The 57,671-nt window shown below is 44.6% G+C and carries 48 protein-coding genes (2 of these 48 only partly in view); 37 read left to right on the top strand and 11 right to left on the bottom strand.

The genetic code is table 11. The features are described from left to right. The 16 genes from HMPREF0999_RS06525 to HMPREF0999_RS06450 all read left to right on the top strand — a co-directional run. A protein-coding gene (locus HMPREF0999_RS06525) for an HlyD family secretion protein (RefSeq protein WP_009275501.1) crosses the window boundary here: on the top strand, positions 1–636 show its end. Its footprint begins 657 nt before the window's first position; only the last 636 of its 1,293 coding nucleotides appear in the window; its start codon lies off the left edge, out of view; the stop codon is at positions 634–636. 200 nt (positions 637–836) lie between these two features. Then, positions 837–2,045 carry an ROK family transcriptional regulator gene (locus tag HMPREF0999_RS06520; RefSeq protein ID WP_005860500.1) on the top strand — a complete coding sequence of 403 codons (1,209 nt, stop codon included), beginning with the start codon at positions 837–839 and terminating at the stop codon, positions 2,043–2,045. A gap of 141 nt (positions 2,046–2,186) precedes the next feature. Continuing rightward, positions 2,187–3,104 carry a dihydrodipicolinate synthase family protein gene (locus HMPREF0999_RS06515; RefSeq protein WP_005860498.1) on the top strand — a complete coding sequence of 306 codons (918 nt, stop codon included), beginning with the start codon at positions 2,187–2,189 and terminating at the stop codon, positions 3,102–3,104. 3 nt (positions 3,105–3,107) lie between these two features. After that, entirely contained in the window at positions 3,108–4,310 is a 1,203-nt protein-coding gene (locus HMPREF0999_RS06510; RefSeq protein WP_005860496.1) for an AGE family epimerase/isomerase, read from the top strand. A gap of 103 nt (positions 4,311–4,413) precedes the next feature. After that, positions 4,414–5,664, top strand: a complete 1,251-nt coding sequence (locus tag HMPREF0999_RS06505) for an MFS transporter (protein ID WP_009275500.1) — start codon at positions 4,414–4,416, stop codon at positions 5,662–5,664. 47 nt (positions 5,665–5,711) lie between these two features. After that, a complete protein-coding gene (locus tag HMPREF0999_RS06500; RefSeq protein ID WP_005860492.1) occupies positions 5,712–8,987 on the top strand; it encodes a SusC/RagA family TonB-linked outer membrane protein in 3,276 nt (1,091 codons plus the stop codon). 28 nt (positions 8,988–9,015) lie between these two features. Beyond that, complete coding sequence (gene nanU / locus HMPREF0999_RS06495) at positions 9,016–10,587, top strand: SusD family outer membrane lipoprotein NanU (RefSeq protein WP_009275499.1); 1,572 nt, start codon at positions 9,016–9,018, stop codon at positions 10,585–10,587. Between the two features lie 137 nt (positions 10,588–10,724). Then, complete coding sequence (locus HMPREF0999_RS06490) at positions 10,725–12,350, top strand: sialidase family protein (protein WP_009275498.1); 1,626 nt, start codon at positions 10,725–10,727, stop codon at positions 12,348–12,350. Between the two features lie 9 nt (positions 12,351–12,359). Beyond that, positions 12,360–14,378, top strand: a complete 2,019-nt coding sequence (locus HMPREF0999_RS06485) for a family 20 glycosylhydrolase (protein ID WP_008778904.1) — start codon at positions 12,360–12,362, stop codon at positions 14,376–14,378. Positions 14,379–14,399: 21 nt separating this feature from the next. After that, a complete protein-coding gene (locus HMPREF0999_RS06480; RefSeq protein WP_009275497.1) occupies positions 14,400–16,475 on the top strand; it encodes a GDSL-type esterase/lipase family protein in 2,076 nt (691 codons plus the stop codon). Positions 16,476–16,478: 3 nt separating this feature from the next. Continuing rightward, the gene (locus tag HMPREF0999_RS06475; protein WP_009275496.1) at positions 16,479–17,669 is read left to right on the top strand and encodes a cyclically-permuted mutarotase family protein; all 1,191 of its coding nucleotides are present in this window, start codon (positions 16,479–16,481) and stop codon (positions 17,667–17,669) included. Positions 17,670–18,130: 461 nt separating this feature from the next. Beyond that, on the top strand, positions 18,131–18,742 hold the full coding sequence (locus HMPREF0999_RS06470) for a Crp/Fnr family transcriptional regulator (RefSeq protein WP_009275494.1): 612 nt from the start codon (positions 18,131–18,133) through the stop codon (positions 18,740–18,742). A gap of 170 nt (positions 18,743–18,912) precedes the next feature. Further along, positions 18,913–20,166 (top strand): aminotransferase class I/II-fold pyridoxal phosphate-dependent enzyme, encoded by a 1,254-nt coding sequence (locus tag HMPREF0999_RS06465; RefSeq protein WP_009275493.1) that lies wholly within the window; start codon positions 18,913–18,915, stop codon positions 20,164–20,166. A 219-nt stretch (positions 20,167–20,385) separates the two neighbouring features. After that, entirely contained in the window at positions 20,386–21,156 is a 771-nt protein-coding gene (locus HMPREF0999_RS06460) for a DUF4377 domain-containing protein (RefSeq protein WP_005860476.1), read from the top strand. Between the two features lie 65 nt (positions 21,157–21,221). Next, the gene (locus HMPREF0999_RS06455) at positions 21,222–22,340 is read left to right on the top strand and encodes a thiol-activated cytolysin family protein (RefSeq protein ID WP_005860474.1); all 1,119 of its coding nucleotides are present in this window, start codon (positions 21,222–21,224) and stop codon (positions 22,338–22,340) included. 7 nt (positions 22,341–22,347) lie between these two features. Then, the gene (locus HMPREF0999_RS06450) at positions 22,348–23,916 is read left to right on the top strand and encodes a thiol-activated cytolysin family protein (RefSeq protein ID WP_009275492.1); all 1,569 of its coding nucleotides are present in this window, start codon (positions 22,348–22,350) and stop codon (positions 23,914–23,916) included. Positions 23,917–24,040: 124 nt separating this feature from the next. Here the strand turns inward: HMPREF0999_RS06450 and HMPREF0999_RS06445 are convergent, their stop codons facing one another. From HMPREF0999_RS06445 to HMPREF0999_RS06425, 5 genes are read right to left on the bottom strand one after another with little or no spacing between them, the layout of a single operon-like run. After that, positions 24,041–24,871, bottom strand: a complete 831-nt coding sequence (locus HMPREF0999_RS06445) for an MBL fold metallo-hydrolase (protein WP_005860469.1) — start codon at positions 24,869–24,871, stop codon at positions 24,041–24,043. Positions 24,872–24,892: 21 nt separating this feature from the next. Further along, a complete protein-coding gene (locus HMPREF0999_RS06440; RefSeq protein ID WP_005860467.1) occupies positions 24,893–25,495 on the bottom strand; it encodes a TIGR00730 family Rossman fold protein in 603 nt (200 codons plus the stop codon). Between the two features lie 6 nt (positions 25,496–25,501). After that, positions 25,502–26,248 (bottom strand): TIGR02757 family protein, encoded by a 747-nt coding sequence (locus tag HMPREF0999_RS06435; RefSeq protein ID WP_005860465.1) that lies wholly within the window; start codon positions 26,246–26,248, stop codon positions 25,502–25,504. A 1-nt stretch (position 26,249) separates the two neighbouring features. Next, positions 26,250–26,957, bottom strand: a complete 708-nt coding sequence (locus HMPREF0999_RS06430; RefSeq protein ID WP_005860462.1) for a DNA alkylation repair protein — start codon at positions 26,955–26,957, stop codon at positions 26,250–26,252. After that, entirely contained in the window at positions 26,954–27,913 is a 960-nt protein-coding gene (locus HMPREF0999_RS06425; protein ID WP_009275491.1) for a 2-hydroxyacid dehydrogenase family protein, read from the bottom strand. Before HMPREF0999_RS06425 ends, HMPREF0999_RS06430 begins: the two co-directional genes overlap by 4 nt. Positions 27,914–27,997: 84 nt before the next feature. Between HMPREF0999_RS06425 and HMPREF0999_RS06420 the strand changes: the two genes are divergently transcribed. The 4 genes from HMPREF0999_RS06420 (at position 27,998) to HMPREF0999_RS22640 (ending at position 30,800) form a co-directional block, all read left to right on the top strand. Next, complete coding sequence (locus HMPREF0999_RS06420) at positions 27,998–29,227, top strand: nucleoside recognition domain-containing protein (protein WP_005863819.1); 1,230 nt, start codon at positions 27,998–28,000, stop codon at positions 29,225–29,227. A gap of 90 nt (positions 29,228–29,317) precedes the next feature. Beyond that, positions 29,318–29,746 (top strand): rRNA maturation RNase YbeY, encoded by a 429-nt coding sequence (gene ybeY, locus HMPREF0999_RS06415; RefSeq protein WP_005860456.1) that lies wholly within the window; start codon positions 29,318–29,320, stop codon positions 29,744–29,746. 53 nt (positions 29,747–29,799) lie between these two features. Further along, on the top strand, positions 29,800–30,606 hold the full coding sequence (locus tag HMPREF0999_RS06410) for a KilA-N domain-containing protein (RefSeq protein WP_005860454.1): 807 nt from the start codon (positions 29,800–29,802) through the stop codon (positions 30,604–30,606). Between the two features lie 20 nt (positions 30,607–30,626). After that, complete coding sequence (locus HMPREF0999_RS22640; RefSeq protein WP_009275490.1) at positions 30,627–30,800, top strand: hypothetical protein; 174 nt, start codon at positions 30,627–30,629, stop codon at positions 30,798–30,800. On the opposite strand, the gene HMPREF0999_RS06405 is transcribed toward HMPREF0999_RS22640, so the two are convergent. Together HMPREF0999_RS06405 and HMPREF0999_RS06400 are read right to left on the bottom strand one after the other, a co-directional pair. Next, complete coding sequence (locus HMPREF0999_RS06405) at positions 30,773–31,411, bottom strand: porin family protein (RefSeq protein WP_009275489.1); 639 nt, start codon at positions 31,409–31,411, stop codon at positions 30,773–30,775. The two genes, HMPREF0999_RS22640 and HMPREF0999_RS06405, sit on opposite strands and share 28 nt — an antisense overlap. A gap of 145 nt (positions 31,412–31,556) precedes the next feature. Next, a complete protein-coding gene (locus HMPREF0999_RS06400) occupies positions 31,557–32,705 on the bottom strand; it encodes a metallophosphoesterase (protein WP_009275488.1) in 1,149 nt (382 codons plus the stop codon). 118 nt (positions 32,706–32,823) lie between these two features. Between HMPREF0999_RS06400 and mnmG the strand changes: the two genes are divergently transcribed. Genes mnmG through deoC form a run of 6 tightly spaced genes read left to right on the top strand, consistent with a single transcriptional unit; the run spans position 32,824 to position 39,962 of the window. Next, a complete protein-coding gene (gene mnmG, locus HMPREF0999_RS06395) occupies positions 32,824–34,701 on the top strand; it encodes a tRNA uridine-5-carboxymethylaminomethyl(34) synthesis enzyme MnmG (RefSeq protein WP_009275487.1) in 1,878 nt (625 codons plus the stop codon). A gap of 44 nt (positions 34,702–34,745) precedes the next feature. Further along, entirely contained in the window at positions 34,746–36,383 is a 1,638-nt protein-coding gene (gene ade, locus HMPREF0999_RS06390) for an adenine deaminase (RefSeq protein WP_009275486.1), read from the top strand. Continuing rightward, positions 36,380–38,215, top strand: coding sequence for an excinuclease ABC subunit UvrC (gene uvrC, locus HMPREF0999_RS06385; protein WP_005860442.1), 1,836 nt, complete (start codon positions 36,380–36,382; stop codon positions 38,213–38,215). The genes ade and uvrC overlap by 4 nt, the downstream gene beginning before the upstream one ends. A 16-nt stretch (positions 38,216–38,231) precedes the next feature. Further along, positions 38,232–38,684, top strand: coding sequence for a D-aminoacyl-tRNA deacylase (gene dtd, locus HMPREF0999_RS06380; RefSeq protein ID WP_005860440.1), 453 nt, complete (start codon positions 38,232–38,234; stop codon positions 38,682–38,684). Positions 38,685–38,686: 2 nt separating this feature from the next. Continuing rightward, positions 38,687–39,019 carry a nucleotide pyrophosphohydrolase gene (locus HMPREF0999_RS06375; protein WP_005860438.1) on the top strand — a complete coding sequence of 111 codons (333 nt, stop codon included), beginning with the start codon at positions 38,687–38,689 and terminating at the stop codon, positions 39,017–39,019. A gap of 4 nt (positions 39,020–39,023) precedes the next feature. Beyond that, the gene (deoC, locus tag HMPREF0999_RS06370; protein ID WP_009275485.1) at positions 39,024–39,962 is read left to right on the top strand and encodes a deoxyribose-phosphate aldolase; all 939 of its coding nucleotides are present in this window, start codon (positions 39,024–39,026) and stop codon (positions 39,960–39,962) included. Positions 39,963–40,153: 191 nt separating this feature from the next. Here deoC and HMPREF0999_RS06365 read toward each other — a convergent pair whose 3' ends face one another. Then, positions 40,154–41,128 carry a polyprenyl synthetase family protein gene (locus HMPREF0999_RS06365; RefSeq protein ID WP_008773223.1) on the bottom strand — a complete coding sequence of 325 codons (975 nt, stop codon included), beginning with the start codon at positions 41,126–41,128 and terminating at the stop codon, positions 40,154–40,156. Between the two features lie 101 nt (positions 41,129–41,229). Between HMPREF0999_RS06365 and polA the strand changes: the two genes are divergently transcribed. The 4 genes from polA (at position 41,230) to HMPREF0999_RS06345 (ending at position 47,674) form a co-directional block, all read left to right on the top strand. Then, the gene (polA, locus tag HMPREF0999_RS06360) at positions 41,230–43,995 is read left to right on the top strand and encodes a DNA polymerase I (protein ID WP_009275484.1); all 2,766 of its coding nucleotides are present in this window, start codon (positions 41,230–41,232) and stop codon (positions 43,993–43,995) included. 210 nt (positions 43,996–44,205) lie between these two features. Beyond that, the gene (araJ, locus tag HMPREF0999_RS06355) at positions 44,206–45,354 is read left to right on the top strand and encodes an MFS transporter AraJ (protein WP_005860430.1); all 1,149 of its coding nucleotides are present in this window, start codon (positions 44,206–44,208) and stop codon (positions 45,352–45,354) included. 206 nt (positions 45,355–45,560) lie between these two features. Beyond that, positions 45,561–46,664: a redox-regulated ATPase YchF gene (gene ychF, locus HMPREF0999_RS06350; protein ID WP_005860429.1), complete on the top strand. Its 1,104-nt coding sequence runs from the start codon at positions 45,561–45,563 to the stop codon at positions 46,662–46,664. Positions 46,665–46,759: 95 nt separating this feature from the next. Continuing rightward, the gene (locus HMPREF0999_RS06345; protein ID WP_005860427.1) at positions 46,760–47,674 is read left to right on the top strand and encodes a TolB family protein; all 915 of its coding nucleotides are present in this window, start codon (positions 46,760–46,762) and stop codon (positions 47,672–47,674) included. Here HMPREF0999_RS06345 and HMPREF0999_RS06340 read toward each other — a convergent pair. After that, positions 47,666–48,811 (bottom strand): helix-turn-helix domain-containing protein, encoded by a 1,146-nt coding sequence (locus HMPREF0999_RS06340; protein WP_005860425.1) that lies wholly within the window; start codon positions 48,809–48,811, stop codon positions 47,666–47,668. The genes HMPREF0999_RS06345 and HMPREF0999_RS06340 overlap by 9 nt on opposite strands. A gap of 204 nt (positions 48,812–49,015) precedes the next feature. Between HMPREF0999_RS06340 and HMPREF0999_RS06335 the strand changes: the two genes are divergently transcribed. The 7 genes from HMPREF0999_RS06335 (at position 49,016) to HMPREF0999_RS06305 (ending at position 54,721) form a co-directional block, all read left to right on the top strand. Then, complete coding sequence (locus HMPREF0999_RS06335; RefSeq protein WP_005860423.1) at positions 49,016–49,984, top strand: fimbrillin family protein; 969 nt, start codon at positions 49,016–49,018, stop codon at positions 49,982–49,984. Between the two features lie 502 nt (positions 49,985–50,486). Then, the gene (locus HMPREF0999_RS06330) at positions 50,487–51,434 is read left to right on the top strand and encodes a fimbrillin family protein (RefSeq protein WP_008778918.1); all 948 of its coding nucleotides are present in this window, start codon (positions 50,487–50,489) and stop codon (positions 51,432–51,434) included. Between the two features lie 211 nt (positions 51,435–51,645). Continuing rightward, entirely contained in the window at positions 51,646–52,101 is a 456-nt protein-coding gene (locus HMPREF0999_RS06325; RefSeq protein WP_029257165.1) for a DUF4252 domain-containing protein, read from the top strand. A gap of 11 nt (positions 52,102–52,112) precedes the next feature. Further along, the gene (locus HMPREF0999_RS06320) at positions 52,113–52,625 is read left to right on the top strand and encodes an RNA polymerase sigma factor (RefSeq protein ID WP_009275482.1); all 513 of its coding nucleotides are present in this window, start codon (positions 52,113–52,115) and stop codon (positions 52,623–52,625) included. After that, positions 52,618–53,010 carry a hypothetical protein gene (locus HMPREF0999_RS06315; RefSeq protein ID WP_009275481.1) on the top strand — a complete coding sequence of 131 codons (393 nt, stop codon included), beginning with the start codon at positions 52,618–52,620 and terminating at the stop codon, positions 53,008–53,010. Before HMPREF0999_RS06320 ends, HMPREF0999_RS06315 begins: the two co-directional genes overlap by 8 nt. After that, positions 53,003–53,479: a DUF4252 domain-containing protein gene (locus tag HMPREF0999_RS06310; protein WP_008778921.1), complete on the top strand. Its 477-nt coding sequence runs from the start codon at positions 53,003–53,005 to the stop codon at positions 53,477–53,479. Before HMPREF0999_RS06315 ends, HMPREF0999_RS06310 begins: the two co-directional genes overlap by 8 nt. Positions 53,480–53,554: 75 nt before the next feature. Next, on the top strand, positions 53,555–54,721 hold the full coding sequence (locus tag HMPREF0999_RS06305) for a 6-bladed beta-propeller (protein ID WP_009275480.1): 1,167 nt from the start codon (positions 53,555–53,557) through the stop codon (positions 54,719–54,721). A gap of 38 nt (positions 54,722–54,759) precedes the next feature. On the opposite strand, the gene mutS is transcribed toward HMPREF0999_RS06305, so the two are convergent. After that, positions 54,760–57,342: a DNA mismatch repair protein MutS gene (mutS, locus tag HMPREF0999_RS06300; protein ID WP_252283589.1), complete on the bottom strand. Its 2,583-nt coding sequence runs from the start codon at positions 57,340–57,342 to the stop codon at positions 54,760–54,762. 85 nt (positions 57,343–57,427) lie between these two features. Next, positions 57,428–57,671: the 3' portion of a fructose-6-phosphate aldolase gene (gene fsa, locus HMPREF0999_RS06295; RefSeq protein ID WP_005860406.1), read on the bottom strand. The gene runs 413 nt beyond the window's last position; the window shows 244 of its 657 coding nt (coding positions 414–657); the start codon falls outside the window, past its right edge — the gene reads right to left on this strand; its stop codon occupies positions 57,428–57,430.

Here is a 57,671-nt window from a genome sequence, read left to right as displayed (position 1 = left end):
CGGGCTTCCCTGCTGCAAAGCCGTTATTCGCTGGAAGGGGCGTCAGCCTCGGCCGAGAATCTCCGGATACAGATCGGGGAGCAAGAGCAATCCTTGCTGGATCTGACGCTGGAGCGGAGCGAGAAAGAATTTACGCTACGGCAGGAATTACAGACCGCCCGGGAACAATTGCTGAACAGCATGAACGAGTGGAGGTTGCGTTATTGCCTCATCGCCCCGGTAGGGGGTGTCGTGACTTTCACCAAGTACTGGAATGAGAACCAATATATCCCATCCGGAGAGGTGGCTTTCACCGTCGTGCCGCAAGGCGAGGGCCGGCTGGTGGGGAAAGTGCGCATACCGATAGCACGCTCGGGAAAAGTCCGGAGAGGCCAGCGGGCGATCGTCCGTTTCTCCAATTTCCCGGATCAGGAGTTTGGAGTGGTAAACGGAGTGGTATCGAATATCTCATTGGTCCCCACCGACGAGTACTATACGGCGGATATCGATTTTCCAGAGGGCCTGAGAACCAATTACGGTATCGACCTGCCCGTCTCGCCCGAGACGCAAGCCTCTGCGGAGATCGTAACGGAAGAATTACGCCTGATCGAACGATTCTTCCTCCCGATCAAACGGATCGTGAAAGAAGGATTTTAGTGTAATATTATCCTTTCTTTCCTATGCGTTTATCACAGATGTCACGAGTGACAGAGTCCGCCGCAGACTATGGTATTCAACTTCTATTACAAATTCTTACAATTAAGATAGCTCCTTATGAAAAAATTTTATTTTATTACGCTTAGTTTTTGAAAAAACTTATTGTACCTTTGCCCTAATCACTCAATAAAGGTATAACCATGACAACTAAGTTCTTGCTCTCGTCCGATGACAATACTCGCAGTGGCCTTCTGAAAAAGAAGATCATACATTATTATATGGCCAATGGAGACGCTACTATAGCGGAGGTATGTAAAGAAATGAATCTCAGTATCCCCACCGTCACTAAGCTAATTAGCGAATTACAAGAGGACGGTTATATACTCGACTTTGGAAAACAAGAGACTAGCGGAGGGCGTAAACCTAGTATTTACGGGCTCAATCCCGTATCCGGCTATTTTGTGGGCGTAGATATACTGAAAGATCAACTGAATCTAGCCATATTAGATTTTAAAGGAGATAAGATCCGCATTGAGCAGAATATCCCTTATACACTCGAAAACACACCAGCCGCTTTAGACCATCTTTGCGAATGCATCAATGAATTTATAAACTCGTTGCCGATCCCAAGGGAAAAGATATTAAGCATTGGCATTAATATATCCGGACGGGTAAATCCTTTCGCCGGATATAGCTATAGCATTTTTTACTTTGAGGAGAAGCCCTTGTCTCAAATCCTTGAGGAAAAACTACATATAAAGATCTATATAGAGAATGACACCCGTTCCATGGCTTACGGCGAATATCTTCAAGGAGTCGTAAAAGGAGAGAAAAATATCCTATTCATCAATATATCTTGGGGATTAGGTATCGGTATCATCATAGACGGCAAGGTTTATTTCGGGAAATCAGGTTTCTCCGGAGAATTTGGGCACTTCAGCTTCTTCGAGAATGAGATTCTTTGCCATTGCGGTAAAAAAGGATGCCTCGAGACTGGAGCTTCCGGTTCTGCCCTATACCGTACCCTCCTTGAGCGGTATAAAGAGGGTAGCAACACCATATTGGCCAGTAAAATCGATGCCGGGGAATACATCGGGCTCTCTGACTTGATCGACGCCATTCACAAAGAGGATATGCTATCCATTGAGATACTGGAGGAGATCGGTTTTAATCTAGGTAAAGGAATAGCCGGATTGATGAACATTTTCAATCCGGAACTGGTCGTACTGGGCGGCCCCTTGTCGCAGACGGGAGAATATTTAAGCCTACCTATTAAAAGTGCCGTCAGGAAGTACTCTTTGAACTTGGTAACCCGTGATACTCAGATCAAAGTATCCAAATTAGGTGAAAGAGCGGGTATATTAGGAGCCTGCCTGCTATCTCGATCTAAAATTCTAGGTATGATTTAATATGTATTTCAAAGGAATTAAATAAAAAATAAATAATTATTTCATTTTCTCGATAAAGCACCATTATATTATTAAAATATTTTATTTATATTTGCAGCATAATTAAAATCAGAGGTTAAAACTCATAAAAATAACGCAGATATGGATAAAATTAAAGGATTGATCGATGCTCCCTTTACTCCGTTCTACGAGAACGGGGAAGTTAATTACGAGCCCATTGAAGATTATGCGAAACTTCTTGTGAAAAACGGGCTGAAAGGCGTATTCATCAATGGTTCTTCCGGAGAAGGTTATATGCTGACAGAGGAAGAACGCATGAAATTGGCCGAGAAATGGATGGAAGCAGCTCCGGAAGGCTTTAAGGTAATCGTGCACGTAGGTAGCACATGCGTTAAGTCTAGCCGTAATTTAGCGGAACATGCTCAAAAGATCGGCGCTTGGGGTATTGGCGCTATGGCTACCCCTTTCCCTCGTATCGGTCGAATTGAGGAATTGGTAAAGTACTGCGAGGAGATCGCTTGCGGCGCTCCTGCCTTACCGTTTTACTACTATCATATCCCTGCGTTTAACAACGCTTTCCTCCCTATGCTGGATTTCTTAAAAGCAGTAGACGGGCGTATCCCTAATTTCGCCGGTATCAAATATACATACGAGAGCTTATACGAATACAATCAATGTCGTTTATACAAGGATGGTAAATTCGACATGTTGCACGGACAGGATGAAACGATTCTTCCTTGCCTTGCGATGGGTGGAGCGCAAGGAGGTATCGGTGGTACCACAAACTATAACGGAAAAGAATTAACCGGTATCCTAGAGGCTTGGGCAGCCGGTGACTTAGAGACAGCTCGCGAGAGACAAAACTTCTCTCAGGAGGTTATTAACGTTATCTGCAATTACCGTGGTAATATCGTCGGAGGAAAACGCATCATGAAATTGATCGGATTAGATCTCGGCAAGAACCGTACCCCGTTCCGGAATATGACGGACGAAGAAGAGGCCGCAATGAAAGCGGAATTAGAGGCTATCAATTTCTTTGAAAGATGTAATAAATTCTAAGGTATGGCAGCGTTTGACAATTTATCTAATCCATCGGAATATCTAGCTTATTGGGGCAAGACCTATCGGAATGAGCTTCTTTCCAATATTCTTCCTTTTTGGATGAAATACGGACTGGACAAAGAGAACGGCGGTTACTTTACTTGCGTAGACCGGGATGGTACTCTGATGGACTCCACTAAATCCGTTTGGTTCCAAGGACGATTCGCCTTTATCTTGGCATATGCCTATAATCACATTGAGAAGAACGAAGAATGGCTGAGAGCCTGTAAAAACGGTATCGATTTCATCGAGAAACATTGTTTTGATACGGACGGACGTATGTTCTTCGAGGTGACAGCGACAGGCATCCCTGTACGTAAACGCCGTTACGTATTCTCCGAGACTTTTGCGGCGATCGCTATGGCCCACTATGCATTGGCATCAGGCGACAAAGGCTATGCTGAGAAGGCCGTGAACTTATTCAAGCAAGTATTACACTATAAGAATACCCCGGGATTATTGGAGCCTAAATTTCGTGAAGGTCTCGTGGCGAAAGGCCATTCTTTCTGCATGATACTGATCGATACGGCGGCACGCATCCGTGAGGCCATAAACGATCCCATACTTACACAACAAATCGATGATTCCATAGCCGAGCTACGCCGTGATTTCATGCATCCCGAATTCAAGGCTATCTTGGAGACAGTAGGACCCAACGGTGAGTTTATCGACTCTATCGCCGGGCGTACCATCAATCCCGGCCACTCCATCGAGACCGCATGGTTTATCTTGGAAGAGGCCAAATACCGAGGATGGGACCCTCAACTGAAAGAGATGGGCTTACAAATCCTCAACTGGTCTTGGGACTGGGGCTGGGATAAGACGTACGGCGGAATCAACTATTTCAAGGATTGCAAAAACTTCCCTCCCCAAGAGTATTGGCACGACATGAAGTTCTGGTGGCCACAATGCGAGGCGGTTATCGCTACGCTTTACGCCTACCAAGCGACTGGCGACGCCAAATATCTCGAAATGCACAAACTAATAAACGATTACACATTTAATCATCTCCCCGACAAAGAATATGGGGAATGGTATGGCTACCTACACTTCGATGGTAGTCTCTCTCAATCTGCCAAAGGCAATCTATTCAAAGGTCCGTTCCACATTCCTAGAATGCTTCTCAAATGTAGTTTACTCTGCGACGAAATTCTTTCTAAATAACTTTATCTAAAATACTGAAAATTGGTCAATTGACATCAGGGGTCACAACCGTGGCTCCTGATGTTTCTAAGGCTTTGTTTTCCTTTTTATTTTCCTCAATCAAATGAAAAATAAGAAATTATATCCTTGGATCGTAGTCGGTTTACTATGGGTTGTCGCCTTACTGAACTATATGGATCGCCAGATGCTATCAACCATGAAATCAGCTATGATGGTGGATATCGTGGAACTAGAGTCTGCGGCGAACTTCGGACGTTTGATGGCGGTCTTCCTCTGGATCTACGGATTCATGAGCCCTGTGGCCGGTATGGTGGCAGACAGGGTAAACAGGAAGTGGCTAATCGTGGGTAGCTTATTTGTCTGGTCCTTCGTGACTTTGATGATGGGGTATTGCACGGATTTCAATCAGATCTATTACCTACGTGCCTTGATGGGGGTCAGTGAGGCCCTGTATATTCCTGCCGGATTATCGCTTATCACAGATTATCACCAAGAGAAAACACGCTCATTAGCCGTAGGTATCCATATGACAGGTCTATACGTAGGCCAAGCCTTGGGGGGATTCGGAGCTACGGTGGCCAGTGCTTATACGTGGGAAACGACTTTCCATTGGTTTGGTATCATCGGCATCGCTTATAGCGTGGTCTTGATCATCTTCTTACACGATAAGAAAGATCATGTGGAACAAGCCGTAAAACTGGAAAATTATCCGAAAGAGAATCCGATTTCCGGTACGTTTAAAGGATTAGGGATGTTATTCACGAACATCGCTTTTTGGATCATTCTTCTTTATTTCGCCACGCCGAGCTTACCGGGTTGGGCGACAAAGAACTGGCTCCCTACCCTATTCGCTGAAAATCTCTCGTTGGATATGTCCGAGGCCGGTCCGTTATCTACATTCACGATCGCTATCTCTTCCTTTATAGGGGTAATCGCCGGAGGTATTTTATCCGATAAATGGATCCAGCGGAATGTCCGGGGACGTGTATACACAGGCGCCATCGGTTTGGCATTAACGATACCCTCTCTCCTATTACTAGGATTTGGGCACAACTTCCCGATGATTATCGGCGGTGGTCTTTGCTTCGGTATCGGTTATGGTATATTCGACGCCAATAATATGCCTATCCTTTGCCAATTCATCTCCCCCCGTTATCGGGCTACAGCCTATGGAATTATGAATATGACCGGTGTATTTGCCGGAGCCGCCATCACGGATATACTAGGAAAATCTACCGACGCTGGTAATCTTGGCCATGACTTCGCCATGCTAGCCGGATTGGTACTCATCGCACTTTTAATCCAAGTGATCTTCTTACGTCCGAAAGTCGCTAATATGACCGACGAATGCTAATTAATCTCATCCAATAAACTAAATAAACAACAAAAAAGTAATTCATTATGAAGAAGAATCTACTGCTCTTAATGCTTGCGCTCCTACTTCCGGCATTTATGTACGGACAAGAGCAGACAGTCTCCGGAACAGTGCTGGATACCTATAACATGGGTGTCCCCGGTGCGTCTATCGTTGAAAAAGGCACGACAAATGGAACGATTACCGATTTCGACGGTAATTACACTCTCACCGTATCCAACAAAAACGCCACATTAGTATTTTCTTTCATTGGGTACAAGACACAAGAAATTCCAGTAGCTGGGAAAGCCAAAGTAGACGTGATCCTACAAGAAAACGCCGAACAGCTAGACGAAGTAGTGGTAACCGGTTACGGTGGCTCACAAAAGAGAGCGACCTTGACAACCTCTATCTCTAAATTGGATAACGCCGTACTGGAAAACGCAGCGATGTCTAACGCCGGACAATCCTTGCAAGGAACCGTATCTGGTTTGCGCGTCGTAAACACGACCGGTCAGCCGGGAGCAAACCCAAATATCGTACTTCGTGGCGGAGCTACCATAACAGGTAAGGATAATGGCGCATTGGTCGTTGTAGATGGTATCGTGCGCAACTCATTGGCCGACATCAACCCCTCCGACATCGAGTCTATCCAAGTATTGAAAGACGCAGCCTCAACCGCTATCTACGGTGCCCGTGCCAATGGTGGCGTAATCTTGGTTACCACGAAACGTGGTAAAGAAGGATCCGCTTCCGTCTCTTACAAGTTCAAGGGAGGTGCCAACTTTGCTCGCACAGGTTATGATTACTTAAACGCTCACGATTATATTTACTACAATCGCTTAGGATACCAAAGAACAGGACGTTCAGGCATGGATAACCAAATGGGATACGGTATCGGGAATGACCTATTTGATATCCGTTATTTGGATGACAGTACCAAAGGCCTCTTGGCAGAAGGTTGGCAACAAATGCAAGACCCAACCGATCCGAATAAACAAATCTTATTCAAGGATTACTCAGGGCAAATGAAAGACGCAGCCTTCCAAGACCCTTCTTTCACGCAAGATCATTATATCAATATCACAGGAGGTAACGACAAAGGTACATTCGCAGCCAGCTTAGGTTACTACAAAGAAGACGGTCTCATTAAGGGAACCAGCTACGAGCGTTTCTCCGGGACATTCAATGGATCCTATAAGATATTTCCGATCTTGACAGTCAACGCTGGAACGACTTATACATGGTCTCGCCAGCCGGGTCTTTGGATCGGATCATATGAGTTCTTCTATCGCACAATGAGCCAACGCCCTACATGGAACCCATACATGGAAGACGGATCTCCCGCTTCAGGCTTCGGCACGGGTGATGGAAACCCTCTTTACTACAAAGATAAATTAACGAATACGAATGGAACCCGCCGCTCTACCTATAATATCGGTTTTGATCTAGAGATCATCCCGAAGAAATTAATCTTGAAAGAGAATAGCGCCCTATACCACGTAGACGATCAAACAGATAAGTTCGAGAAATCTTACCAACAACAAAACGCCACTAGCCCGAATCTTACCCGTAAGGCTGAGGCCAAATATATAAAGCAGAACCAACAGCAACATAGTGTTACTTTGACGTACACAGACACATTCAAAGAAAAACACAATCTGGAGGCAATGCTTGGTGGCGAGTATTTCAATTGGCATCAATATACGCTGAACGCAAGGACCGAAAATTCTCCGTCGGATGACATCCCTACTTTGAACGCTGGTAGTAATCGTACCTATACCTATAGCTACAAGGAAGGCTATCGTATCCTTTCTGGCTTTGCCCGTGTAAACTATAACTACAATTACAAATACCTATTATCGGTCGTAGCTCGTTATGACGGAATCTCCAAGTTGAGCGATAACCGTTGGGGCTTCTTCCCGGGTATCTCCGCTGGTTGGAATATCATGGAAGAGGAGTTCTTTAAGGAATCGAAGTTGGTAGATGTGATCTCTAACCTGAAGCCTCGTATCAGCTACGGCGTGAACGGTAACGTAAACGGATTAGGATACTACGACGTATATGGCAGCTATGGGCAGAAAGACGCGAACGGATCGATCATAACAAACTATGATGGCTCTGTAGGTTTCTATAATGACAAATTGGTAAACGGTGGATTACGTTGGGAGCAAAGTAAATCTTTCGAAGTAGGTTTGGATATAGGATTCTTCAACAATCGCCTGAGCTTTATCCTAGACTATTATAATCGTACGACTTCCGATTTGTTGACAGATTTGGATTTACCCAATTACACTGGTTTCAACAGCATCAAAACCAACTTGGGAACTTTACGTAACCAAGGTTTCGAGATGGAAGTAAAAGCGAATATCCTAAACAACGTAAACGGATTCAGTTGGGATGTATCAGCAAACTTATCTACGGTAGCGAACAAGATTGTCAAGCTTCCGGCCAATGGGAACGAAAATAACCGCCAAGGAGGTTACCAAGTATACGACCCGCAAAAGGGTGAAGTCGTATGGGTTGGCGGAAAACAAGAAGGTGGTAAGCTGGGTGATTTATTTGCCTTCAAGCAAGATCATATCTTCAAGGATTGGGATGACGTGAAAGCGAATGCCAATAACCGCTACGACGCAATTGGAGAATTGTATGGCCCCGCCGCATGGGAAGCTTTAAAGGATAAGGCAGGTAAGCAACCGATCGAGCCGGGTGACGTTTGTTGGGCCGACTTGAACAATGATGGCGTAATCAACAATCTAGACCGCGTGAAAGTAGGTAATCTTTTCCCGACAGTAACCGGTGGTTTCTCCACGACATTAGGCTATAAAGATTTCTCTTTATACGCTCGTTTTGATTATGCGTTAGGGCATACGCTGTATAACGACTTAGCCGCACGTTCACTTGGACAATATCAAGGTTCGTTTAACATCATCGATATGGTGAAAGACAGTTGGTCGGAGACAAACCAGAATACGGATATACCTAAGTTCTACTATGCCGATCAGTTGAGTAAGAAGAATATTACTCGCTCCAACAATGGTTTGACAGCAGTTGACAACAACAGCTCCCGCTTCTACGAAAAGGGTGATTATCTAGCTTTACGTGAAATCACATTGACTTGGAACCTACCAAAGAAATGGATTAACAAAGCCTTGATGAGCAATGCCTCTGTTTATGTAACCGGACAAAACTTGTTCTACATCACAGGATATACCGGTGTATCTCCGGAACCGGCGGTAGATACTACCTATGGTCAAGGTCTTGATAACGGTAGATACCCAACTCCTAAAACGGTTCTTCTTGGTTTATCCGTAACATTTTAGTCAAACCCATTAAAAAAGACAGACATTTATGAAAAAGATAATTATAGCCATGATGGCAGCAGTCTCATTACTGAATTTCAGCGGATGCGACTCCTTGGACATGGAACCCGTAAGTAGTATTTCCGACGCAAACTATTGGAAATCCCCGGACCAGTTTAAGGCATTCAACATAGGTTTACACGGATTGCTCCGTTCACAATCCAGTTATAACATATTCGTATTGGGCGAACCTCGCTCAGACATCTACGGAGATCAGCCGTTCGGAGGCGAGGCTACCCAAGGCGTAGAGCGTTTCTCATACAACACGATCAACGCAGAGTTTACAGGTATCAGCAACTTCGCTAATTTTTATACGACACTGAACCAAATCAACTTGATGATCCGTAGAACGAACGAGACCGATTTATTAGGCGAGGCCGAAAAGAACTATTACTTAGGGCAGGCTTACGGTTTACGCGCCTATATCTATTTCCATTTGTTACGCTCTTGGGGAGACGTTATCATTACTACGGAGCCAACCTTAGGTAGCGAATTGGATATCTCTCACCTTGATAAGGCCGCTTCTCCAGCGAGTGAGGTGATGGATCTGATCAAGAAGGATATCGATGCCTCGGAAAAAGCTTTTGGCGGAGATTATTCTTATAAACAAGGAAAGTGTTATTGGTCTAAAACCGCTACCTTGATGCTGAAAGGTGAGGTTTATCTATGGAGCGGACGCCAGATGGGTGGCGGCACGGGCGATTATACCGTAGCCAAGACAGCCTTGCAAGATCTTCAACAAAACGGCAACTTAAAGCTGCAAGAGAAATTCACGGACGTTTTCTCTTTCAACAATAAGGAGAACAGCGAGATGATCTTCGCGCTCCATAGTGGTAAGGAGGATGATTTCATGATGTGGAGAGACTATAACTGGCGTAACAATATGGTACCTCAACGTGAGTACATGGCAGGCTACTGTGACGAGACAGGAACTCCATTCCTTGAAATACCGGGATACAACCTACAAGGCTTAATGCGCTACCAAGTAAAGAAAGATCATTACCTAAAATCATTTCGCGAAGGTGATACCCGCTTGAAAGGTACCTTGAAGGCGGTTTACAAAAAGCACGAAGACGGAACCTTGGAATATATCGCACCAATCCAATACAAGTTCCAAGGAACCACCTTGGAAGGTAGCAACGAAAGAAGTTGGTACGATGATTATCCTATCTATCGCTATGCGGATGCCTTGCTATTATTAGCCGAGGCTAAGGCCTTGCTCGGAGAAGATCCTTCTACAGAGATCAACGCCGTTCGCAAGCGTGCTTACGGTTCCGAATATTTTAACGCACATAAGAACGAGGTGGCTTATCCGAATGACAAAGGAAGTTTCTATAACGATAACCCGTTTGAGGCGGGCGACGAGAATGTGATGGAAGCTATCCTTAAAGAGAGACTTCGCGAGTTCTTCTTTGAGGGTAAACGTTGGTACGACTTGAGACGCTTCGGTAAGGATTATGTATTAAAATATACCACAGCACAAGAATCACGTTTATTATGGCCGATCAATGAAGGGGCATTGACAAACAACCCCGCATTGAAACAGACTCCCGGATACTAATCGTACATAGGTTTAAGGCGATTGGATATAACTAGGTTTTTGGCACGAATTCCAAAGGGGCTTTGTTCATATGAATGAATATCGCTACCTTTGGAATTCACATATCTATTAATTTCAACCTACAAACAAAAAACATCATGAAAAAAACTTTCCTGTATTTCTGCCTTCTTTTCATCGTACAAACGGCTTTTGCGGCAGACAGTCTTTATGTGCGAGAGCAACAAATCCCCATCTTGATAGACCGGATCGACAATGTACTTTACGAGATGCGGATACCGGCCCAAAAAGGGGATGTATTAAACGAGATCACGATACAGATCGGAGACAATGTCGACCTGTCGGACATCCAAGCGATACGTCTATTTTATAGCGGAGTGGAAGCTCCATCCCGCAAAGGGGAACATTTCAGTCCCGTTACGTACATATCCAGCCATATACCGGGAAATACCCGTAAGGCTCTTGAATCTTATTCCGTACGGCAAGATGAGGTTACCGCCCCCTTGTCGCGCACGGTAAAACTAACCTCTAAGCAACCGATGCTTAAAGGCATCAACTATTTCTGGGTAAGTATCCAGATGAAGCCAGAGACTTCCTTATTGGCAAAAGTAGCGACCACGATGCCTAACGCACAGATCAACAACAAACCGATCGACATCACTTGGAAAGGAAAGGTGGACGAACGCCATGTAGGTATCGGCGTACGCCAAGCCGGGGATGACGGATCGGCGGCCTTCCGCATCCCGGGATTAGTGACGACGAATAACGGAACATTACTTGGAGTCTACGATATTCGCTATAATAGCAGCGTGGACCTGCAAGAGAAAATCGATATCGGAGTAAGCCGCAGTACCGATAAGGGACAAACTTGGGAACCGATGCGAGTAGCCATGACTTTCAAACAAACGGATGGCCTGCCCCACGGACAAAACGGCGTGGGAGACCCATCGATCTTGGTAGACGAAAAGACCAATACGATCTGGGTAGTAGCCGCATGGACGCATGGTATGGGTAACGAACGGGCTTGGTGGAACTCCATGCCGGGAATGACACCGGACGAGACCGCCCAACTTATGCTCGTGAAAAGTGAGGACGATGGTAAGACGTGGAGCGAACCGATCAATATCACCTCCCAAGTAAAAGACCCGTCTTGGTATTTCCTATTGCAAGGCCCGGGACGAGGCATCACGATGCAAGACGGTACCTTGGTCTTCCCGATCCAGTTTATCGACGCTACCCGTGTGCCCAACGCCGGCATTATGTATAGCAAAGACCGCGGGAAAACATGGCACCTGCATAACTTAGCCCGCACGAATACCACAGAGGCGCAAGTTGCCGAGGTAGAGCCGGGCGTATTGATGTTAAATATGCGTGATAACCGGGGCGGTAGCCGTGCCGTGGCCACCACAAAGGATTTAGGCAAGACATGGACAGAGCATCCTTCCAGCCGTAGCGCCTTACAGGAATCCGTTTGTATGGCCAGCTTGATCAAGGTAAACGCCAAGGATAACATCACCGGCAAGGACCTTCTACTCTTCTCCAATCCGAACACGACGAAAGGGCGTAATCATATCACGATCAAGGCGAGTCTGGACGGTGGACTTACATGGCCCACGGAGCATCAAGTCTTATTAGACGAGGCCGAGGGGTGGGGATATTCCTGTCTTTCGATGATCGATAAGGAAACGGTAGGAATCTTCTACGAGTCAAGCGTAGCACATATGACCTTCCAAGCTATCAAATTACAGGATATCATTCATCAATAATCTAAGTATATGCGATATATACTGCATTTTGCAATTGTTTTAAGTTTCTTGTATTCCGGGCCTCTGATGGCCCGGAATCCTGTTTTATTGCCCTTGCCCCAAAAATACGTCCGGACAAACGCTTCGTTCCATCCGAAGGAAATCGCAGTTTCTTCCGAAGGGAAACTCCGTTCCATCCTAATGGAATTCTTGGAGGAGCTGCCGGTAAGCGTCCAACCGGACAGCCGATACAAGATAGAGGTTTCCTTGGTTGACAAATTGGACGGAATCCCCCTCAACTCCGAGGAGGCTTATCAACTAAGCGTCTCTTCCCGGGGGATAACCATCCGGGCGGTATCCGAGCAAGGAGCTTATTGGGCGATACAAACCTTGCGCCAACTGACCGAGCGGCAAGGGAAGCGATATTCCATCCAAGGTTGCGAGATCACCGACTGGCCTGCTTTCCGCATACGAGGATTCATGCAAGACGTAGGGCGGAGCTATATCTCCATGGAAGAACTGAAACGGGAGATCGAGGTACTTTCCCGCTACAAGATGAACGTATTTCATTGGCATCTCACGGAGAACCAAGCTTGGCGTCTGGAGAGCAAGATCTTTCCGATGCTGAACGACAGCTGCAATATGAGCCGTATGCCCGGAAAATATTACACGATCGAGGAGGCAAAGGAGCTGGTTCGCTTTTGTAAAGAACATAACGTACTACTCATCCCGGAGGTAGATATGCCGGGACATAGCGCCGCTTTCATACGGGCCTTCCGTCATGATATGCAGAGCAAGGAGGGTATGGCGATCTTAAAACTATTGATGGATGAGGTTTGCGAGGTATTCGAGGAGGTTCCTTACTTACATATCGGTACGGACGAGGTAAAGTTTACCAATCCGAAGTTCGTACCCGAGATGGTCGCTTATATCCGTGCGAAAGGGAAACAAGTGATCTCTTGGAACCCGGGATGGAAGTACAAACCGGGTGAGATCGACATGGAGCAAATGTGGAGTTACCGGGGAAAAGCGCGACCGGGCATTCCTGCGATCGACTCCCGTTTCCATTATATCAACCATTTTGATACGTTCGCCGACTTGATCGGCTTATACAAAAGCCGTATTTACAATGAACCGCAAGGAAGCCATGATTTGGCGGGTACGATCCTTGCCGTATGGCACGACCGGGTCGTACAGCCGGAGGACAAATTGATCCGGGAGAATAATTTGTATCCGAATCTATTAGCGATCGCCGAACGTTCTTGGTTGGGCGGCGGCTATCAATATTTCGATAAGAACGGAACGATGCTGCCTATCGATCCCGATAACGAGGAACATAAGGCATTTGTCGATTTTGAGCGGCGGATGTTATGGCATAAAGAACATCATTTCCAAGGATACCCGTTCGCCTACGTCAAGCAAACCAACGTGAGATGGCGTATCACCGACCCTTTCCCGAATGATGGGGAACTGACCCGTTCTTTCCCTCCGGAAAAGTCGCTTCAAGCGCAATATACCTATGAAGGGAAAAATTACGGTACGCACGACGCCATCGGTGCCGGTATCTACCTGCGCCATGTCTGGGGACCGCTGGTTCCCGGTGCCTATAAAGACCCGCAACCGAACCATACCGCTTACGCATGGACTTGGATCTATTCGCCCAAGGCGCAAGAGGTAGGTACGTGGATCGAATTTCAAAATTATAGCCGTTCTGAAATGGATCTACCTCCAATGCAAGGAAAATGGGATTATAAAGAAAGCCGTATCTGGGTAAATGATCAAGAGATAACGCCCCCCGTATGGACCGCTACCCACCGGGAGAAGTCCAATGAGATCCCACTGGGGAACGAGAACTGCGTAAGCCGTAAACCAACCCCGGTCCATCTGGAAAAAGGCTGGAACAAGGTGTTCATGAAGCTTCCGGTCGGTACGTTCAATACCCCCGAGGTCCGTCTGGTGAAATGGATGTTTACGTTCGTTTGCGTCACCCCGGATGGAGAGAAAGCGGTGGAAGGACTGGTTTACTCTCCGGATAAACAACTTAAATAACGTCTAATTCGGTTGAATGAAATGAGAAAAATAATAGGAATCTTATCCATCTTCCTCGCTTTCGCATTTATGAGCCAAGCGCAAAAGATCAAGGTGGCTTGCGTAGGTAATAGCGTGACCTACGGCTACGGAATCAAGAACAGGGAAACAAACTGCTACCCGGCCCAATTGCAACAGATGCTTGGAGATGCCTACGAAGTGGAGAACTTCGGGCATAGCGGGGCTACTTTATTAAACAAGGGATATCGTCCTTATACCCAACAAGAAGCGTATCAAAAGGCACTGAGGTTTGCCGGGGATTACGTGATCATCCATCTGGGATTGAACGATACGGACCCTCGGGCATGGCCGAATTACCGGGACGATTTCGTTCGGGATTATCTTTCCTTGATCGAATCCTTCCGGAAAGCCAATCCGAGATGCAAGGTATGGGTTTGCCGTATGACTCCGATATCTCACCGCCATTCTCGTTTTAAATCCGGTACAAGAGACTGGTACTGGATGGAGCAAGCGCTTATCGAAGAAATCGCCCGGATAGCCGGCGCAACCTTGATCGATTTGCAGGAAGGATTATATGACCGTCCGGATCTATTGCCCGACGCATTGCATCCCAACGCTGAAGGTGCCGGTATCTTGGCCCGCACCGTTTATGGGGCGCTAACCGGCGATTACGGAGGATTACAGCTTCCTGCCATCTATTCGGACCGGATGGTCTTGCAACGGGATCAACCGCTTCCTATATCTGGTATCGCCAACCAAGGGGAGAAAGTAACCGTTACCCTCGCCGGACAAAGGAAGGAGACCGTAGCCGGTACGAACGGGAAATGGACTGTCACGCTCGACCCCTTACGGGTAAGCGGGAAATCCTATACCTTAACGGTTTCTACCCCCAGCCGCACGCTGAACTATCGGGATGTAGTAGCCGGGGAAGTCTGGCTATGCTCCGGACAATCCAACATGGCGTTCCGGGTAAACGAGAGCGTAAAGGAAGAACAACAGCAACAATTGGATTACGTGAAACAACACTCGCAAATCCGTTTATTCGACCTAAAGCCCCGCTGGGAGACCTACGCCGTGGAATGGGACGCTTCCGTACTGGATTCATTGAACCGCCTGCAATATTACCACGACACCCAATGGGAAGTATGCGACACGCGGAATACCGCACGCTTCTCGGCCATAGGATTTGCCTTCGGGCGTATGCTGGCCGATAGCTTACAAGTACCCGTAGGATTGATATTGAACGCTGTTGGCGGCTCGCCTACAGAGGCATGGATCGACCGGAAAACACTGGAATTCGAGTTTCCGGATATCTTACAGGATTGGACGAAGAACGACTTTATCCAAGATTGGGTACGTGAACGGGCGGCCTTAAACATCAAGCAAGCATCCAACCCGCTCCAACGCCATCCGTATGAGCCTTGTTATCTGTTCGAGGCGGGTATCCAACCCCTTCATCAATATCCCATCAAAGGGATTATTTGGTACCAAGGAGAATCGAACGCCCATAATATGGAAGTACACGAACGATTATTCCCGCTATTGGTGAACAGCTGGCGCCAGAATTGGAACGCAGACCTGCCTTTCTACTATGTCCAACTATCCAGCATAGACCGCCCGAGTTGGACTTGGTTCAGGGACAGCCAACGCCGCCTGGCGCAAACCGTATCGAATACGGGTATGGCCGTTAGTAGCGATCGCGGGGATTCTTTAAACGTTCACCCTACCCGAAAAAAAGAGATTGGCGAACGACTGGCACATTGGGCCTTGAACAAGACCTACGGACATAACGTAATCCCATCCGGCCCTTTGTTCCGCAGCGCAACGTTTACCGATAACGCCGCCTATATCACTTTCGATTACGCAAAGGGCTTGACAACCTCCGATGGGGACCCCATCCGTACATTCGAGATCGCCGAGCAGGAAGGACTTTACTATCCGGCGCAAGCCGTGGTAGAGAACGGGAAAGTAAAGGTGTGGAACGATCAAGTGACTCACCCGAAGCTGGTACGCTACGGCTGGCAACCCTTCACGAGAGCGAATCTTATAAACGAGGCGGGCATGCCGGCCTCTACGTTCCGGGCAATAAAAGAATAAGCTATGCATAATAAACAACAAATCACCGGCTGGTTGTTCCTCCTGCTACTCTGCGTAGCGGGATGCGGCCAGCCTGTATCTAAAAAACAGAACACCATGATAAACTGGACAAAATTACCGGATCTACCGGGAGCAGCCGATACGGCTTCCCTTGGCGTTTCCGCCCCGTTCGCCGGCATCCATAACGGCGTATTGATCGTTGCCGGAGGTTGCAACTTTCCGGACAAACCCGTCACCGAGGGAGGAGCCAAGCGATATTATAGCGAGATATTCGTCCTTCTTCCCGAAGGCTGGAAAGAGATCGACCGACTGCCTCGTCCCGTCGCCTACGGCGCTACGGTTTCCACCCCGGAAGGTATCGTTTGCATCGGAGGAAACAACAGTGATTCTTCCTTGGTCGAGGTCTCCCGCATCTCCTATAACCCCACGAAAGGAGAGGTAGCGGTTTGCGCCTTACCCCCCTTACCGTCTCCAATGGATAATCTCTCGGCCGCTTTTACCGGACAGGAGATTTACGTAGCAGGGGGAAATGAGAACGGACAGCCCTGCCATACCTTCTTACGCCTCAACCTCGCGAATATCGAAAAGGGATGGGAACAACTACCGGACTTCCCGGGAGCAGCCCGTGTACAACCGGTATTAGCGGCCGGAGAAAGTCCCAACGGCACACGTATTTATCTAGCCGGAGGCTTCCAGCCCATCCTAAACGAAGAGGAACCGATCGTCCCGACGGATGTATTGGTATTCGACCCGGCAACTTTTACCTGGCAACAAGAGACCGTTCTTCCCCCGTTTAAGGACGGAACGAACCGTACCCTAACAGGAGGCTGTGCCGTGACTTTCCAAACGGATAAAATCTTATTTATGGGAGGTGTGAACTACGATTGTTTCTTAGCCGCCATCGCCCGACCGATCCATTTAGCGAAAGCGGAGGCGGCGCGAGATTCAGCGGCCATTACCCGCCTGCAAGCCGAAGCCAAGGCCTATATGCACCATCCGGTAGAATGGTACCGATTCAATACCACCTTACTTCAATACGACCTATCCACGAAAGCATGGAGCGATCTGGGCGAATATGAGCAGTTGGCCCGTGCCGGAGCGGGAGCGGTTATCCAAGATGGCCGGTTAACTATCATCAACGGAGAATTGAAACCGGGTATCCGCACGCCGCAAGTGAATCAAGCGAAATTATAATAGGGATTTAGTGGGATCGCTGGTAAGTTTGCCAACGATCCCTGTTTACTTTTCCCACCCGATTTTCAGTATCCGGAGTCTATTTAGAGCATACGTATCCCAAGGCAAATCCTAGACAATAAGCACGTAAATAATGTTCTTATATAAATCATTGAACATAAACATCTTAAAAAGACGATTATACTTTCCGCGAAACACGTACGTGTTTTTGGAAAAAGTCGTACATGTTTTTTCGGAAAACACGTACATGTTTTTACTGAATCACACGACAGAAAACAAGAGCGTATATGGAAATATACAATAAGCCTACCTTATCATCAGATCTGAACAGTATTTCTTCCTAATCTCTATTTCATAGATATTTTGGTGCAGTTACCTTGAATAAATCTTGATTATCCAGCTTTTAGCATTATCTTTGTTCTTAGAATATATTAACATAACCAGCTAAACATACTAAACACATGAAAACCAACATCGCATTATTAATAGAGCAATCCGTTAACGTTATAGACTCCTTAAATAAAGGACTACGATTAACACCCGAAGAACAACAACTTTTTTGTGAACACTTCGAACGTGAAGAAATCAAGAAAAACGAGTTTACCATAAGAATCGGTGATTACGAAAAATATCTTTATTTCATAGAAAGTGGTATCCTACGCTATTGGACTGCACAAGAATATGGTGATCCGGACAAAGAAATCACCTTTTGGTTTTCTTTCCCGGGCGAATTCGCCAACTCGTACTTTTCCCTTAAAGAAAATCAGCCATCACTCATACATATACAAGCATTGACAGACTGTGTAATCTGGAAATTATCGAAGCTAGACTTAGCTGATTTATATCAAACCTCCCTAAACATAAATAAGATTGCAAGAATTGTTCTCGAAGATGCTTTATGCCGGAAAATAACAAGAGAGACCTTGCTACTTGGTTCCTCCGCCGAAGCTATTTATGAGGATCTTATAACCAAAGAAAAAGAACTAATTAATAATATACCATTAAAATATTTGGCATCTTACATAGGAGTCACCCCCCAAAGATTAAGTCAAATAAGGAGAAAAGTTCATTAATAAGGCAACTTATTTTTCGTTCCACTTTTGCGTTAGAGAATGATAATGGAGAATCTGTTATGTTTAATCTTCTTTATAAAGTAAGAAACCTAAGTAAATAATTAAAATAGTTTCATTTCATAATATAATAACTGTCAATAATTTTGTCAAATTAAAAGAGAGGGGTTTATATGCAAAACGAATTTGACAACATGACATTAAAAGACTTCGAAAATAGAGGTCAAGACTTATTAACCAGAGCAAAACAGGTTGATGATTATATATCATATAGACATAAAATCCAGCACTTACCTTATCGTGTCATCTCTTTGACCGGTTCTAGTGCCCATATGAAAGTGGTCGATCCATATTCAAATAAAGAAAAAGAAATGATCAGTTTCGTATCTAATGACTATCTAGGTCTATCGCATCACCCGGAAGTAATAAAAGCAGGTATTGACGCACTTGAACAATATGGAGCTGGAGCTGGGGCCAGTCCTTTGATCGGAGGACACAATTTCTTGCATGAGCAGTTAGAACAAGAGATCGCTCATTTCTTGAAAAATGAGTATGCGATAACCTATACATCCGGATACGCCGCAAATTGCAGCACATTACTGGCCATGATGGATAAAGAAGATATCGCAATCATGGATATGTTTACTCATGCGAGTGTATTTGACGGTTGTTTATGTACCAATACAAAGAGATTCCTTCACAACAACATTGATTCTTTAGTACATGTCTTAAACAACTCAAAGAACTTCAAAAATCGCTTTGTAATTATTGATGGCGTTTACTCCCAAGATGGGGATATCGCCTTTCTTGATCAAATTTATGCCGTATGTAAAGAGCATGACGCATTTCTCATTGTTGATGACGCTCATGGTATTGGTGTATTAGGCAAAACAGGCCGAGGAATTATTGAAGATTATGGTCTTCTCGACAAAGTAGACATGATAACCGGAACATTCAGTAAAGCTTTCGGATGCGTGGGAGGTTATGCCATAGCAAGAAAAGAGATCATAACTTTACTCAGATATTATTCAAGACAAAATATATTTTCCGCCGCCGCTACACCTCAAACCGCCGCATCCGCAATAAAAGCCATCCAACTGATTGACCAAGAACCCCAATGGAGAAATACATTAGCCGAAAATATCGAATATTTTAAAACCGGACTTGAAACCCTAGGTCTTGATTATGGTAATACCGAATCAGCTATATTCCCCGTAATGGTACGTAATGAACACAATGTGAAAGAAGCAGCTCGCATACTATTTGAGCAAGGAATATATGTAAACCCAATCAGTTATCCAGCTGTACCGGAAAAATTATCCCGTCTTCGCTTCAGCTTAACAGCTATGCATACGAAGGAGGAGTTGGATAAGACATTTAGTATCCTTGAAAACATTAGGAAGAAATACAAACTAGCACAAATATAATCACATTTATAAATTATATAAAGATTAGTAGCTTTGTTATTTACAGCAAAAATCAATAATTTAGAAACCTTCACTTTTACAAAGAAAACAATCATGATAAAAATTATCATTTATTCATACGGCATCTCAAGTAGTTAATATATATTCATCACTATAAAATCAATAAATATCTACTTTAGCAAAGTAAATATTTACACAAATATACATAAAATTCAATATATGAAAACTAGACATTTATTAAATATATTATTATTAGCACTTTATACAAGCAGCTGTAATAAAGAAGACACCCCTCTAATCAAAACAGAAACTGTCAAAATATTTCTTTTATCAGAAACAAATAGAATCCAAAATGAAGATATTGAAAATCATGAATATATACTAGCAAAAGAAGAAAATCAAGTCGATTTTCAAGAAATAAATATTTCTGCGATCGAGGGTTTCCATTATGAAAAAGGGTATGAGTATGAATTACTAGTTGAAAAAAAGACCCTCGTTAATACTAATTTTGACAATAATCAGACTAAATACAAATTAATTGAGTTAATCTCAAAAAACAAAGTAGATTTTAAATATTTGATTATAACTAAAGAAAATCCCTTCATACTACATTCAGCCGGAGGCAGATTCGAAATACCTCTGCAATGTATAAAAGAAAAATATATTAACAACAAATTATCAGAAAAAGAGCACCATCCTTTAAAAGGATTAAAATATAAGATTGGAACTAATTATGGAGGTATTACTAATATAGTAAAAGAAGGGAAAGAAATCGGTTTTTACAAAATAATTATCGAGAGATATGGAGCATACAACATGAATGGAATTCCTGAATGGTTTTGTGCTTTTTACACTAAAAATGCAAATTTAAATTTTGACCTAAAACCATCTCCAATCTATGAGCAAATATTTGAGCAACCACAAACTAAAGGAGAGCAGTATCTTATCCTTCCGATCATAAATATTTCAATTGGAACATTTGATATATAAAGATCCTATATTAAAATGCAACAAAATTAACACAGCAATTATTCACCTTATAAATATATATTATCATGAAAAAAGAAATCTTTATCTTACTAACTGCTTCACTTGTAGTTTCTTCATGCGTTGACAATGAAGATATATACAAAAATCCAGACAATAGTAAAAAGGATCAAGTCTTAACACTATCCAAATATCCTCAGAAAGTCATAGACATTGAAACTGGCAGTAAAGAACACTTAGCTCTTTTAAATGCAACCACACGATCTACCTTTCTCATTAAGGATAGTGTTTGGCCGGATAAAAAAGGTCATTCACTCATATATGAAACAAATGAACACGGTACAACAGCCAATACAATGAGATACATCTATTTGGGATCATTACTGAAAGGTGGCTCGCTAGAAGAACAGCGTTTTCAACGCTTAACAAACGAATTAGACCCTCTTTATATATCCTACTCTTTTCCTGCTAAGATTGTAGGAGATATAATAGAGAAGCCCAGCTTGCAGTCGCAAAGAACATCTTTAAGTAAAATAATGAATCAAGAAGGGATGACAGGCAAACAGATTGTTTCATTTATCTATGACATGAATCAGTTCACCTATTATAATGAATTAAAATTAGCATTTAATTGCAATATAGACGTTGCAAGTGTTTTTAACATATCTACAAGTGTTGCGCAAGGAAAGATCAGGAAGAAATGTGGATTAGTAGCTAAATTTATACAAAAAAATTTCACAGTTGATTTAGATTTACCAGCAGATGGATGCCTTTTAAAAAACAATAATGAATTATCAAATGTTGGTCCATACGATCCTGTTTATATAAGTTCAATAACCTATGGAAGAATGGGAGTAATGATGTTCGATTCTAGTTATGCATATGATTCATTAAGAGTAGCAGTAAAAGCAGCCTTTGATGCAAAAATAATAAATGGGAAATTAGAGCTAACAAGTGAACAAACGAAAATAATTAGTGAAGCAGACTTAAAAATTGCAATCATAAGTGGTGATGGTAGCTATTCTGTGAAAACAGTGGATGGAATTAATGGATTTAAGGAATTTATTATAGCTGGAGGAGAATTTAGTAAGGATGTTCCTGGAGATCCTATATTTTATTCAGCAAGCTACTTAAGTGATGATTCTCCATTCTACGCAAAATTCAGAGTAAACATACCTTATAAATAATTATACTATGAGAATTACATCAATATTTTTATTTACAATCATCATATTTGGAGGATTATCATGTTCAAATGATGATAGCCTTATTCATAATAAGACTAAAGGAATCTTAGAGAAATATCCTGAACCCACTGTCACAATAACAGCTCATAATCATATACCTTTTCTTGCTAAAAATATTTTAGAAGAAAAAGCGATTACAAAAAGTGTAAATATTATCTCCGATATTGCATGGGCAAATGGATTTGGAAGAACAATTACAGCCCGATCGGATGAAATGGTAATACCAGACAATATGAATAGATACATATACCCGGGATCAATATTGGAAGCATCTAGCATTGCAGAGACACGATTTACTCCAATACCTGTAAAAAACAATCCGGTCCATGTCTCTGTCTCTTTTCCTGCTAAAAAAGTAGGAGGAACTATAAAAGAGCCTTCTTTATTGAATATCAGACAATTTGTCATGGATCTAATGCAACAAAATAATATAGGAAAACAAAGTGCAACATTAAGTTTTGATGTTCAAAAATTTGTATCATATGATGAATTAAAAATGACTTTTGGCTCTAATGAAAATACAGGATTATTGTTTTGGGGAACTTCTTCTGCGCAATATCAAAATAAATATAGAATCATACGCAGCTCTGGACTTTGCATAAAATTTATTCAGAAATATTTCACATTAGACATGGATATTCCTAGTAATGGTCTAATTTCAGGAACTATGCCAGGAGGATACTCACCTGTATACGTTAGCTCTATTGCCTATGGAAGAATAGGTATTCTCACACTAGAAACAAATTACGATTATGAAAAAGCTAACAAATTAGTGAAAGAAACTTTTAATTCGCTATTTATTAACAAGAATAATACACTCACAAAGGAGCAAGAAGCCTTTTTCAATAGCGCAGAAATGAAAGTTTTCATAGCAGGAGGATCAGGGGTCACAGGAGTTAAAACTATAGGAGGTATTAAAGAATTCACAAATTATATTACAGAGGGAGGAGAGTTTTCAGCATCCTCACCAGGTAAACCAATTTTTTGTTCTTTTGCAAACTATAGTGACGATTCTCCATATCGCATTAATTTCAAAATAGATATAGACAGTGATCCTGTTTATGCAAGACTTGAATATGATATAACCAAAGATGTATCAGGTGGAAATGTTAAATCATGGTATACTGATGCTAATGTTTATTTAAGGTTTTATGCAGATAAAGCCTGTTCAATCAAAACGATAGCCCAAAACTATATTGGATTTAATATAAATCGCCTTATATTACAACAATATGTTGGACCTAATTATAGTGTTAGTAAAGCAAGAGAGGTAAAACTAGATCAAAACCTCACTTTTCATAATCAAACAAAAGGCATAGAGTATCCAATTGCATATGGTCATCGCATGACAGAAACAATAGGCACTACATATTTAGATCGAGGAAATTGGACTAATGACCATTTTTACCTAAGAGCAGGTAAATTTTATCAAGTACGACCTCCTATAAATATGAAATATACATGTTTCATAGATTATCATAATCAAAATGAATATGACTGTTCGGATTTTGAATAATTAATATTCCAAAATAAAATACCCCTAGAGTTAAATAGACAACTTTGGGGGTATTTCTATCATAGGAGCTTGAACCTCTGTATATATTAAGATTAATATATGCTAAATCTACTTGTTCTCATATTTATTTCATACTCTCCTTCTTATAATTTATACGAACCCCATACTTCGTGTATACTCGGTCTAGCCCCAACATACCTTGTGGGTTAGGCTCGCCTTGTGCTTTGCCGGACAGGATATCCTCGCTCATCGTGATCATGTCTTTTACACGTTGAGGGGTTTCCTTGTTCATTCCGAAATAATGTCCGGGGTAGAGGTATTTGATATCATATTTCTCGATCACCGCACTCATCTTCTTACAAGTAGATATTAGCGTAGAGAAGTCAACTCCCAGCAATAGATTACCGGAGCCGAACGAATCGCCGCTAAAACCATAAGCGGCATCCTTATCCACAAAAGTGGTCGATCCGGGAGTATGCCCGGGAGTAAAGACAACTTCGAGGGTACGCCCACCCAAATCTAGAATTTCGCCATCTGTGAGGAAACAGACCTTGCCTTTATAATTCGGCATAAATTCCGGTATACCTATCGTATCAGCCGGATTGATATAAATCTCCGGGAAATAATCGATAGCCGAGCCTGTATGGTCCGGATGCACATGCGTGGCGACCAGCGTAACCGGCTTGTCCGTGATGGAAGCCACTAGCTTATCCAAATCCTTGATCTTTGTTCCTGCATCAATCAAGATCGCTTTCGTTTCTCCCTCGACCAGATACAGGCTCTCGTTCGCCATTAAATGACCTGTTCCAAACCATGTATGCTCATCAATCTGATGGAAAATCACATCTTCATTCCTAAGCACTTCCTTCTCCTCGATACCCGCCGTCTGTGCCTGGCAGAACAAAGCGATCCTTGACAGGAGCAACAACATCATTAATAAACCTAGTTTTTTCATTATCATATTCATTTTTAAGATTTAAATCGCCGCGATCTTCCGAAGGCTTGCGTCCCATTTCGGCTCGGCGTAGATGAGACGGATAGCTTCTTCCGGCGTGTCGGCTACCGCCCACATCTTGGCGTGCTGGGGACGCATGAAATTCTCGTTCATGGCGTTCCTCAAAAGTTCCAACAAGGGATCATAGTAATGATTAATATTGAGGATTACGATCGGATTGAGGTAGAGACCGAGTTGTTTCCAAGTGATGATCTCCAGAAGTTCCTCTAATGTACCGCATCCACCGGGAAGGGCGATCACCGCATCCGAGAGGTTTGCCATGAGCTGTTTACGTTCGTGCATCGTCTCGACCTCAATCAACTCGGTCAAGCCTTTATGATACCAATCCTGCTCCACCATAAAATGGGGGATAACGCCCGTTACCGTTCCACCAGCCGCTAACGCAGCGTCGGAGACAGTGCACATCAAACCGATATTCCCGGCACCATTGACTACCCGTAGTTTTCGCTCTCCCAAAAGACACCCCAATTCCTTGGCGGCGTCAAAATAAATCGGGGGAATCTTCGTGCTGGACGCGCAATACACACAAACAGACGAGATGTTATTTATCTTCTTTTCTTCCATATCTTTTTATTCTTGATTTATATCGTAGCCAAATAAGGCGAAATCCCCCAGACAAGGATCATCGGGGAAGACTTTCGCCAATGCGTCCGTTATCTCACGGGCCGTACGAAGGGTAGCGGTTTTTTGGCCTGTCAAGCCCAAGCGCAAGGAGATCTGGTGCACATGCGTATCCAACGGGATGATTAATTGGCGGGGATGCACGGCTGTTCTCCAGATACCGAGATCGACGATACCATCCGTACGCACCATCCAACGCAAGAACATCGCCAGACGCTTACAAGCGGAAGTCCCGTGCAAGACCGGAATGCCATTGAGATCAGCAAAAAGTTGTTGCAACCGCAAGATAGGATCTTCGCAAGGACCGGCGGCGGCCATAGCGTCTTCCATACAGTCGTAGGTATCGTATATATCCTTTAGGCGACAACAAAGGAGATGCAGATCATGATAGGTATAAAAACGGTAAAAGGTATCCCGCCTGCGAACCGGGCGGTTCCGTAGGGGAGCGAAAGAAGTCTCTCCGGTACGGATAAACTCGTAAGGACTTTCGCCCATCAGCCGGTGTAGCTCTTCCGCTTTTTGGAGAATATGCGCCCTGCGACCGTAAGAGATCCACGCCGTCAGGAAAGCCGATATCTCAATATCCCGTTTCTCCGTAAACCGATGGGGGAATCGAACCGGATCATCCTTGATAAACGATTCCGTATTGTACGTTTTCGCCCATTCACGAAGTAAAGAGATGGTCTTTGTATCCATGTTATTTCTTCTTTAGAAAATATTGCCGCTCGGGTTCCGGATAATGCTCGATAGCGTAACGAAGCGCCGTACGAGGAAGACGAGTAGCGTTGCGTTCCAAGAAATCGGTAAGCGTCTGCCGCTCCTTTTTGCCGACCTCACGCAGCATCCACCCAACCGCCTTATGCATCAAATCGTGTTTATGACCGATCAACCGTTCGGATAACTCCAAGGTATCCCCAAAATCATTCCGACGGATAAATGCCCACGTAGAGACGATCGAGATCCGTTGTTCCCATAAATTCTCGCTTTCCGCCAAACGGTAGAGGAGGGAACGATCTTTGTCCACCAAATATTCGCCGACGATATCCCGACAGGTCAAATCTACCAAATCCCAGTTATTGCAACGCCGCATATTCTTCAGATAGAATCGGAAGATGGCTTCCCGCTCTTCCGGCATCGCTTTCCGATCCTGGAAACGATAGACCAAAATCAGCAAGGCACATAGACGTGCCTCATGCCACGGACTATCCAGCAACAGCTGCAGCTCATCGAAAGGAGTCGCCTTATTAGCCTTCGCTATGCTGCGGGTTTGCGGGACAACCACTCCGAGAAACTGATCGCCCTCGCCATATTGACCGGGACCAGTCTTGAAAAAGCGGCTCAAATGAACCGCCTTCTCGGGTGTACCGACCGACTGTAGCTCGGATAGGATAAACGCCGCCGTCATGGCCGGAGTACCCGTGATACGGGACGATTGCCCTCCAAGAACCCGATCACGTTGTTGCATACCGTGCGTGCCATAATGATACGGGTTTCCATCGTCTGGGTGCCGATATGAGGGGTTAATACCACGTTGTCCATTTCCAATAACTCGGGGAGAGGATAGTCTCCAAACTCGAATACATCCAAACCGGCACCATGAATCGTACCTTCTCGCAAGGCTTTTACCAAGGCATGCTCATCCACCAACGGGCCACGGGCCGTGTTGATCAGGATGGCGGAAGGCTTCATCTGCTTGAACTCTTCCTCGCCGAGGATATGATAGGTATCGGGGGTATAAGGGGCGTTCAAGGATACGAAATCGGCTTTCGCCAGAAGCTCTTCCTTGGAGACGTAGGTAACATTCAATTTGGTCTCGTCCTCGATGCAAAGCTGACGGCGATTGTGGTAGATCACATCCATGCCCAAAGCATTCGCCCGTTTCGCCAAGGCCTTGCCGATACGTCCCATACCGATAATGCCCAAGGTCTGTCCGGTAACCGGCATACCGAGGTTCTCCAGTACACCGACCTTCATGTCCTTACCAAGCGTACGCAGCTTACGATCACATTCCGTGATACGCCGGGCGGTATCCAGCATCAAGCCTAAAGCGATATTGGCGGTAGGGGCCGTGACAGGATCAGGCGTATTCGCCACCGTCAAACCTTTCTCGAGGGCGTAGGCCACATCGATATTATTATAACCAACGGCGTAGTTAGCGATCAGCCGCAATTTCGACGCATGGTCGATCAACTCTTTGTTTACCGGGAAATCGAACATGGAGCAGAGCACATCGTACTCCGGTATCATCTCGAAAACCTCCTCATACGTAAAATCTCTTCCTTCGGGAAAGGTTACCTCGTACTTACTTTCCAACTCGGTAAATCCCTTGCGGAACATGTCGTATGTCACTAATATCTTCATCTTGGATCTATTTGTTATTCAAAAAGCAAAAATACAAATCAATTGGCAATTAATTCCTAAATTTGTGACCAATATATATTTATTATGGTACTAAACTATATTTGGATCGCTTTTTTCTTAATCGCTTTTGTAGTGGCTATCGGTAAATTGGTCATAGGTGGGGATACCGCTGTTTTTACCGAGATTATCAACGCTTCTTTCGCCTCGGCCAAGACGGGTTTCGAGATTTCGTTAGGATTAACGGGGATTTTGTCGCTTTGGCTGGGCATCATGAAGATCGGCGAGAAGGGGGGGGTGATACAAGCGTTCGCACGATTGGCGGCTCCCGTATTCAGCAAGCTTTTTCCGGATATCCCAAGAGACCATCCCGTGACCGGTTCTATCTTCATGAACCTATCGGCAAATTTACTGGGACTGGATAATGCCGCCACGCCAATGGGATTGAAAGCCATGCAACAGTTACAGGAATTAAACCCGAATAAAGAATCCGCCAGCAACTCCATGGTGATGTTCTTATGCATCAATGCCTCGGGACTGACCTTGATCCCGATCACCATCATGATGTACCGGGCGCAGTTAGGAGCGGCGAATCCATCAGACGTATTCCTGCCGATCATGCTCGCTACATTCACATCAACCTTAGTCGCTATTTTAGCGGTTTGCGTACGGCAGAAGATCAATATCCTCCAACGGAACCTAATCCTGTTTTTCGGGGGACTGGGATTATTTATCGGAGGCCTGGTATGGCTATTTAACTCGATGGAACAGGAGCAAGTTTCCTTGTATTCGACTTTATTCGCCAACACGCTTCTTTTTACCATTATCTGCGGATTTATCATCAGCGGCATGCGTAAAAAGATCAATGTATATGATGCTTTTATAGAAGGGGCGAAAGAAGGTTTCCAGACTGCTATAACGATTATTCCTTATCTGGTAGCTATCCTAGTAGGTATCGGTGTCTTCCGGGCTTCCGGAGCGATGGATTTCATCATACAAGGCGTTCGTTTCGGCATTGCTTCGATAGGGCTCAACACGGATTTCGTGGAAGCGCTACCTACCATGTTGATGAAACCGTTAAGCGGGAGCGGGGCTAGGGGCATGATGCTGGACGCCATGAACACGTATGGAGCGGACTCTTTCGTCGGTCGCCTGTCATCCATCGTTCAGGGCTCTTGCGATACGACATTCTATGTAGTTGCTCTTTACTACGGTAGCGTAGGTATCCGTAATACCCGCTATACGGTGCAATGCGCCTTGTTAGCGGATCTGGCCGGGGCGATAGCGGCGATAGCGATGGCTTACCTGTTCTTTTAACATTCTATACAATCAATAGATTTGAAATGAATCTATTTAAAATCGAATGATTACATTTGTAACGAAATTTCAATACGATAAATAGACCTTATGGCAATAGCATATTACGCCGAGGATATCCAGCTCCCGGCAATCAAGAAAAAAGCGGTCAGCGGATGGATCAAGGCGGTGGCCGAGACCTACGGGAAGAAGACAGGCGATATCAGTTACATCTTCTGCTCGGACGAGAAGATCTTGGAGGTAAACCGCCAATATCTCCAACACGATTATTACACGGATATCATCACCTTTGATTATACGGAAGGAAATAAGATCTCGGGTGACCTGTTCATCAGCCTCGATACGGTCAGGACAAACGCCGAGACATTCCACACGGATTATAACGAGGAACTCCACCGTACCATCATCCACGGCATCCTGCACCTTTGCGGTATCAACGACAAAGGCCCCGGCGAGCGGGAGATCATGGAGGAGAACGAGAACAGAGCGTTAGCGATCTTGCCGGAGGAATGTCGGTAAAGAGATGTTAACCAGAAACAAATTTATACTACAAATCTTATCTGAAGAAAATTATGGAGAAAATCACAGTCCAAAATACAAGTGTCATGATCATATCTATAAATAAGAATGACTATATCTCACTTACCGACATCGCAAAGTACAAAAGCGATGATCCGACAGCAGTAATTGGCAATTGGATGCGTAATCGTAATACCATTGAATATTTAGGTATATGGGAAAGTTTATATAATCCTAATTTTAAACCCCTCGAATTCGAGGGGTTTAAAAAGGAAGCAGGGTTAAATGCTTTTACCCTTTCTCCACAAAAATGGATAAATACAACAGCGGCAATTGGTATTATCTCCAAATCCGGAAGATATGGAGGCACCTTTGCTCATAAGGATATAGCTTTCAAATTCGCAAGTTGGATCTCTGTTGAATTTGAATTATATATCGTTAAAGAGTTTCAACGCCTAAAAGAAGAGGAACAGAAACAAATCGGCTGGACTGCCAAACGAGAACTCTCCAAAATAAACTATCACATCCATACCGACGCTATCAAGCATAATCTCATCCCCATAGAGTTAACCCCGCAACAGGTAAGCTTTATATACGCAAACGAAGCCGATATTCTTAATGTCGCTCTATTCGGCACAACCGCTAAACAATGGCGGGAAGCCAATCCCGAATTAAAAGGTAACATTCGTGACTATGCGACTATTAATGAACTTATCTGTTTATCGAATATGGAAAGCCTGAATGCTGTATTTATTGATGAAGGACTTACCCAGCGTGAACGACTAATAAAGCTTAATCAAATAGCGATCCAGCAAATGAAGATATTAGAGGCGGTTGAGAGCAGACTATTGTTGAAATAAATAAAAATAATACAGACAACATGAAAACAGAAGACATACCTTACGATTACACGTATTGCTACGCCACGGACGAGCAATGCCCGAAAGCAGTCCATTGCCTGTGTAGCCATGCCGCAAGGCTGAACGAGGAACAAGCGATCTCTCTTAATTCACGATTTACTGGAGATCAGAAACGCCATCCTAGATTGAATTGAATAACCCCATTATGATCTTTTCCCCTAAAATGATTGCTTCCACCGAATGAGTATTCCGGCTCCTTAAAGAAATGAGTACATCCTAAATTATAATTGGCGGAGATAACTAATCCCATGTCAAAGGTATAGCCAAGCCCCATTGAAACGGAGAAATCACAATTTCGGATCTCTTCTTTTTTATCACCGGAAAAATCGTACTCGCTCTGGTGCACCGGAGTAGGACCCGAGACGAAAATATAATTCGAAGCTTTCGCCCTTATATTAAAGCCAACTTGTGGGCCCGCGAAAAGATGGAATCCCCGATACAAATAAAATTTAGCGTAAATAGGAATATTTAAATAATCCGCCTTTAGCCGGGCTGTCTCGCCTTTAGCGTTTTCTTTTTGATAACCTTGCATAGAATAATAAACACCCGGTTCTAAAGCAAACAGTTTGCTAAAACGTATTTCCTCCGCCACACCAATATTTAACCCCGGACGCATGTCCGCAAAACTTTCGGGATAAGTATTTGCCAAATTCAAGCCAATCCTAGGAATAAAATGGAACTCTTGAGCATCAGCTTGCGACAAAGAGAAAACAAACAAGATAAACAGTAATACAACTTTTTTCATAACTCCTACATTTAAAACATATCTATATTTATAGATGATTTAAGATACATAAAAGTTGCACTCCCTATCTCATTAGTTCACATTAGGGGAGGCACTTCTTCCTCTACCATGATGGTAGCAGTCGTGACAGCTCAAGCACCAAATATTACTCGGTTAATAACGGCTCTTGTTTTCCGGAATCATATACGACAAACATAGAACCGTCTTTCTCGATCATGACACCACGGCCTCGTTCCTTCTCCTTGTTTTCTTGATTATCAACATTCACGGCAATCACTTTATAATGATAGAAAGTCGTGATATCATCGAAAATGGTATGACCTACAAAGATGCGGTTCACATTATATTTCTCTAATATTTTCCGCAAATCATCCCGGTCTAGCGGATGATACTTATCTGCGCTACGTACCATACCCCGATACCAGATCGGTCCATACGTAGCGAACATAAAAGAAAGATCGGAGCCTTTATCTGCATTACGTTCTTTTTTCGTTAAGAAGAGACCATCGCTCACGATCTCATTCACGGTAGGGATATCGTAATTCCGGTCTAAAAACTCCTTGCTCAACCCAGCATGGACAAACAGGTTATCTCCGACCACTTGTATAGAGTTACGAGTTTTCAACCAATGTCCCAACTCGCTTTTCTGCCAAAGCTCCGGATAGGTCATTCCTAAAGTATCCGCCAATTGAGTATATTTCTTCTTCGTATATCGCAAATCATTTCCCAGAACCATGGTCTCATGATTTCCGATTAAGAAAGTCACTTTTCCACCGGCATCTTCCGCTTCTTTCTCCAATTTGTAGATCAACCAATAGATAGGGAGTACATCCACGCCCCGGTCAAAGACGTCACCGATTATCACCAATTGGTTAGTCCCAAAAATCCAATTATAGTCCGCATCGATCACTTTTCCCGCCTTTAACAGGGAGGCGAAACAAGACCAGTTCGCATGTGGATCTGAAAGAACAAACGTCTTCTCAGGTTGCACATCTTTCCATTCCGGACGAGAGACGGAGTGTATGGTTACCGGAAACAATCTCTCCCCGTTATCGGAAAACACCTCGAATGAAAAGGTGGTAGGTATACTTTTATAATGCTTATCCAATAACCGGCTTTTCCCATCTACAGATATCGCACGCATACTACCATCATCCGCTTTCAATAGATAGGGACCATCGATCGATAACTTCTCGATCGCTTGACGAGGTTTCTTATCTTTCCCACAAACCGGACTGAAGCAAGAGGTCAGTAAAACAAGGAAAACAAGGATACGGCATTGAATAGAATTCATAGCAGCTTAAATCTTTAGTTCGTTAAACCTGAAAACAATGTATGTATTTATTATACAAATATAAACGAATTCTTTCACGAACACTCACTATCTTCGCGTAAAATAAAAGGGAATAAAAATGACTTTCAATTACGACGTAATAGTAGTAGGCGCAGGACATGCCGGCTGTGAAGCCGCCGCCGCCGCGGCGAATCTAGGATCAAAGACGCTTTTGATCACGATGGACATGAACAAGATCGCCCAGATGAGTTGTAACCCGGCAGTCGGGGGAATCGCCAAAGGACAGATCGTACGAGAGATCGACGCGCTAGGCGGATATATGGGAATCGTGACCGACCAGACCGCTATCCAATTCCGTATGTTAAACCGTAGCAAAGGACCGGCCATGTGGAGCCCGCGTGCCCAAAGCGACCGTGCCCGTTTTATCGATTGCTGGCGGGGCATGCTGGAGAATATGCCGAATCTATCCATCTGGCAGGACATGGTTCAAGAACTGATTATCGAGCATGGACAAGTCTGCGGCGTTCGTACGGGAATGAATGTCGTATTCCGTGCCGGAGCGGTGGTGCTTACGAACGGGACCTTCCTAAACGGCCTGCTTCATATCGGAAGAACCCAGATACGGGGCGGACGTATCGCCGAGCCTGCGGCGACCGGACTTACCGAGCAACTCATCTCTTTAGGTATCCAAACAGATCGTATGAAAACCGGAACACCGGTCCGTATCGATGGCCGGAGCGTTCACTTCGATGAAATGGAGGAACAACCGGGGGAGAACGATTTCCATAAGTTCTCCTACATGGATACCAGTCATCGTAAATTAAAACAATTGAGTTGCTGGACTACCTTTACGAACGAGGCTTGCCACGATATATTACGGGAAGGTCTCCCCGACTCTCCTCTTTATAATGGACAGATCAAAAGTATCGGTCCCCGTTATTGTCCTAGTATCGAAACGAAAATCGTGACGTTCGCCGACAAGACGCAGCATCAACTATTCCTAGAGCCGGAAGGCGAGACCACGCAGGAATACTACCTAAATGGCTTCTCCTCTTCCCTACCCTTGGATATCCAGCTTCGTGCGCTCCAAGCGATCCCCGCTTTCCGTGACGTGCAAATCTATCGTCCCGGATATGCGATTGAATACGATTTCTTCGACCCGACTCAGCTAAGACACAATTTGGAGACCAAACAAATCCGAAATCTTTTCTTCGCCGGACAGATCAACGGGACTACCGGATACGAGGAAGCCGGCGGACAAGGTTTGGTAGCGGGTATCAACGCCCACATCAATTGCCACGGCGGACAACCTTTTATCCTCGGAAGGGATGAGGCTTATATCGGTGTCCTTATCGATGATTTGGTAACAAAAGGCGTAGACGAGCCTTACCGTATGTTTACCTCTCGTGCGGAGTACCGCATCTTACTGCGCCAAGACGACGCAGATATGCGACTCACCGAGAAATCCTACCAAATGGGATTGGCCAAACAAGACCGCTACGATTTACTGCGAGAGAAAAAAGAGAGCCGTGACGCTATCATCCGTTTCGCGGAGACCTACTCCGTAAAGCCTCAATATATAAATAGCGGTTTGGAAAAACTGGGCACAGCCCCCCTATCCCATGGTTGCAAATTATTCGATGTCGTACTCCGTCCGCAGACTACATTGGAAAACCTCGCAGATCTAGTTCCGGCCCTTCGTGCGGAGCTGGACAAAGTCCCGGCCTCCCGTAAGGAAGAGATCATCGAGGCCGCTGAGATATTGATTAAGTATAGCGGCTACATCAAGCGAGAACAAATCATAGCGGATAAGATAAACCGTTTAGAGAATATCCGGATCAAGGGTAAATTCGATTACAACTCGATCCAGTCTTTATCTACGGAAGCCCGCCAGAAATTGACCCGGATAGATCCCGACACGATCGCTCAAGCGAGCCGCATCCCGGGTATTTCCCCTAGCGACATCAACATCCTTTTGGTACTACTCGGAAGATAAAACACGAAATGTTCCACGTGAAACATATTAAAGGAGATATTCAAATGAATGAAGCTAAAACACTGGTTATACGAGGAAATCTGGTAGATATAATCAACAGGCGCACCTTCGGGGCAGAGATTTCAATCCTAAACGGGCATATCGGAAAGGTAACCCCTACCGGACAAGATGAGGGATATTACCTCCTCCCCGGCTTTATTGACGCACATGTCCATATAGAGAGTAGCATGGTAACCCCTACGGCATTCATTCACGCAGCCGTACGCCATGGCAGTATCGGTGCCGTGGCGGACCCTCATGAGATAGCGAATGTAATGGGTACCGAAGGAGTCGAATATATGCTCGACAATGCGAAAGGGATTCCTTTCTACACATGGTTCGGTGTCCCATCTTGCGTACCGGCTACGATTATGGAAACCTCCGGTGCGATCATAGACGCAGACAAAACCGCTCGTTTGTTGGAACGAGAGGATCTACACTTCTTGGCAGAGATGATGAATTACCCCGGAGTCTTAAATAAAGATCCGGAAGTTATGCGCAAAATAGAAGCCGCGAAACAAGCGGGTAAACCCATAGACGGACATTATCCCCTAGCGACAGGTCCCAAGCTAAAGGCATATATCGAGTCTGGTATTTCCACCGATCATGAAACCATCTATCTAGAAAAAGGCCGTGAGAAATGTGAGCTTGGGATGCATGTTCTTATTCGGGAAGGAAGCGCGGCGAAAAACTTTGACGCACTTCATCCGCTATTGAAAGAGTATCCCGAACAAATCATGTTCTGTACGGATGACGCACATCCTTCGTTTTTAAACAAAGGACACATAAATAGGATGGTAAAAAAATCGCTGGATTTAGGATATGATCTATATGATGTATTACGGGCCGCTTCCTATAATCCGGCCATGCACTATAAAATCCCCGCAGGTTTCTTACGAGAGGGAGACACCGCCGATTTTATCCAAGTAAACAATTTAAAGGATCTAACCATACAGGCAACCTATATACAAGGAACCTGTGTATACGATGGAGAGAAATGCACGCTTCCACTCCAAAAGCCTATACATCGTAATAATTTCCACACGAAACCGATCACATTAGAAAAGCTAGCGGTAAAAGCGAAAGGGGAACAGATGCGTGTCATTGTTTGCGAAGACAGCGAATTAATCACGAAAGAAGAACTATATCCTGTACATACATTCGATGGATTTGTAGAATCAGATACAGAACGAGACATTTTAAAACTCGTTATTCTAAATCGCTATCAAACGGCTCCTCCCGCTATTACCTTTATAAAAGGAACAGGGCTCAAGCTCGGTGCCATCGCTCAAAGTATCTCCCACGATAGCCATAACATCATCGCTATAGGCGTAACCGATTTCGAGCTTATGCAAGCGATCAATGTGGTCATAAAAGCGAAAGGAGGAATCGCCGTGAGCTGCATGGACGAAGTCACTCTCCTGTCCTTGCCGGTAGCGGGATTGATGAGCGACGAATCATTGGAAGAGACGAGCCGCCGTTACGAAGAGATCGAGGAAAAGATCAAGCGATTAAAATCCCCGATGGATTCATTACAAATGACGCTTTCTTTTATGGGATTGCTGGCGATCCCATCCTTAAAACTTAGCAACAAAGGTTTGTTCAATAGCGAGACATTCCAATTTACTTCCCTATTCGTATGATAGCCGATAAAGACGAACATATCAAGACGATCCTATCGGTCATTCCGGAAAAGCCGGGATGCTACCAGTATTTCGATGAAAACGGAACGATTATATACGTCGGCAAGGCGAAGAACCTAAAACGACGGGTATCCTCTTATTTCAACAAGGTACATGACAGCAATAAGACCCGTGTGTTAGTCAAGCAAATCCGGGATATCAAATATATAGTCGTCGATACGGAAGAAGACGCGTTACTACTGGAAAACAACCTCATCAAACAGTATCGTCCCCGCTATAACGTATTATTGAAGGACGACAAAACCTACCCTTCCATCGTGGTAAAGAACGAGTACTTTCCCCGGGTTTTCCAAACCCGGAACATCGTTCGGGACGGATCACAATATTACGGTCCTTATCCCTCTTTGTTCACGGCGAAAGTGATGCTACAAATGCTAAAGGAACTTTACCCTTTACGCACTTGTAAATATCCCCTCACTCCCGAATCCATCGCACAAGGACGCTATAAGGTTTGTCTGGAATACCATATCAAGCGTTGTAAAGGGCCTTGTGAAGGCTTGCAATCATTGGAAGAATACCAGCAAAATATTTCCGAGATCAAAGAGATTCTGCGAGGCAACATCTCGCAAATCAGCAAACACCTCTATGAGGAGATGCAATCGCTCGCTGCCGAGCTCAAGTTTGAGGAAGCGCAAAAGATCAAGGAAAAATACGAAGTCATCGAGAACTACCGTTCTAAATCTACGGTCGTAACCCCGATGCTACATAATATAGATGTATTCACGATCATAGAGAATGACCATTCCGCTTATGTGAACTTTATGCATATCGGAAACGGGGCGATCGTACAAGCCTATACATTCGAGTATAAAAAACGACTGGACGAAAGCAAGGAGGAATTGTTAAGCCTAGGCATTATCGAGATGCGGAATCGTTTTAAAAGCACCGCCCGGGAGATTATCGTACCCTTCAAGCTGGACATGCAGCTAGAGAATGTCACTTTCACCATTCCCCAAAGAGGGGATAAAAAGAAACTGCTCGATTTATCCGAGATGAACGTCAAGCAGTTTAAGGTTGACCGCTTGAAGCAAGCGGAAAAGTTGAATCCGGAACAACGGAATACCCGTATCTTGAAAGAGATCCAAGAGGCCTTGCATCTGGAGAAATTGCCTGCTCATATCGAATGTTTCGATAATTCAAACATACAGGGAAGCGATGCGGTAGCGGCTTGCGTGGTATTCAAGATGGGAAAACCGTCCAAGCAGGAGTATCGTAAATACAATATAAAGACCGTAGTCGGTCCGGATGATTACGCCTCTATGAAAGAAGTTGTCCGTAGGCGTTACGGGCGGGCAATCGAGGAGCGATCTCCCCTACCCGACTTGATTATAACAGACGGTGGAAAGGGGCAAATGGAAGTGGTTCGCTCAGTAGTAGAAGATGAATTAGGCTTGTCCATTCCAATCGCCGGACTAGCGAAAGATGGTAAGCACCGGACCTCGGAGTTATTATTCGGGTTCCCACCCGTAACCGTTGGCATGCGTTTGGACAGTCCGCTATTCCATCTGCTTACCCGGATACAAGACGAGGTACACCGTTTCGCCATCACTTTCCACAAGGATAAACGAAGTAAGACCCAGACAAAATCCGAATTAGACACCATTAAGGGTATCGGTGAAAAGACAAAAGTATTACTTTTACGTCACTTTAAAAGCGTAAAACGAATCAAGGAAGCAAGCTTCGAGGAACTGAAATCCGTGATTGGCGAGGCGAAAGCCAAGGCACTACAAGAGGGACTGGATGGAAAGCGAACAGAAAGCGAACAAAAATAGAACAAAAGCGAACAAGATGAGAACAGTTACACAACGTGTGCAGCACGCTTCCGTCACGATAGACGGACAGCTTAAGTCCAAAATTGGAAAGGGGCTATTGGTATTAGTCGGTATCGAGGACAAGGATACGCAAGAAGACATTGAATGGTTGGCAAAAAAGATCACCAACCTACGCATATTTGACGATGAAAACGGGGTCATGAACCGCTCGGTTATCGAAGCGGGAGGCGAGATCATGGTTGTCAGCCAATTTACCTTACACGCCTCTACGAAAAAAGGGAACCGCCCCTCCTACTTAAAAGCGTCTAAACCGGATATCGCCATTCCGATGTATAAAGCTTTTTGCGAAGAGGTAGGGCTTCAACTCGGAAAACCTGTACAAACCGGAACATTCGGAGCTGATATGAAAATTGAACTTTTAAACGACGGGCCGGTTACTATTATTATCGACTCTCAAAATAAAGAATAAGTATGGCAGATATAACCTTACAACAAGCCCAGCAAATGGTAGACTCTTGGATCAAGACCTATGGGGTCCGTTATTTCAATGAGCTTACCAATATGACCATCCTCACCGAGGAAGTGGGCGAGCTAGCCCGGATCATGGCACGTACCTACGGTGAGCAGTCTTTCAAGGAAAGTGACAAACACCGGGATTTAGGCGATGAAATGGCGGATGTGTTATGGGTATTGCTCTGTCTGGCCAACCAGACCGGAGTAGACCTTACCGCCGCTTTCGAGAAGAATCTCCAAAAGAAAACAGACCGAGATAAAGAACGACATATAAACAATCAAAAACTATAAGCATATGGCACATCATCACGATTGCGAATGTGGACATGATCATCATCATGAACATGAACACGAATCAAATTCCGTACAGATAGACCGTTATCATGAAGCTTTCAATAAGTTTGAGCCGGCCCTGCCGGATACCCAGGCCACTGAGACTGTAAACGCTCTTTTAGAGAAACATTTCCAAGAAAACTTTACACCGGAAGTATTGAAAACGATTCATGGTTGCATCGACTTGACCTCATTAACCAGTCTGGATACCAAAGAAAGTATCTGGAAGATGGTAGACACGGTAAATGATTTCGAGGGAACTCGTCCGGATGTCCCGAACGTAGCCGCTATTTGCGTCTATCCCCTATTCGTGGAAACGGTTAAGCAGGCACTTACTGCACAAGAGGTTAAGATCGCGTCGGTTGCCGGAGGTTTTCCTTCCTCACAGACATTTACGGAAGTCAAGATCGCCGAAACGGCCATGGCCGTCATGCAAGGAGCCGATGAAATCGACGTTGTCATGAACCTAGGCTATTTCATGGAAGACAATTTCGAGGAACTGACGGAAGAATTACAAGAGATCAAAGAGAGCTGTCGCCACGCCCATTTAAAGGTAATCCTAGAGACCGGAGCTTTAGTCACAGCGGAGAACATCCAAAAAGCATCCATCCTAGCCATGTATTCCGGTGCGGACTTCATCAAGACCTCCACGGGTAAAGGATACCCGGGAGCCACTTTCGAGGCCGCCTATACCATGTGCAAGGCCATCAAAACCTACCATTCCATCACCGGAAACAAGGTTGGCATCAAGATCTCCGGAGGCGTACGCACGGCGGAAGACGCAGTTCGATATTATACGATCGTAAAGGAGATACTAGGCGATGAATGGCTTAACAAAGATTTGTTCCGTATAGGAGCGAGCAGTCTGGTCGGTGATATAGAAAAACGACTCGGGAAATAGTCCATTCTAATAAACCGGGCGCAGATGACTTAGAATCCTGTGTCCGGTAAGCACTCTCAAAGTCAGTTAACTTACCTTGACATCGAAGTTAACTGACTTCGTCAAGCAAGTTAACTTCATTGGCTATTGAAGCATACTTACTTTTTTACTAACAAGAGCCATCTCTCTACAACTAATAGATAAAGGAATTTCTATTTGGAGCGAGTCATGATATAATCGGCCAGCTGGATCAAGGATGTCCGTGCCCCGGATTCTGGTAATCTCAAAAGAACATCGACCGCCTTATCATGATATTCCTTCATGCGGGCCTCGGCATATTCGATTCCACCATTCGCCTTGGCGAACTCGATCAAGGAATCGACATTCTCCGCCGCGAAATCTTTCCGTAAAATCATATCCAAATAACGGGCGGCCTCCTCTTCCCTACCCTGCCGCAAGGCATATAATAATGGAAGCGTAACCTTACCCTCACGAATGTCATTTCCCGTCGGCTTACCGATATTCGCCTCCTTGAAATAATCAAAGATATCATCCTTGATCTGGAAGCAATACCCCAGATACTCGCCAAACTCACGGCAAAGAGCGATCACCTCCGCAGAGGCGCCCGATGAAATAGCCCCAATCTCCGTGCAAGCGGAAAGCAAGGTAGCCGTCTTCTTCTTGATAACTTGCAGATAACAATTCTCGTCTAAAATACTCTCCTCGGCGGTCTCCAATTGCTTGATCTCACCTTCGGACAAGTCTCTGCCTAAATTAGAGATAATCCCGACAATCCGCAAATCGCCGGTTTGTATGGAACGGATCAAAGCGGTAGAAAGCACATAATCACCTACCAACACGGAAATACGGTTATCGAAGATAGCGTTCAATGAGGGAACGCCACGACGTTGCTTCGTCTCATCGATCACGTCATCGTGAATCAACGTGGCGGTATGCAAAAGCTCCAGCAAAACAGCGGAATTGATCGTGTTATCCGTAACCTGTCCACAGACCTTGGCGGTAAGGAGCACCAATAACGGACGCACATGCTTCCCGGTAGAATTCAGTATAACGTCGATAGCCGATTGTAACCGGGTCGTCTCGCTGCGTAGAGATGCCTCGAAATCCTTATTGAAACGTTCAAATTCAGCGGAAACCGGTTCTTCTATTTTCCTTCTTTCATCCATAATTCCATGCAAAGATTCGCAAAAGTAACAAAAACTATCGAGTAAGCGAGTTTTTTCGTACATTTACCCAGATTTTGTCCCACTAAAACGTGTTAAAAGTAATGAAGTTATTCCTTATAGATGCGTATGCGTTAATTTATCGCTCCTATTACGCCTTCATCAAGAATCCGCGTATCAACTCCAAGGGTGTGAATACCTCCGCCATTTTCGGTTTTATTAACAGTCTGGAGGATGTATTAAAACGTGAGAACCCGACTCATATAGCGGTGGCCTTTGACCCGAAGGGACCGACCTTCCGCCATGAGGCCTTCGAGCAATACAAGGCACAACGGGAAGAGACGCCGGAAGTGATCCGTCAATCCGTCCCTATCATTAAAGAAATCATAGAGGCTTACAATATTCCGATTCTGGAAGTACCCCGCTACGAGGCGGACGATGTGATCGGCACCGTATCCAAACAGGCGGAGAAGGAAGGCTTCGAGGTGTACATGATGACGCCGGATAAAGATTACGGCCAATTGGTGTCCGAACATATATTTATGTATCGTCCGAAATTCGGAGGCGATTACGAGATCATGGGCGTGCCCGAGGTCTTAAACAAGTACGGCCTCACGAGTACGGAGCAAGTGATCGACTTGCTGGGACTGATGGGCGACGCTTCCGATAATATCCCCGGCTGTCCGGGTGTCGGCGAGAAGACCGCTCAAAAACTACTGACCGAATTCGGAAGTATCGAGAACCTGTTAGCGAACACTGATAAGTTGAAAGGCGCACAAAAGAAGAAGGTGGAGGAGAACGCCGAGCAAATCCGTTTCTCCAAATTCTTGGCGACGATCAAGACGGATGTCCCTATCGAGTTCGATGCCGCCCGTTGCGTTCGTGAAAAGCCAAACGAAGAGCGCCTGACTGAGATTTACACAGAATTGGAATTTAGAACATTTATTAACAAGCTAAGTTCTGAGCCGGTCAAAGCCGCTCCGAAAGGTCCCGTTCAAGGCGATTTGTTCGCGATTTTTACGCCCGAGAGTACGGAAGAGCCCAAAAAATCGATTCTCACGGACTTAAAGTCCACCCCCCATAACTATTATTTAACTGATACAGAGGAAAAACAAGCCGATTTAGCCCGCTTTTTATTGGGTCAAGAATTTTTCGCTTTTGACACGGAAACCGATGGCATCGATCCCTTGAAAGCCGGATTGGTCGGAATGTCGTTCGCCGTGAAAGAAAACGAGGCTTGGTATGTCCCTGTTCCCGCCAACTCAGTAGAGGCGGCGAAAGTAGTGGAACGCTTCTCCCCTGCCCTGCAAAATCCGAAATCATTAAAGATCGGGCAAAACATCAAATTCGATATTTTGGTACTTCGTAAATACAACGTAAAGGTAGCCGGTCCTCTGTTCGATACGATGATCGCCCATTACCTGCTGAATCCGGAATTACGGCACGGAATGGATTACCTAGCGGAGACCTACCTCAAGTACCAGACCGTCCACATCGAGGAACTGATCGGCCCAAAAGGAAAGAACCAGTTATCGATGCGAAACGTACCCGTGGAGCAAATCGCCGAATACGCCGCCGAGGACGCAGACGTCACGCTCAAGCTAAAGAATTATTTCGCGCCCGAGTTGAAGAAAGAAGGACTGGAATCCCTCTTCACCACGATCGAGATGCCATTAATATATGTATTAGTGGAAATGGAGGCTACCGGCGTCACGCTGGATACAGTAGCGCTTAAGCAATCTTCGGGCGAACTTACCGCCTCCATGAACAAACTGGAGCAAGAGGTTTACGAGCTGGCCGGCACGGAATTCAACATCAACTCCACGAAACAGGTCGGCGAAATCCTTTTCGACCGCTTGAAGCTGGACGAGAAAGCGAAGAAGACCAAAACAGGCGGTTACAGTACCAGCGAGGATGTATTGGAGAAACTTCGCAACAAGCATCCCATCATCGGCAAGCTTCTTGAATACCGCGGACTTAAAAAGTTATTAAGTACCTATATCGACGCTCTACCCGAGTTGATCAATCCGCAGACCGGAAAGATACATACCTCTTTCAACCAAGCGGTAACATCTACCGGACGCCTCAGCTCTACCAATCCGAACCTGCAAAACATTCCGGTACGGGACGATCTGGGCCGTGAGATCCGTAAGGCATTTATCCCGGACAATACGGATTGCCTCTTCTTCTCGGCCGACTACTCCCAGATCGAGCTTCGTATCATGGCCCACCTGAGCGGTGACCCGCATATGATCGAGGCTTTCCAAAGCGGAGCGGATATCCACGCCGCCACAGCCGCCAAGATCTACGGAATCCCGGTAGAAGAAGTAACCAGCGATATGCGCCGGAAGGCGAAAACCGCCAACTTCGGTATCATTTACGGCATCTCCGTCTTCGGGCTCGCCGAGCGTCTGGGCATCCCTCGTTCTGAGTCCAAGGAACTGATAGACGGTTATTTCAGCACCTACCCCCGCATCAAGGAATACATGGAGGAGAGCATCAAGGTAGCCAAGGAAAAAGGATACGTAGAGACCATTTTCAAGCGCAAGCGTTTCCTTCCGGATATCAACTCACACAACGCCGTCGTACGCGGTTATGCCGAGCGAAACGCGATCAATGCCCCTATCCAAGGGAGCGCCGCCGATATCATCAAACTAGCGATGGTACGCATTTACGAACGCTTTGAGGAAGAGGGATTGAAAAGCAAGATGATCCTCCAAGTACACGATGAGTTAAACTTCAATGTCTACAAAGAGGAAGCCGAGGAGGTAAAGAAAATCGTGCTGGAGGAAATGGAAAACGTCATGAAACTACAAGTCCCCTTGATCGCCGATTGCGGCGAGGGAGAGAACTGGTTGGAGGCGCATTAAAATAATGCCGGAATTCCCCTTAAAAAAACATGTACGTGTTTTCCTGAAAACACGTACGACTTTTTCTTGAAAGACGTACATGTTTTTTTAAGACCCTAACAGCCCATCACGAAACGCAAAACTTTCCCCTAAAAACATTCCGAAAAGCAAATAATAATGTATACTATACACTATATTTGCGCTCGAAAAGATTGTTGAGCATTTTAGGTTATGAAAAAAAGTTTGATCGCTTTAGCTTTCGGTACCCTTGGGCTGGGGATTGCCGAGTTCGTAATGATGGGTATCCTACCCGACATCGCGAAAGATTTACACATCAGCATTGCTACAGCCGGGCATCTGATCTCAGCTTATGCACTAGGGGTTTGCGTAGGCGCTCCCATGTTGATTATCGCCCGTAGATATCCATTAAAACACATTTTGCTTGTTTTAGTAGGGATTATGATGATCGGTAATTTATGCGCCGCATTAGCGTCTAATTACTGGGTATTGATGATAGCCCGCTTCATCTCTGGATTGCCTCACGGAGCTTACTTCGGTGTTGGCTCCATCGTAGCCGAAAAGCTTGCTGATAAAGGAAGAGGCTCCGAGGCTGTCTCTATCATGATAGCGGGGATGACGATCGCCAACCTATTCGGTGTCCCGTTGGGGACGGCCCTCAGCACCATGCTCTCGTGGCGTCTGACTTTCTTACTGGTTGGTTGCTGGGGCATAGCCATCTTATATTACATCTGGAGATGGGTACCTATGGTAGAGAACCTTCCGGATACTGGCTTTAAAGGACAATTTCGTTTTCTTAAGACTCAAGCGCCATGGTTAATCCTAGGGGCGACAATGCTAGGTAACGGAGGTGTATTTTGCTGGTATAGCTATATCAGCCCGCTATTGACACAAGTATCCGGCTTCTCGGCCGAAAGCCTTACTGTTCTAATGGTATTGGCAGGTTTCGGTATGGTAGCGGGCAACTTGATCAGTGGCCGCCTATCCGATAAATATATGCCCGGACGGGTAGCGGCCATAGCGCAAGGCATGATTTGCGTAGCCCTACTGCTCGTCTTCTTCTTGGCACAAATATCTTGGTTAAATGTCTTGCTGATGTGTCTGTGTACGGCGGGATTATTCGCCGTCTCAAGCCCTCAACAAGTATTATTGATCCGTTACTCCAAAGGTGGAGAGATGCTGGGAGCCGCCAGCGTACAAGTTGCGTTCAATTTAGGAAATGCTATCGGAGCTTATTGTGGTGGGTTACCATTGGAGGTCGGCCTTGGTTATAAATATCCGGCCTTGATAGGTTCCGGATTCGCTTTTATCGGATTCTTGTTATTGACTTTCTTTTACCGGAAATATGAGAGAACAACCTAAGTAAAAAATAACATTAATAAAGAAGCCTATGAACAAACTCGTTAAAACATTATTAAACAAACAATCGATGAGGCAACCGGTTAAGCATGAAGAGAAAGCCTAAGAAAATAACCGTATCAGCCTAAAATTGATTATCTTTGCGAACTCAAAACAAGTCGCTTGGAGCGACTATATAACAGATTGATAATAAAAAATACGATAATAATATGGCATTACAATGTGGCATTGTGGGACTTCCGAACGTAGGAAAGTCTACCCTTTTCAATTGCCTATCCAACGCGAAGGCACAATCAGCGAACTTTCCGTTCTGTACGATCGAACCGAATGTAGGCGTGATCACCGTACCCGACGAGCGACTGAATAAACTAGCGGAAATCGAACATCCGCAGCGAGTGATCCCCACCACCGTAGAGATCGTGGATATCGCCGGATTGGTGAAAGGAGCGAGTAAAGGCGAGGGATTAGGCAATAAGTTCTTGGCTAATATCCGTGAGACAGACGCTATCTTGCACGTATTGCGTTGCTTCGACGACGATAATATCGTGCACGTGGACGGACGTGTAGACCCGGTCCGTGATAAGGAGATCATTGACTATGAGCTTCAGATCAAGGATTTGGAAACGATAGACAGCCGTATCGCCAAGGTGCAAAAACAAGCGCAAACCGGAGGTGATAAGCAAGCCAAGATCGCTTACGAGGTACTTTGTAAATACAAAGAGGCTTTAGAACAAGGAAAAAGCGCACGTACCGTTTCTTTTGATACGAAAGACGAGGAACGCATTGCCCACGATTTATTCTTGCTGACGGATAAACCTGTCATGTATGTTTGTAACGTGGATGAGGCTAGCGCCGTAAACGGCAATAAATATGTAGATGCCGTACGCGAGGCGGTTAAAGACGAGGATGCCCAGATTCTAGTAGTCGCCGCTAAGATCGAGAGCGAGATCGCTGAGTTCGATACCTATGAGGAACGCCAGATGTTCTTACAAGAGATCGGATTGGAAGAGTCTGGCGTAAGCCGTTTGATTAAATCGGCTTACAAATTATTGAATCTGCAAACCTTCTTGACCGCCGGATCGGACGAATGTCGTGCGTGGACGTTCCATAAAGGCTGGAAAGCTCCTCAATGCGCCGGTGTTATCCATACGGACTTCGAAAAAGGATTTATCCGTGCCGAGGTGATCAAGTACGAGGATTATATCGCTTATGGCTCCGAGGCTGCTGTTAAAGAGGCCGGAAAGATGAGCGTTGAAGGTAAGGAATATGTTGTGCAAGATGGAGATATCATGCATTTCCGTTTCAATGTATAAGGAGTAATCGAAATAAATTATATCTTTGAAACCGGGTAAAATAGCGTAAAGCTAATTTTACCCGGTTTTCTTATATCCTTTAAATCTATATGTATATGAAACGTTTTCTCAATTCTGTACTTTGTATGTGTATCGCTGTTTTTTGTACGCATGCCCAAAAAAAGAATGTGACTAGTGTGCTGGAAGTGATGGACATTACGACCGGGCAACGTTCCGTTGTCAAGGAATTCCCTTTTTTGATCGAGGCACCTAACTGGACTCCGGATGGTAATTGGCTTGTATATAATAGTGGAGGAAAATTATATAAGCTCTCTCCGGAATCTCCGGGAGAGCCGCAATTAATCAATAGCGACTACGCGACCCGTTGCAACAACGACCATGTGATCTCCGCGGATGGGAAGCAAATAGCGATCAGTAACGGAACGAAAGAAGATGGCCGGTCGCGTATCTATACCCTGCCTTTCGAAGGAGGTGTTCCCCGATTGATTACCCCACTCGGTCCTAGCTACCTACACGGGTGGAGCCCCGACGGAAAACAACTCGCTTATTGCGCCGAGAGAAACGGTAATTTTGATGTTTACGTCATTCCTGCCCTAGGCGGAGAAGAAAAACGTCTTACGACAGCCGAAGGTTTGGACGATGGCCCCGAATACTCACCTTGCGGACAATATATCTGGTTCAACTCCGTACGTACCGGGCTTATGCAAGTCTGGCGCATGAAGGCGGATGGTTCCGAACAAACCCAGATGACATTCGATGAGACCCGAAATTCTTGGTTTCCCCACATCTCTCCGGATGGAAAACAAATCGTTTTCATCACCTATACAAAAGGTGATCTGGAACCCGGACAACACCTCGCCAATAAAAACGTAGAGTTACGCCTTATGCCAGCCGAGGGCGGAGAACCTAAGACTTTAGTCAAACTATTCGGCGGGCAAGGTACGATAAACGTAAACTCTTGGGCACCCGATAGCAAGCGATTCGCTTTCGTCAGTTACCGGTTAAATTGACTCGTTCCCGTCTCTCCTGTATTCGGAAGGAATAACCCCTGTCTGCTTAATAAACGCACGACGGAACGTACTGATAGAATGGAAGCCCGAACGTTCGGCTATCTCTTGTATACTGGCCAGAGGTTCGGCTTCCAATAAACGTTTGCTTTCCTCTACCCTGAAATGGTTTACGTAATCCGAGAAGGAACAACCTAATTCTTTATTAAACAATTGGGATAGATAAGAGCGGCTCATCGGGAAGATCCGCTGTAAATCCGTTAAGCGTAAATCTTCCCGTAGATAGGGCTTTTCACGTTCAAACCACGCCTGTACTTCCTCAACATACCTTTGGCGTATGATGCCTTTCTGTTCCTCACTACCTTGATCATCATCCGTATCCTCCTCCAAATCGGGTAATCCCCATCCGCTCTCGAATGTGTGATCCAAATGGATAACCTTTAGGAACAAGGCCTTATAAAAGAAATAGTACCATAAAACCAATAAAAACGTTTTGTCGATTACATATAGGCTAACCCGATCCGTAAACAACAATACCAAATAAAAAATATACATAGAAGAAAGGATCAGCATGGTCTTTTTCAACCAGTCCAGATCATAATCTTCCGGGTCCGATACATTTTCCCTTAAATACACCTTAAATCCCTCACTATAGCGCAAGATCAGATAAATAGGAACGATCATATACAGAAGCGTGAAAAATAAAATCAAAAGCCTTATAACCACATCCAGATTCAAGGTATCGAATACCTCGCCAAAAGAGTTATAACGATGAATATTTCCACCGGATAGCCGGTAAATCAAAAAAGAAATACCCAATACCCATATCGGACTGGTAAAAATAAAGAAACGGCGAACGGTCATATAGCAAGGTCGTAACACTTCTATCACGTAACAAGCTAATGTAGCTACCACAATACATCCCATAATCAGCACATCCGGATGAAATATCTCTTTTGAATCCTCTAAATACAGGTTAACCGATACTCGTACCGCCGCTAAAAACGCCCATAATAACATACTCCACCCCAAAATCTGTTTTGCCCTATTCTCACGGGCCCGTAGTAGCAGGGTAATACCACCAAAAACACAAAAGCCTAATATCTGTAAGCTTAGTAGAAACTGAATTTTATCCAACATAATAACACTACCTCCTATCTATTAAACAATACGCCCCCCCGAATGTTCTTTTTGACCCCTCAGTTAACAATATGAACGCCTTAGACAATTTGAACGATCTAATTTTATACGATTTCACCGACGTTTTAGACCGTATGCACCTCCCTTTCCCCTTAACCACCCGATATTTGCATCCAGAAGTTTCACACAAAAATAAGTAAAATAATGAGAAATTTAGTACTCTTTACCAGTATGATTTTAAGCTTTTGGGGTTGCTCCAACGACAAAGACTTCGGAGGTCTTGAGAATATCGGCTGGAATGAAAAACCACTCCAAATAACGACTCGTATCCTAACTACAAAATCCACCAATTTTATACAAGAATTTAAAGAAGGCTCTATGCTCGGACTACAAATCACGTCCGGTACAGTCGACGATTTATACAATGGCATATCCACTTATAAAAACGTAAGCGTAAAAGCTTATAGAGTGAATGGAAAAATCCGGTGGCAACAGAGTCCGGAAGTGATCCTTGACTCTAATGAAGCTACGATATACGCATATTATCCATATCAAGAAGATATAAATTTTAACGCCCGGCAGATACCTGTTAAACTGGCCCCGAACGCATTGGAGACCGATGATTATATGTATGGAACCCATGCGATCGGACAAAAAGCGGTCAACAGTACCTCGCCACTTGTATTACTCAGCATGAATCATGCCCTATCGCTTATATCTTTCCAGCTGAACCTAAGCAAAGGCAAGACAGGTGCCTTTATTATAAGTTCCGTTCAAGTAGGAAATAAGCCCGGTGGAACAACTTTAGTCAGCGAAGGAACCCTCGATATCACGACGGGCGATATCATCGGTTCTACCGCCCGTAGCACGTCCGCATCCACGGTATTATCCTTGACGAATCCGGTTACCCTCATCAACGAGAAATATTGTGATCCTATGCGGCTCATGGTAATTCCACCTTCCGGCACGATCGGAACCGGAGACGTGGAGACCTTATTCACGATCAACGGAGAAACCTACAAATTTGACATACCCGCTAACACCCAATGGGAAAAAGGGAAAAAATATTTATATAAGCTAAGCTTTAACGGAAGGTCGTTACAATTGCGAGACGTCTCTATCACAGACTGGTTACCGGGTAACGACGAAGGATTGATTGGCAATATCATGTAAGTTTTTTATGTTGTGGTTATTAAGGTGTAATGCCGTGGCAAGCTTTGATCCGTTTGCCACCGGCAACTACACTGAAAATAACAATTGGCTCTATCATTCCGGCGAATTAGACCATCGGGGTCACTACCCGTACGATGTGTTTTTCATTCAGCCGACTCTATATATTCTCTCAATAAGAGAAACAACGGGTCTCGTCCAAATACCCTTTTACATTCAAGGGTTATCATTCCCTCTCAACTTATCGCCAAAAACACTCTTCTATTTGACTATTACAAGGACGAGACCCGTTTAATAATAACTTTATATCTCTTGGATATATTGATTATTATAGTATACAATAAAGCAGATTACTTTGCGTATTAAGAGGATAAAACAATCGTTACTATATAATATATAAAAATATCATTTTATAACAGGAATAATAATTAATAGTAATAGAATAATAAACTATATTGGCTCAAATGTTTATTGTTTGAAAGGTTCCATTAAAACATTAGACAAAATGAACAAATTATTATTAATTACGATCTTGTTAATCATCTTTACCGGATGTCATGAAAATCAGCAGTGGATGTCCAAAGAGAAATCAACCGCACGAAAGTCAGTTCTTGAAATGACCACCCGGTCCTATACGGCAGGTTCTTCAGTATTCACCGAAATTCTGCCCGAAGGGTCCGAAATAGGATTATTTATAACCTATGGTAATCAAGACAGTTTATATAAAGGCGCATCTCTTTATAAAAACGTAAAATCAAAGGCTGTAGGCTCATCAAAAGGTTCTTTAAAATGGAAACAAACACCGCAGGTATTCCTTAGATCTAATCGACCAGTCATGATCTACGCTTACTCACCTTATAAAGTACAAATACCGTTAGATCCTACCTCCATACCGATCAAAATATCCCCAATCGCGGCGGAACCCCCCTCTTATGAATATGGGAGGCTCTCGCAAGGCCAAAAAGAGGTCAACCGTAAATCTCCGCTCGCGAAACTCTCCATGAATTATGCATTATCACTTCTCTCATTCGAAATATATCAAGATTCGGACATCAACGGGCTATTCAAGCTAACCTCCATACAGATCGGTAACCGTGCGGGAGGTAATACCTTGCAATATACCGGGACAATGGATATCGTAACCGGAAATATCAAAGGAACTCCCGGGGCATATAAAGCCACTTTACTTACAATAGATCCATCCGTAACTTTACGACACGCGAAAGCGGAGGAGCAAAATATCCGTATAGTCCCTACCTACTCTCCTATCCGGGAAAAAGAAGTTGAGGCGATCTTTACTATCAATGGAAGAACTTACAAATACATCATTCCGGAAGGCACCTGCTGGAATAAAGGATATAAATATTCCTATAAGTTATATTTCGATGGTAAAGATATCAGGTTACACGATTCCGTCGCCTATATATGGACACCTAAACTGAAGAAAAAATAATCAGTATATAAAATAAGAGTACTAATCTATGGAACTTTTCATTCTTACCGTAAAGCCTATCGAGAATAAATACGCCCGGACTCTAATCTTTTTTGCCTATTTTTGTAACAAACAAATCCCTTATCCCGTCTTCTTTGTGAAAGCCCCCACTCTAAGGCGCACGGACGAAGGGCGATCCAAAAACATAGTATTAACGAAAAAGTCAATTACAATGAAAAGATTACTAGTGTTACTGGCCATCCTCCTTATCAGCCAAGTAGGATACGGGCAGCAGAAGATGGATCAATTATTCAATGCTTTCCGGGGTGAAAGCGATGTTACTTCCGTAAATATCGGAAACATAACGATGAAGCTAGCCAGCCTGTTCACCGAGACAATGGGAGTAAACGGTATAGAGATCCTTGAATTTGATAATTGTGCCCAAGAGGTGAAAGACCGACTGTCTACCGCCATACGGAACCTGAGAGATCCTGATTATGAGACGATGGTCACGGCAAATGAAAGGGACAGTCGCACGAAAGTTCTTGTCAAAATAAAAGAGGATATGATCCGTGAACTGGTCATATTCACGACAGGAAGCGACAATGCGTTAATCCGTATCAAAGGAAAGATCAGCCCGTCCGATCTAGACCGGGTAATCAATGAGCACAAAACTGGAAATTATTAAGGGCGATACTGATGGACGTTGATGTTTTTAAACAACGGTTCCTACCCTTTCATCCTAAACTCTATCGGATCGCTTATGCCTTATTAGACAATAAAGCGGATGCGGAAGACATATTTCAAGATGCCTATTGCAAATTATGGAATAAAAGGGATGAGCTGGGAGATATCCAGAATCCGGAAGCATTTTCCATAACATTGGTCAAAAATCTTTGTCTGGATTTCCTGCGCTCGCCCAAAGCAAGCCGAAGAGACAACGAAGAGGCATTGGAGACCGTTCTATTAACGACCGACTCCTCGCCGGAAAAGGAATTGGAAGAAAAAGAGGATATCCGGCGTATACAAGAACTGATAGAACAGCTCCCCGAGAACCAGAGGCAGGTAATCCGCCTGCGTGGTATTGAGGATTGTTCCTATGAGGACATTGAACAGATTACAGGGCTTAGCTCCTCTAATATAAGAACATTACTTTCCCGGGCACGCAAATTGATCCGGGAGAAACTAGAAAAAGCAAGTTGTCATGGATGATAAAAAGATAGATGAACTAATAAACAAGGCACTCCAAGAGGATTTAGCCTTACCGGAGGGACTTTCCGAAAGGCTGGAACGACAAATCGACTTCCTAGCCCAAGAAGAGATATCTCCCCGAGTCTCACGAAGACGTTCCTTCTATTGGATAAGCGGAATCGCCTCCGCTATTCTTGGCGCCCTATTCCTCATCTTCACGGAGACAAATCGTCCGGCTCCCGTTATGGCCGATACCTTTACCGATCCTGAAGAGGCAGCTGTCGTAGCCCAAAATGCCTTGGCGTTCATGTCTAGGAATTTAAACAAAGGTCTCGGGCAGGTCAATGAAGCCAGTCAAGAGATCACAAAAATAAACAAGATCGTAAATAAACATTTAAATGATTAATACAATGAGACTCAAACAACTATATACAATACTGCTTCTCTGCTGCGTGAATATCTGTTTTGCCCAGAACAAGCTTTTCGACAAATATGCGGATATGGATGATGTTACTTCCGTATATATCTCCAAAAAGATGTTTCAGATGATGCCGGTCATGGAAACCGCCGGACTCAACCTTGCCAACCTGAAAGGGAAAATAGAATCCCTGCAAATACTCACCACCCAAAAAGCGGATTTAAGGGAACGAATGCGAGGTGAGTTCAAAGCCTTGATCGGAAAGGATCATGAAGAACTCATGCGAGTAAAAGATGGAAAGACCAAAGCCAATTTCTACGTCAAGCAACAAGGAGAACTGATACAGGAGTTGATCATGATAGCCGACATGGACGACGGGAGCTTCAGCGTCATGCAATTGTTAGGGCGTTTTACGCTCCAAGATGTGCAAGAAATTACCAGTGAGATCAACAAATAATAGGATAATTTCGTGAAAACCATCGGCTTTTTATAGTATCTTCACCACCATAAGTTAAACAAAAATCATACGCATATGAAAAGATTCATTTTTACAGGGATAATCATCCTGTTTGTAATGGCTGGATGTGGAGGCGACCATTCATCGACCGATGGTCTTATAACCGTGGATGTAAACGATAGTTATTCAACCAAAAAAGAGTTGGTCCTTCAAGACTTCATGGATGTGGAGTATATTCCGCTGGAAACAAACGATGAGTTTATCAATCGGGCATGCGTGCAGGCGGTTGGCGAGAAATACATAATCGTGACAAACTTTTACGATGATGGCAATATTTTCGTATATGGCCGGAACGGAAAAGCTATTCGCAAAATAAATCGCAAGGGACAAGGTGGAGAAGAATACGTGTCTATGAGATCGGTTTCGTTAGATGAAGAAAACGAAGAGATTTTCGTAAATGATTTTCATGCGAAAAAGATAAGGGTCTATGATTTGGAAGGAAATTTCAAACGAAGTCTGAATCAAAGAAGCGAGAAAAGTTCGTTTTACGTGGAAATGCTTGATTATGACAAGGACAACTTGATTTGCTATGATAAGTTTAATTTTGAGGTACCGTTCTTGCTTGTGTCGAAGCAAGATGGAAGTATAACGAAAGAAATCACGGTTCCATATAAAGAGAAGCAATTATTCCATATCGTTGAAAGACTTTATGATAAAGGAGAAACAAGAGCAGCTGGACCAGGTCCGTATAACAGTATAATTCCTTTTAAGGGTAATTGGATTCTATTTGAGGCCTCTTCAGATACGGTATACACCTTAATGCCTGATTACAGTTTGCGCCCGCTTATCGCACGAACACCCCCTATCCACACCATGGATCCGGGCGTTTTCGTCGTCTTAAGATTGATTTCCGATCGTTATTATTTCATGGAAAGCGTAACGAATATATATGATTTTAACACCGGAGAAGGTTTCCCGAGAAAGTACTTCGCATACGATACGCAAGAAAAGAAATTTTTCAACTATATCACATACAACGATGATTATTCTTATAAGAAAGAAATCTATATGGTGACATTTCCTCCCATCAATTCAAAAGGCGAATTGTGCTCTACCATCAATGCTTCCGAACTTTGCCAGGACTATAAAAGGGGAAAGCTGAAAGGCAAACTAAAAGAGGTGGCCGCGACATTGGAAGAGGATGACAACCGGGTGGTAGTGTTGGTGAGACCTAAAAAGTAAACGATTACCAATCATCGGTAATACGATCAAGCGGATTATTACGGGGAAATAATCCGCTTGATCTCACTCAGTTTGTTCAAGGCTTCTAAGGGGGTAAGATTATTCACGTCCAAGTTCTTGATCTCATCCCGTACTTGGCTCAACACCGGATCATCCAACTGGAAGAAACTCAGCTGATACCCCTCGGCGGCAGAGGCGATCGCTTTTACAGGCTTACCGCCGATGCCTTCCTGACGATTCTCGGACTCCAACTGCTTCAAGATCTCATTCGAACGCTTCACGATGCTTTTAGGCATACCGGCCATTTTCGCCACGTGGATACCAAAGCTATGCTCGCTTCCTCCCGGTATCAACTTACGCAAAAATATCACCTTATTCCCTACTTCCTTGACCGATACGTTATAGTTCTTGATCCGCTTAAAGGCACGCTCCATCTCGTTCAGCTCGTGGTAATGGGTAGCGAACAGCGTTTTCGCCTTCGCATTCGGGTGCTCATGAATATATTCCACGATCGCCCAAGCGATTGATATGCCATCGTAGGTACTGGTACCCCGCCCTAACTCGTCGAAAAGCACCAAGCTCCGGGAAGTCATATTATTTAATATATCGGAAGCCTCATTCATCTCGACCATAAAAGTAGACTCACCCACCGAGATATTATCCGAGGCGCCTACACGAGTAAATATCTTATCCACGATACCTATATGGGCGCTCTCGGCCGGAACAAAGCAACCGATTTGCGCCATGAGCGTAATCAAGGCTGTCTGACGCAATAAGGCGGACTTACCGGCCATATTCGGACCCGTGATAATGATGATCTGTTGTTTCTCGTCATCCAGATAGACATCATTGGCGATATAAGGTTCTCCCAAGGGCAGTTGTTTCTCGATTACCGGGTGGCGACCTCCCTTTATGTCGATCTTGTCGGAATCACTCACGATCGGACGGATATACTTATTCGCCTCCGCGGCCTTGGCGAAAGATAAAAGGCAATCGATACGCCCGATCAAGTTCGCGTTCATTTGGATAGGCGGAATATACTCCGTCAAGGCCAATACCAGCTCATTGAAAAGGCGGGTCTCCAGAGCAAGGCTCTTTTCTTCCGCCCCTAATATCTTCTCCTCGTATTCCTTCAACTCCTCGGTAATATAGCGCTCGGCGTTCACCAAGGTCTGTTTACGGATCCAATTCGCCGGGACTTTATCCTTATGGGTATTACGTACCTCTATATAATAGCCGAAGACGTTGTTGAAAGCGATCTTCAAGCTTGGGATACCCGTCAATTCGATCTCGCGCTGCTGTACCTTCAACAAATAATCCTTGCCGGAATAAGCGATGGCACGCAAGTCATCCAATTCCTCGTTGACCCCCTTCGCTATAATTCCTCCCTTATTGACCAACGAAGGGGGATCGTTATTAATCTCTTTCTCAATCCGGTCGCGGATCAAGGCGCAAGCGTTTAATTGCTCCCCGATCCGGCATAAGCTGGGTTCCCCGCTCGCCATACATGCCTCCTTGATCGGCTCGATCGCACGAAGCGCGACCTTTAGCTGAACCACCTCACGAGGAGATACACGGCCGACAGCCACCTTGGAGATAATACGTTCCAAATCGCCGATCTGCTCCAACTGCGTATCCAGCAACTCCTTTGTCTCCGGTTCACGGAAGAAATAATCCACGACCTCTTGGCGTTCTTGGATCGGTTTTACATCCTTTAGCGGGAATAGTATCCACCGGCGAAGCATACGAGAGCCCATCGGCGAGATCGTCTTATCGATCACGTCCAACAAGCTTGTTCCCTCATCGTTCATCGTACCCACCAGTTCCAAGCTGCGTACCGTAAACTTATCCAAGCGGACGTATCGATCCTCCTCGATACGGGATAAAGCGGTGATATGGGAAATATGCGTATGCTGGGTCTGGTCCAGATAATACAGAATCGCCCCGGAAGCGATAATACCTAATTTCAAGTGTTGTACGCCAAAACCCTTCAAGTTCTTCGTCTCGAAATGCTTCAACAGGCGATCCTCGGCGGCCGAGGTCGTAAAGATCCAGTCATCCAGCTCAAAGATAAAGAAACGAGGATCGAAAGCCTCCTCGAAACGCTTCTTGTTTCCCCGTTCGATCAACACTTCCTTCGGGGAAAAATTATTGAGTAATTTGTCGATATAATCGATGGAACCCTCCGCTGTCATGAACTCGCCGGTAGAGATATCCAAGAAAGAAATACCACATACCTCCTTGGCGAAATGGATAGAGGCCAAGAAATTATTCTCTTTATGATTCAGTATATTATCATTGATGGAAACACCGGGAGTCACCAATTCCGTAATACCCCGCTTCACCAGTTTCTTCGTCAACTTAGGGTCTTCCAGCTGGTCGCAAATAGCCACACGCTTTCCGGCCCGCACCAACTTCGGCAGATAAGAATCCAAGGCATGATGTGGAAATCCCGCCATCTCAACATGCTGCCCTACGCCATTCGCACGTTTGGTCTGTACGATACCCAGTATTTCCGCGCCAATCACGGCGTCCTCGCCATACATCTCGTAAAAGTCTCCAACCCGGAATAAAAGGATAGCGTCCGGATGTTTCGCTTTTATATCGAAATACTGCTTCATCAAAGGGGTTTCCACAACTTTTGCCACGATAGTAATCTTTTAAATGCGTTTACGAATTAATCCGCACAAAGGTACTATTTTTTTTCTATCCGTTTACTTTCTTATAATCCGCTAGAAAAGTAGCTAGCCCACTATCCGTTAACGGGTGTTTCAATAAGCCTTTAATGGCGGACAAAGGACAAGTAGCCACATCCGCCCCGGCCTCCACGCATTGGATGATATGCTGGGTGCTACGGATAGAAGCCGCTAAAACTTGGGTATCATAATCATAATAATCATACATTTCCACGATCTTACGTACCAGCTCTATCCCGTCGCTGGCAATATCA

Source organism: Parabacteroides sp. D25 (assembly GCF_000307475.1).
GTDB classification, from domain to species: domain Bacteria; phylum Bacteroidota; class Bacteroidia; order Bacteroidales; family Tannerellaceae; genus Parabacteroides; species Parabacteroides distasonis.
Note: the sequence above shows the minus strand (reverse complement) of the source record. Positions and strands in the feature narration are given on the sequence as shown.

Bases quoted from the DNA above. Each gene is read 5' to 3' on its own strand.
- HMPREF0999_RS06465 (WP_009275493.1), top strand. From the start codon at position 18,913: ATGCAAAACGAATTTGACAACATGACATTAAAAGACTTCGAAAATAGA.
- HMPREF0999_RS06335 (WP_005860423.1), top strand. From the start codon at position 49,016: ATGAGAAATTTAGTACTCTTTACCAGTATGATTTTAAGCTTTTGGGGT.
- HMPREF0999_RS06375 (WP_005860438.1), top strand. From the start codon at position 38,687: ATGGCAGATATAACCTTACAACAAGCCCAGCAAATGGTAGACTCTTGG.
- HMPREF0999_RS06320 (WP_009275482.1), top strand. From the start codon at position 52,113: ATGGACGTTGATGTTTTTAAACAACGGTTCCTACCCTTTCATCCTAAA.
- HMPREF0999_RS06425 (WP_009275491.1), bottom strand. From the start codon at position 27,913: ATGAAGATATTAGTGACATACGACATGTTCCGCAAGGGATTTACCGAG.
- araJ (WP_005860430.1), top strand. From the start codon at position 44,206: ATGAAAAAAAGTTTGATCGCTTTAGCTTTCGGTACCCTTGGGCTGGGG.
- HMPREF0999_RS22640 (WP_009275490.1), top strand. From the start codon at position 30,627: ATGAAAACAGAAGACATACCTTACGATTACACGTATTGCTACGCCACG.
- deoC (WP_009275485.1), top strand. From the start codon at position 39,024: ATGGCACATCATCACGATTGCGAATGTGGACATGATCATCATCATGAA.
- HMPREF0999_RS06420 (WP_005863819.1), top strand. From the start codon at position 27,998: ATGGTACTAAACTATATTTGGATCGCTTTTTTCTTAATCGCTTTTGTA.
- HMPREF0999_RS06475 (WP_009275496.1), top strand. From the start codon at position 16,479: ATGCATAATAAACAACAAATCACCGGCTGGTTGTTCCTCCTGCTACTC.
- HMPREF0999_RS06305 (WP_009275480.1), top strand. From the start codon at position 53,555: ATGAAAAGATTCATTTTTACAGGGATAATCATCCTGTTTGTAATGGCT.
- ybeY (WP_005860456.1), top strand. From the start codon at position 29,318: ATGGCAATAGCATATTACGCCGAGGATATCCAGCTCCCGGCAATCAAG.
- HMPREF0999_RS06450 (WP_009275492.1), top strand. From the start codon at position 22,348: ATGAGAATTACATCAATATTTTTATTTACAATCATCATATTTGGAGGA.
- HMPREF0999_RS06435 (WP_005860465.1), bottom strand. From the start codon at position 26,248: ATGGATACAAAGACCATCTCTTTACTTCGTGAATGGGCGAAAACGTAC.
- HMPREF0999_RS06440 (WP_005860467.1), bottom strand. From the start codon at position 25,495: ATGGAAGAAAAGAAGATAAATAACATCTCGTCTGTTTGTGTGTATTGC.
- HMPREF0999_RS06310 (WP_008778921.1), top strand. From the start codon at position 53,003: ATGATTAATACAATGAGACTCAAACAACTATATACAATACTGCTTCTC.
- HMPREF0999_RS06460 (WP_005860476.1), top strand. From the start codon at position 20,386: ATGAAAACTAGACATTTATTAAATATATTATTATTAGCACTTTATACA.
- HMPREF0999_RS06405 (WP_009275489.1), bottom strand. From the start codon at position 31,411: ATGAAAAAAGTTGTATTACTGTTTATCTTGTTTGTTTTCTCTTTGTCG.
- HMPREF0999_RS06445 (WP_005860469.1), bottom strand. From the start codon at position 24,871: ATGAAAAAACTAGGTTTATTAATGATGTTGTTGCTCCTGTCAAGGATC.
- HMPREF0999_RS06455 (WP_005860474.1), top strand. From the start codon at position 21,222: ATGAAAAAAGAAATCTTTATCTTACTAACTGCTTCACTTGTAGTTTCT.
- HMPREF0999_RS06520 (WP_005860500.1), top strand. From the start codon at position 837: ATGACAACTAAGTTCTTGCTCTCGTCCGATGACAATACTCGCAGTGGC.
- HMPREF0999_RS06330 (WP_008778918.1), top strand. From the start codon at position 50,487: ATGAACAAATTATTATTAATTACGATCTTGTTAATCATCTTTACCGGA.
- HMPREF0999_RS06365 (WP_008773223.1), bottom strand. From the start codon at position 41,128: ATGGATGAAAGAAGGAAAATAGAAGAACCGGTTTCCGCTGAATTTGAA.
- HMPREF0999_RS06505 (WP_009275500.1), top strand. From the start codon at position 4,414: ATGAAAAATAAGAAATTATATCCTTGGATCGTAGTCGGTTTACTATGG.
- HMPREF0999_RS06345 (WP_005860427.1), top strand. From the start codon at position 46,760: ATGAAACGTTTTCTCAATTCTGTACTTTGTATGTGTATCGCTGTTTTT.
- HMPREF0999_RS06400 (WP_009275488.1), bottom strand. From the start codon at position 32,705: ATGAATTCTATTCAATGCCGTATCCTTGTTTTCCTTGTTTTACTGACC.
- dtd (WP_005860440.1), top strand. From the start codon at position 38,232: ATGAGAACAGTTACACAACGTGTGCAGCACGCTTCCGTCACGATAGAC.
- HMPREF0999_RS06340 (WP_005860425.1), bottom strand. From the start codon at position 48,811: ATGTTGGATAAAATTCAGTTTCTACTAAGCTTACAGATATTAGGCTTT.
- HMPREF0999_RS06480 (WP_009275497.1), top strand. From the start codon at position 14,400: ATGAGAAAAATAATAGGAATCTTATCCATCTTCCTCGCTTTCGCATTT.
- HMPREF0999_RS06490 (WP_009275498.1), top strand. From the start codon at position 10,725: ATGAAAAAAACTTTCCTGTATTTCTGCCTTCTTTTCATCGTACAAACG.
- mnmG (WP_009275487.1), top strand. From the start codon at position 32,824: ATGACTTTCAATTACGACGTAATAGTAGTAGGCGCAGGACATGCCGGC.
- ychF (WP_005860429.1), top strand. From the start codon at position 45,561: ATGGCATTACAATGTGGCATTGTGGGACTTCCGAACGTAGGAAAGTCT.
- HMPREF0999_RS06410 (WP_005860454.1), top strand. From the start codon at position 29,800: ATGGAGAAAATCACAGTCCAAAATACAAGTGTCATGATCATATCTATA.
- HMPREF0999_RS06515 (WP_005860498.1), top strand. From the start codon at position 2,187: ATGGATAAAATTAAAGGATTGATCGATGCTCCCTTTACTCCGTTCTAC.
- nanU (WP_009275499.1), top strand. From the start codon at position 9,016: ATGAAAAAGATAATTATAGCCATGATGGCAGCAGTCTCATTACTGAAT.
- uvrC (WP_005860442.1), top strand. From the start codon at position 36,380: ATGATAGCCGATAAAGACGAACATATCAAGACGATCCTATCGGTCATT.
- HMPREF0999_RS06315 (WP_009275481.1), top strand. From the start codon at position 52,618: ATGGATGATAAAAAGATAGATGAACTAATAAACAAGGCACTCCAAGAG.
- polA (WP_009275484.1), top strand. From the start codon at position 41,230: ATGAAGTTATTCCTTATAGATGCGTATGCGTTAATTTATCGCTCCTAT.
- HMPREF0999_RS06470 (WP_009275494.1), top strand. From the start codon at position 18,131: ATGAAAACCAACATCGCATTATTAATAGAGCAATCCGTTAACGTTATA.
- HMPREF0999_RS06430 (WP_005860462.1), bottom strand. From the start codon at position 26,957: ATGACGGCGGCGTTTATCCTATCCGAGCTACAGTCGGTCGGTACACCC.
- HMPREF0999_RS06500 (WP_005860492.1), top strand. From the start codon at position 5,712: ATGAAGAAGAATCTACTGCTCTTAATGCTTGCGCTCCTACTTCCGGCA.
- HMPREF0999_RS06325 (WP_029257165.1), top strand. From the start codon at position 51,646: ATGAAAAGATTACTAGTGTTACTGGCCATCCTCCTTATCAGCCAAGTA.
- HMPREF0999_RS06485 (WP_008778904.1), top strand. From the start codon at position 12,360: ATGCGATATATACTGCATTTTGCAATTGTTTTAAGTTTCTTGTATTCC.
- HMPREF0999_RS06510 (WP_005860496.1), top strand. From the start codon at position 3,108: ATGGCAGCGTTTGACAATTTATCTAATCCATCGGAATATCTAGCTTAT.
- ade (WP_009275486.1), top strand. From the start codon at position 34,746: ATGAATGAAGCTAAAACACTGGTTATACGAGGAAATCTGGTAGATATA.
- mutS (WP_252283589.1), bottom strand. From the start codon at position 57,342: ATGAAGCAGTATTTCGATATAAAAGCGAAACATCCGGACGCTATCCTT.